This is a genomic window from Paenibacillus sp. S-38 (assembly GCF_049942825.1).
Classification (GTDB): Bacteria; Bacillota; Bacilli; order Paenibacillales; family NBRC-103111; genus Paenibacillus_G.
The window spans coordinates 115,344-173,014 of the sequence record NZ_CP187970.1 but is presented as its reverse complement, the minus strand read 5'-3'; the positions used below and the strand labels follow the sequence as shown (position 1 = coordinate 173,014).

The window sequence follows — 57,671 nt, the reverse complement described above, 5'->3', positions numbered from 1 at the left end:
GTCTCCTCCGCTTCCGGATTCCCTTCCCTCTTCCATGCCAGGGCAAAGGACTCGTACTTCAAATCCTCCGGGAACGTCGTCTCGAGATCCCCGAAGTACTTCTCGATGACTGTACGCTGCGACCGGTGGGCAAGCAGCGCTCGGCGCTTCACATCCCACCGGCCTCTGGAGTCCAGCCGGTACGTAATGCGCCGTCCCCGGGCCGCCGGACCGAAGAGGAAGTAGTACAGCTTGCGCACGGACGCACAGCCTCCTCCGAAGACCGCCTCACGCGCCCCACGGGAAATGGCGATATGATCGGGGTGCCTGTTGCCGCCGTCCTCAGGGAACGTTACGACAATCTCGACTCCGTGCCGGTTCAGAAAATCCGTGATCCTGGCGGACAGCTCTTCTGCAGGCACGTCCCCCAGCTTGCCGTCCGGGAAGCCCAAGTGCTCCACTTCCCGAATCCCAAGGATCTCCGCCGCGCCGGCGAGCTCCTTCACCCGCACCTCCGCCAGCTCCTCCCTGCTCAGGGGGCCCAAGGGGCCACTCTGTCCCGCATCCCCTTTGGTAGCCGACAGCAGAACCACCTTATGCCCCGCATCCGCCAGCTCGCGGGCAAGAATAGCGCTGCCGAACGTCTCGTCATCCGGATGTGCCAATACGAATCCAATTACGGCCTCCTTCATAACCTACCTCTCCTTTCTTTACTACAGCCATTATACCCCACCAGGCCGTCCAATTAACGATACGGCAGGAGGGAAGCACCCCTGGAGCGGGAAAGGACTGCATGCATTAGCGCTTTGTGAGGCAATAAGCAGCCTATCCGATGCAAAAAAAGAGGCCGCCGTCCGGGATTCTTCCCTTCAGGCAGGCCTCTTCTAAATCCATTGCTACTTCTGCTCCTGGGCCGCATCCTGCGGCGCCGCAGGGGCCGGAGCCGCAGCGTCTCCCGCTGCCGCTCCTTCGGCCGCCTTCGTCTTCGGCAGATCGGCGAGCTCCTGTACGCCGGCCGCCGGCACCGCAAACGCCCAGGCGTCGCCCTGCTTCGCGATCCAGACGCTGGCGCCGTCCAGCTTGCCGGTATAGAGGACGACCGTTTCCTTGCCTTCGGCGTCCGATTCTTTGACCTCCAGCCGCAGATCCGGCTGGTCCAGGCCTTTGACCTCCGACGCAGCCTTCGCCGGCTGGTCGGTCGTCAGGAACGACGCCTTGTCGAGATAAGCCGAGGCGTCCGCCCCTTTGAGCTCCTTGTCGCCGAGTTTCCAATTGGCTTCATACGACTTTTTGTCCGGCTCGGCCTTGGTCAAGGTCCACTTCTCGCCCTTATAGTCCACCCCGATGGAACGGACCGCTTCATAGTTCAGCTTCACGGGGCTCTTCTCCATAAAATCGAGAGGCTGCTTCGCGAGCGACGTGACATGCATTTCCGCGAGTTGGAACACCTCCGGTGAAGAGCCGAACTTTGCATAATAAAAGCCCTGCACGGCCACCGGATCGCCCACGGACAGCGTCTGCTTCGTACCGTCCTTCAGGGTCACGGTGAACTCCTGCTTCGGCTGGGCCAGCCCGAACTGCGCAAGGTCCGACGGGTTCGCATCGACCGTCTTCTCCTTCTTCGCATTCGTGAAGCTGTCCACCCAGGCGCCCGGCTCGTACTCGTTCAGCGGCATCGCGGACGGCTTCGTCATCGCCCACTTGCCGTCCTTCTGCTCAAGCTCGACGACCGTGTCGCCGTTCTTGATCGTATATCCCGTCACATCCTGCTTACTTACCGTGACGAGCGCCGGAGTCTCCGGCGGCTTCTCCTTGAAGAAATCCTGGCTGGAAGCGTACCAGAATCCGCCGATGCAGAGAATGACGAGAACGAGGGTCGGTATCAGCCGCTTCATCCCAGTCTCCTCCTCCACCAGATCAGACCGCCGACGACGAGGAAGAACAGCGGGTACAAGAGCACCGTACCATAGAAAATCGTGCTGCCCTGGCTCTGTGTCAACGCCGCCGTCTGCGGTGCGTCGCCTTCCCGCGGCCGGATCGTCACCTGATCCTTCTGCTCCTGCAGCCAGCCGACGCTGTTCAGGGCGAAGTCCCGGTTGCCCTGCTGCTGGATGATGCTGTCCTGGAAGAACGTCGAGCCGCCAAGCACCACCGCCTTCGGCTTCTGGTCCTTATCTTCGACGACATAGCCCAGGTTGAGCGGCCCCTTGACGTCCTTGGCGTCATTGGCGCTGCGGCTGGAGTTCGCCAAGGTCTGCAGATCCGTCTCGCCGTACGCCTTGTCCGTCGTCTTCAGGATCGGCGTAGCCGGGAAGTCGGCCACCGGCTGATCGGAGCCCAGGCTGACCGCCAGCGTCATCATCGTCAGCAGGTTGTACTGCTGCAGCTTGCTCGTAATCTCATGGCTGCCGTATTCCGGAATGATCGTCAGCGGATCGTACAGCATGCTCTGCTTCGGCTCGATCGCCACCGCATGCTGATCCTGGATGCCGTACTGGGCCATGATCGCATCGAGATTTTTCCAGCCTGCCGCCATGTCCTTATTGAAGCCGAGCGCCAGATACAGCTTGCCCTTGCCGCTCAGGTAGGTCTTCACGAGCTCCGCTTCCTTGTCAGAGAGATCGTTCTCCGGCCCGATGATGAACAGCACCTCGGCATCGTCCGGGATTTTGCCCTCACGCAGCAGATTGAGCTCCTTCACTTCATAGTTCTCACCCTCGAGCCCGCTGCGCCACAGGTTCATCTGGCTCATCGGCATTTCGTTATGTCCCGAGAGGAAGTACACCTTGCGCTTCTCCTTGGCATTCAGGTTGGCCAGCGCCTGCGTCAGCTTTTCTTCCCCGCTGAACTTGTACACGTCGCCCTGCTGCTGCCCCGGAATGAACATGTCGTAATAATAAATGGTCTTCTTCTGCGTGCCGCTCTCCACGACCAGGGTACCGGCCGGGTCCACCTCGTAATTCTTCGCTACCGCCGGATTCTTGACAAGATCGTATTCCTCGAACGTAATCTTGCCGTTCTGCCGTTTGTACTCCTGCACCAGATCCGATACCTGACGGGAAATAATCGGCTCGGTCCGGTCGCTCGTAAACGCGATAACGCGCACGTCCTTGTCCAGCGCCTTCAGCGTCTGGACCGTCTGATCGGCCAGCGTAAATTTGTTATCCTTCGTAAAGTCGACCTTGAGGTTCTTCGCCGAGTTCAGAAATATCGTCAGCACGATAAAGATGCCGATCACCGCCAGCGACAGTACGGTCGCGTTCGTTCCGCGGATCCACTTGTTCACTTGCCTCTTCCCCCTTTATCTCCAGCGTTTGCGTTCGAGCACTTGGATGCTCAGCAGCAGGAACACCGCGATCAGCGTCACATAGAACAGGACGTCCGAGAAATCGAGCACGCCCTTCTGCAGGTCGTTCGTACGCCCTACAATCGAGAACAGGCCCAGGTAGTCCTTAATCTTGCCGCCCACGGTGTCGCCAAGCCACTCAATCGTCCAGAACAAGAGCAGAATCGCAAACCCGATAATCCCCGACACCATCTGGTGCGAAGAAAGTGAGGAAGCAAACAGGCCGACCGCCATCATCGCCGCCCCCATCAGGAACATCGCAAGATAAGACATCCATAGGACAGGCTGATCCAGTTCGCCGAAGGCGCTGAGAATCAGCGGATAGATGAGGCTGCCCACGACGAGCAGCAGCTGGACGACGAGAGCGGCAAGATACTTGCCGAACACAATCTCCGTCAGCGACACGGGCGAAGTCAGCAGAAGCTCATCGGTGCCCTGGCGCAGCTCGTCGGAGACCAGCCGCATCGTCAGCAGCGGGATGATGAACAGGAACACGAACGTCGTCGAGCCAAAGATCGGACGCACATCCACATAGTACGGCGGATACAGGAAGTTCGCACTGAAAAAGTAGCCCGCAATGAGGAAAAAGAAAGCGAACGCCGCATAAGCGATCGGCGAGTAAAAATAATGCTGAAGCTCCTTCTTCGTCATGGCCATCATTCTACGCATGAGCCGCCACCTCCCCGTCCCCGTTCTCCGCCGCAGCCGCACTCTCCAGCGATTCGCTTGTCGTCAGCTTGAGGAAGATATCCTCCAGGCTGAGGCTCTCCCGCTTCATGGCGAGAATCGGATAGCGCTTCTCCGCCAGCCGGTAGAACAGCGCCTCACGGACATCTTGGCGGCCCTCCGACGTCACCAGCACCTTGACGCTGTCCCGGGCTGCGGAGGCGTCCGCTGCAAGCGTCGCCGGCTCCGCAGCAGGCTCCGCCGGGGCAAAGGACGCCGCGCCTTCCGCACCCAGCTCCCGCACGCTGCCCACACCCGGCACCGACGCAAGCTCGGCCAGCACCGCTTCGCGCGGACCGCGGACTTCGAGCGACACTTCGAACGTCTCGCCCATGGAATGGGCCAGCTGATCCGGCTGGCCATCCAGCACAATCTGCCCGCCGTTAATGATCAGCACGCGGTTGCACAGCGTGTTGATCTCCGGCAGGATATGCGTGGAGAGCAGCACGGTATGATTCTCCCCCAGCTCGCGGATGAGCTGGCGGATCTCGATGATCTGCTTCGGGTCGAGACCGGAAGTCGGCTCGTCGAGCACAAGCAGGTCGGGATTGTGCAGAATCGCCTGGGCCAGGCCGATCCGCTGCTTGTAGCCCTTGGAGAGGCTGCGGATGATCTGCCGCTCCCGCCCCTGCAGCCCGAGCCGTTCGATGACTTCCCCTATCCGCCGCTTCTGGTCTCTGGCGGGAATATCCCTCAGGTCCGCGATAAACTGGAGATAGGCGGACACCGTCATCTCCGGATAGAGCGGAGGCGTCTCCGGCAGGTAGCCGATCTTCTGCCTGGCCTTCTTCGGATGATCCGCCATCGACAGGCCGTCGATCGTGATGCTGCCGTGCGTCGGATTCAAATAACCCGTGATCATCCGCATCGTCGTTGTTTTTCCGGCCCCGTTCGGACCGAGAAACCCGACAATCTCACCGCGGTTCATCGAGAAATCGATGTTCCGGACCCCTCTCTGGTTCTCGTACAATTTGCTGACTCCTTTGACCTCAAGCACGGTCAAAACCTCCATTCGTCCCACAAATTCCTTCACTATCAAGCCATATCCAACTTAGGCCCGCCTTAACCAAAGTCACTATACAAGTGCAATCCTAAGCCAACCTTAACTCAACCTGAAAAGCACATTAAAAATTTGTGTCCAAATTGTGACAAACCCATGAACAAATAGAAAAGAGCATGCCAAAACCACCGCATTCCGCTAAGGGAACCGGTGTCCGGCACTGTCTTTTCATGTATATAAGACCTGCCCGTTTAATGTTCTTGGGGCTCCCGCTTTAGGGCCCAACCAGTCCAAGCCGCTCCGGCCAGATCGATCAGCCCCAGGGGGACAAACAAAACAGGCATGGCCTTCCCAAGCACAAATCCGGTAACGGATACGAACACCAGCGCCCGCAGCCAAATCGAAAGCCGGAAAAATTCATGCCAACCCTTGCGCGCGGCGAGCACGTAGTAGCCTCCCAAAAAGGCCAGCAGTTCTCCGATAAACCGGAGCCACACCTTCGGCAGCTCTACGATCCCGAGCAGTTCCCTCAGAAATCCGGGCAGCAAAAAAAGCACCGTACCCAGTACAAGCAGATATATGCCGAAGATCATCATGCTTTGCGATGCTCTCTTCATCCGATGTCCCGTCCCCTCCAGCCCCAGCTGCATCTTCTTGCCTACGCTGCCCTTCCTGTACGGGATGCGGGCAATTAACCCCTGCCTATATCTTACAGGGATCTGTGATTTTTGGATATGGGACCTGGACGCCCGGAGGCCCTCTTTCTTCCTAATATTTTCTTTAGGGGAAGGTCTGCAGGGGGATAAAATAGAAAACGCCGCTTTCCGGCATGGTTCTGCTTCCGGAAAACGGCTGTTTGTTATTTGACGAGCTGCCCGCGGGTGACGCCGAGCTGGTTCGTGGACTTGAGGGTCTTCCATACCTGAGTGCCGCTGATCTCACCACGCAGCGCTCGGCTGTACAGGCCGAGGACCTCGCGCACTTTCTCCGCGGACTCCTCCAAGAATTCAACGCGGAAGGTGGATACCCCGAGTTCCATGAAGTCCTTGAGATATTCCGCCCCCGACTGGTCGATGGCATTGTACACCGTGTTGCGGCAGCCTTCGTCCACCCGCACCGGATGGGAGAAGCCGACGCGGTCCCTGAGCGATGCCCGCTGCTCCTCGCATGGACGCCCGCAGTTGGTGTAATTCGTGCCCGGGCTCATGAAGGTGCAGTACACGCAATGTTCCGTGTGGAACATTGGCAGATGCTGATGAATGACCACTTCTAATGTCGAAGTGTCGGCGCGCCGCAGCAGATCCACCATCTGCTGGATATTCAAGTCGTAGGACGGCGTGACCCGGTCCAAGCCCGCTTCCTTGAACAGTGAAACGGCCTTGTGGTTGGCCACGTTCAGCGAGAAGTCGCCGATGAGCATCGGACGCTTCTCGGACGGATGCTCCGCAAAGTAGCGCAGGAACCAATACACAGCGCCCGTGTTGCGCACAAGCACGGCGTCAGGGCCCAGATTCAGGATGTTCTTGAAGTAGCCGGTTTCCCCCGGCATATGGATCCGCGGCGTGGCCAGCGCAATGCGCTTCCCTGCGGCATGAGCGGCTTCCACGGCAGCGGGGAACTGCTTGATGAACTCAAAGTCGGCATACACCATGTCGATGTCCGACCGGCAGGCTTCAACTACCTGCTCGAGCGAGCGGCAGAGCACGGTCAAGCGGGCCTGCGCCTTACCGCCGGCCGGCAGAGCAGACGCAGCCGGCGTGAACGGGGCGTCATCGTACGCGCCGACGGGGCGCTTGATGTAAGCCGGCGGCTTCTCGCGGAGCTCCAGTAGCCGCTCCGCCGCTTCCCGGCGCATCGCATTGAGCTCACGCATCGGCACGATCAGATCGCCGGCCAGCTGGACATCGACGTCGGCCAGCTCGAACACCGTGCCGCCAAGGCGGCCGAACTGCTCCTCGAACAACTCCGCCGTCATCGGACGCTTCTCGGCCACAGCCAGCGGCAGCTCGGACTCCACGGTCACCGTGTTCCCGAGCAGGGTATCCGTCCAGACGCTCTTCAGCGGCTGCCCGGCGGCCCCAGTCACGCGGATGTGCACAGGGAACGTGCGGTAAGGCTTGTCCGTCTCGAACGTCTGGCGCAGGCGCTTGTCGAGATGCGGATCGTTCGTCTTCCAGATCCGGTCGCCGACGTGCAGGCGGGCGAGCGCGACGTCATTGCGGCCCGGGATGATCTCGATCTCCCCGCCCGGCGCTTCGCCTTCGAACTTGACGCCCTTGCGGCGCAGGTCGTAGACGCGTCCGCCCTCTTCCTTCTTCGTCGGGTCGCCCGCGTCGAACACGATGCCGTCGCCCCGCTTCAGCGGCGCTTCCAGCTCGCAGACGACGCCGTCGCGCAGGATCTGCTTCACGCGGCCGAGATACACGCCGCGGCTCTTCGGATACGTGCCCTCCACGAGCTGCTTGTTGTTCGTCCCCTCAAGGAAGCCGTGCGTGAAGCCGCGCGAGAAGCTCTGCTCGAGCTCGCGCAGCTCTTCCTTCGTCGGTCTCGGATTCTCGCCGTCGAAGTACCGGTCGATCGCCTTGCGGTACTTGCTTACCACGTTCGCCACATACTCTGGGCTCTTCAGGCGCCCTTCGATCTTGAACGAGGTTACGCCCGCTTCGATCAGCTCGGGAACGAGCTCGAGCGCCGCCAGATCCTTCGGCGACAGCAGATAGGCAATGTCACCCATCGGCTTATGCTCCCCGTCGACCATGAGGTCATACGGCAGACGGCACGCCTGAGCGCACTCCCCGCGGTTCGCCGAGCGGCCTCCCCACATCTCGGAGGTCAGGCACTGGCCGGAATAAGACACACAGAGTGCGCCGTGCACAAACACTTCCATCGGAAGCTTCGCCTGGTCGCCGATCGTCTTGATCTGCTTCAGGTTGTTCTCGCGGCCGAGCACGACCCGTTCGATGTCGAACGGCTTCGTGAACTCGACGGCCTCCGGCGAGGTGATCGTCATCTGTGTCGACCCGTGAATCGGGAAGTCCGGCGAAAGCTCGCGGATCATCTTCACAAGACCCAGGTCCTGCACGATAACTGCATCCACGCCGGCGTCGATACAGGCTTCAATGAGCTCCTTGGCGCTCTCGAGTTCTTCTTCAAAGACCAATATGTTAAACGTCAAAAAACCCTTCACCCCGTAGCGGTGCAGGAACGACATGATATCCGGCAGCTCGTCCGTATGAAAATTATGGGCACGCGCACGCGCGTTGAATTTCTCCACGCCGAAAAAGACCGCGTCTGCCCCGTTCGCCACGGCCGCCCGCAAACAATCCCAATCCCCTGCAGGAGCCAACAGCTCAATATCGCTTTTGCGAATGTCACGCATGATGTTGTCATTACCTCCGGAAAGTATAGAACCCTTTTCTCATAGTGTACCAGAAAAGCCTACTATAAACCATGGACCGCTGTTCCAGCGCCCGGAGGGCCGCATGCAAAGGAGCGGTTCGTCCCGGATCGGCTGCAGGATCCACGTCGGAAACCCGCCCGCCGATTACCCGCATCATTTCACCAAAAAGGCCCATCCGTGCTATAATGGCAGAGGAATTAAGCCCAGCCTGGTATGGGGGATTATGAATTGAGCCTACTACGACACCGCAAAGCACTGGCAGCCGTTCTGCTTCTGCTGGCCGCGGGTCTGACGGCTCTGCTCTGGACCGCCGAGAAGGAACTCACGGTCCGGATGCTGTACGCCACGCAAGGCGACCGTTACGACACCGCCGCCTACAGCCAGCTGCGCCAATCGCCGGCAGCGGGCCTGAAGCTGGAGCGGCGCAGCCTGGAAGGGCTCGGCGCCCGGCAGCTGCGGTCCTACGACACGATTGTCCTCGACCCGAACCTGGACGGGCACCTGACCGAAGAGCAGCGCAGGCTGCTTGCGGACTATGCCGCCGGGGGCGGGCATTTGTTCCTTGAAAATGCATTCGCGGATGACTTTCCGCTGGAGGTGCTCGGCGCGGCAGCCCTGACGCCCGTCAAGGCGCCTCCCAAAGAAAAGCTGCAGGCCGCCGCGCTGTCCCCGCCGGACAAGGATACGGGCCTGCTTGCCTATCCCGCCGTCGGCCTGAACGAGCAGGGCATCCAGCAGCTGCTGCGCCTCTTCACCGAGACATACCTGCGCCACGACACCGCCGGCACACTCAGCGGCTTCTCCTGGGGGCAGGGCATCGTCCCAAGCACGGCGCAGCCTCTGATGACGCTGGACGGCACCGCCCTCTTCACGCTGAACCGTTACGGCGAGGGAACCGTCTTCTTCTGCGGGGCCCTGCTGCCCAGCCGGTATTATCCGACCGGCTACGATCTCATCAGCGGGATGGACGGCACGCTCGGCTTCGACCGGCTCGCGGCTGAGCGCAATGCTTCGCTGCAGCCGGTGCCGGGAGCCAAGTACTTCAACCGGCTGGCGCTGAAGACCGAGCCCTCGTTCAGCTTCTCCTTCGCGGCGGGCAGCGCGCTGCTGCGCAGCGAGTACGCCGCCTTCGTGTCGAAGGAGAAGCTCGGGTACAGCGTCGAGAAGACGTACGGCCCATACGGCCGTCCCGCCATGGCGCACCAGAACCACTTCGAGGCCATGGAAGCTATCCGCGACGGCGAAGGGATCCAGTGGGCGGAGCTGCTCAAGAAGTACAACCAGATCCCGTCCTTCTCGCTTGTCCGCTCCGCGTTCACCTGGCAGCGTTGGCAGGAGAGCATGGTCGTGCACCTGAACACGGGCACGAAGGACAAGCCCGCCTTCGCCGGCGAAACGCCGAACTCGTTCTACTCGAGCGGCACCCGGCTCATGGGCGAAGGCGGCGCCATCCGCGGCGCGCTCTACCCCGGATCCCCGTCGCTCGGGGATCCGGTCACGCTGCCGTACCGCGCGGCGCCCGCGCTGGCGGATGTGACCGGCGACGGCCGGGCAGACCTCATCGTCGGCTCGGCCGACGGCACGCTGAGCGCGTACCCGAACCTGGGCGCGGACGACGCGGCCTATGCCGGGCAGCAGCTGCCGGCGGGCCTCGCTGCGCCCCCGCGGTTCGGGGCGCGCACGCCTCTGCGGCTCGCCGGCGGAGAGCCGCTCGCGGTGGGCGAGTACGCCAGCGCCGCGGCGTACGACCTGAACGCCGACGGCCGGCCGGATCTTGTGATCGGCCGGCCGGACGGCACGCTCGCGGCCGCCTACGGCGAAGCCGGCGGCACGTTCACCGCGCCCGCCCCGCTTATGGCGGGCGGAGCGGTGCTGCGCGGCGCCGCCCCGCTGGCGGCTGCGGTGGGCGACGTCACCGGCGACGCCGTGCCCGACCTGGTGGTCGGGGATGGCGCAGGCGCCGTGACGCTGTACCGCGGGCAGCCGCAGGCGGGCACAGGCGTGCAGGGCTTTGGCCGAGGCGAGCCTGCGGTCCGCCTCGGCCAGCCGTTCGCCGCCCCGTCGCTGCACGACATGAACGGGGACGGCCGGGTGGATCTGATCGTCGGCGGCCTCGAAGGCGACCTGCGCGTATATCTGCAGACCGGCTCCTCCGGTGCCGTCCCCGTCTGGACGGAGAAGGGCGCCGTCGAAGCGGCGACCCTGAATCAGGTCGGCGGACGGGAGCTCGTCGGCGGGCACAATGCCGTGCCTCTCTGGGCGGACCTGAACGGCGACGGGCTCGACGACCTTATCGTCGGGCAGCTCGAGTTCGGGATGCCGGAGCCGGTCGACGCTCCAAACTTCCCTTACGCGGAGCAGCTGAAAGCCTTTGTGGACTACAGCCGCTCGAACGCGCTGGAACTGTATCCGCACATTTATGTCCATAACTACACCAGCGACGAGCAGGAGCGCCAGGAGATTGCGCTGCACCGCCAGACGTTCGCGAAGCTGGGTATTCCCTGGGAGCTGACCGGCACGAACCAGCACACCTGGCGCATCAACAACCCGAACCGGGCCCAGACGCTGGGCAACGAACGGGATGCCGGCATCTGGTTCAATTTCGGCTTCAAGCCCTCCTATGCGGAGCATGACCCAAGGCTCGGGCCCGAGTACAGCTGGGGGCTGCCGTTCCTGATGAGCGATGCCTCCGGCGAGCCGATGCTCTCGAAGCCGATGTTGCTGTATACACCGGCACCGGTGCTGCGCAAGGGCACTTACGCGACGACCGATCTCTTCGACGCCTTCGCTGCGCTCGACCTGCCGATCGATTATTTCGAACATATTGAATATCATTTCCCGCTGCGCGTCGGGGAATTAACCGAGTTCGTCACGTACCTCGACGGACTGCGCAATCAATACGGCTATAACTTCATGACGGAGACGCAGATGGCCCGGTCCTTCATGAATGCCATGACCACCGAGGTCAAGCTGTACCGGCCTTGGCGTGAGGTGCTCTTCGACCGGATCAAGCGTCTCCTGGGACAGGACACGGAGCCCCGCTTCCGCGTGGAGGCCGATGCTTCCAATGTGCCGCAGCAGGCCGCCGAATACCGTGGCACGCTGGGGCTCGCCGTGGAGCGCGGACAGGCCTATGCCGGCCGCGAAGCCGTCACGGATGCCGAGGTGCGGGATACGCGCGGCGGCAAGCTGTACTTCGGCGTGCCGGAACGCGCCGAGGTCCGCTTCGCCCCGCCGGGGACGGCTGCGGCGGAGGATACCGCCGCGTTCCACCTGCTTCGCGTGAACGTGCCTTATACGCTTGAGACCCGGGACGACAGCCGTATCCTGCGCTTCGGCGCGGCCGGCATGCAGCAGGTCCAGCTGTATAGTCCCGTGAAGCTGGAATTCGATGGCGCCGATCTTCGCGTCGAACGGGATGAAGCGCGCGGCGTGTATACGGTCACGCACTTCGGGGAGGCGGGATCACTGACGATCCGCCCCCAAGGGACGGCCTCTCCCTCCCCTGCTTCCCGGTAACCCGAATATCCCCGGAGCGGACGGGTGCCTATGCGGATGCTCTCCAGTCTCCGCTGGCCCCGTCCCGCTCCCGTTTGATTATGTACATATCCAATTCAAGGAGGCTTTCCCATGCAGGACCTGCTTCAAGAGCTCGAATCCCATATCCGCACCCGTTACGAGATCGAAGAGGACGACGATGATTTTACGGTCGACGTGCATCTCTTCGACTATGGCTACATTGACTCGATCGGAGCTACGGCGCTGATCGCCCACATCGAGAAGACCTACGGCATCGCGGTGACGAACCAGGATCTGATGCTCTACCCGATGAATACCGTCCGCGAGATTGCGACGTTCATCCACACCAAGAAGGGGGCTTAACATCATCATGGAATGCGTCGTATCCCTGGAAGGCCTTGCCTCCAGCCAGCACGGACAGCTCAAATACGCCTCCGCCTTCATTGACGAGACGATCTCGGACATTCGCCTGGAGGGCGGCAGCATTCATATCGTCCACAACTCCCCGAAGGGCAACGAGGGGATCGAAGAGCGGGTCCGCAAGCTCATCGAGCGCTTCTCCCAAGGCGACTTCGGCTTCAAGGAGAACATTCTCTTCGAGCATAAGGTCGCCACTCCGTATGAAGGCGACATCATCGCCGAGCTGACCGAGCGCAAAATCATCAAGGTGCTGGAGCCGGGCCTGTTCATCTTCCGGGAGCCGTTCTCGAGCCTTATGCGCTTCTTCGACTACAGCTTCGTCTCGAAGATCGCCGGCCGCTTCGCCGGCGTGACCGAAGAGCAGTACCCGGCCGTCATCCACAGCACGACGCTGAACAAAACGAATCACTTCACCTCCTTCCCGGAGCATATCCACTTCCTGACGCACCTGCGTGAAGACCTGGATATTATCGAGGCCTTCTCCCAGTCGATCCGCGATGCCGGCGGCTGGAAGGAAGACATGGAGCTCGATCTGAACGCCAACATGCCGCTGCCCAAGTTCACCATGAACCCTTCGACCTGTTATCACTGCTACGAAGGGCTGCAGAACGAGACCCTGGAGAGCGACGGCCTGATCGTCACGGCCATCTCCAAGTGCCACCGCTTCGAGTCGCGCAACCATACGGACTTCGGCCGCCTGCTCGACTTCTCTATGAGGGAGATCATCTTCGTCGGCAAGCCGGAATTCGTCAAGGAGCACCGTCTCCAGGCGATCGAATACCTGAAGGAGCTTGCCGTGGAGTGGAACGTCGACAGTATGCTCGAGATCGCGAACGATCCGTTCTTCACGAACGACTTCCAGGTGAAGGCCTCCTTCCAGCGCAATCAGGAGATGAAGTACGAGCTCCGGCTGACGGTGCCAAGCGTGGGCAAGTCGATCGCCTGCTCGTCCGTGAACTTCCACAGCAACACGTTCGGCAATGCGTTCAACATCAAGGTCGGCAAGCGTCCGGCCGTGACCGGGTGTGTCGGCTTCGGCATCGAGCGCTGGGCATTCGCCTTCCTCGCCCAGTACGGCCTGGATGAGGCCCAGTGGCCTGCCGCCTTCCGTGAGCAGTACCACGCTTGGCAGGCGAAAGCTCTGTAACCCTTGGGGCTCGGGCCAATCATCAGGAGCACCAGGGATATCAGGGCATGAATGTCCCGCAGGATAGAGCAATCCGCAGACCCTGCCCCTGTCCTGCAGCCATAGAGAGCCGGCGGAACCCCTTGCGAATCAGGCAGCGGGTTCCGCTGTTTCTATGGGAACAAACTGGCTTTACCGGCCCTTCGGCGGCCGGCAACTTCTCGATAAAGTGTGGTTCCAAAGCGATGATGGCTTTTCTTCGTAAGAACAGTTTTGTGCTGCTGCTGCTGGCCGCCTTCGTCCTGACGGACCTGGCCGTCAGCTTGTGGGACCCCATGGTCACCTCGCGGCGTTTCTATAAGAATGACTTTACCAAGACGGTCTACCATCATCTGGGGCTGACGCACGGACCGGTCTTCTACGGCAACTCGGCTGTCACAGGCGCCTATATCGAGCCGGAGGCCAAGAAGTCCCCGCTGATCGAGATGGGGCTGTCCTACGGCAAGCTGACCGATCTGAAGGCCATCCTCGAGCAGGAACGCTTTCGGGTGGAGGATCAGCTTGTCATCGGGATCGATGTGCATACCATGATCGACAGCCTGGAGACCGACCCCACCTACCAATGGTTCAAGAAGCCTTACCAGCCTTACTTGTATACCTACCGCGATTATTTCCGGGATTCCGGTACCGAGCTCGCCCGCCAGCTGTATACGGGAGCGGTAGAGCTCGACCCGGCCAAGCTGCTCGCTTACCAGCCCCGCTGGATCGACAAGGAGCTGTACTTCGGACACAAGACCGATGAGGAGCTGCGCAAAAAGTGGGCCGAATACGACGAGCGCTTCGGCTGGATGGGGGAGCCCGATTACCGCGAAAACCTCGCGGCGCTCGACTGGATCCTGGCCTATGCGAAAGAACGGTCGCTTCCCCTGCGCGTCGTCTGGATGCCGTGGAACCGCGGCTACGAGGTCCCGCGCTATATGCCGGGTCTCCAGCAGGAGGTAAACGCCCGGCTGCAGGCCGCCGGTGTGCCGGTCCTGGACAAGCTGCAGGGCTATGATCCGGCCTTGTTCCACGACCTCGTCCACTTGAGCCGCCAAGAGGGCGCGCCCGTATTCACAAAGGAGGTGGATGCATGGCTGGCATCGCTCGCAAAGTCCTCGAAGTAATCCTGTATCTGGCTATGCTGATTTTGGTTATCGTTTATTTCACCGGCGAAGGGGTCTTTATCTACGAAGACTTCTAGGAGCTCTGCCAAGGCCGGAGTTCCCGCTATGGGTGCGGCGAAGAAGCCGCAGCCCGGCATGATGTCATGTCCGCTGGATGTCCTGGAGGAATCCCGATGTTTTATCTCAACATGAACGCCGTGCTGGCGATTGCAGGCATGGTGATCGTCCTGGCGCTGACCCGCAGATGGCAGGGGAACAAACGCCTGCTGCTGCTCGCGTTCAATCTGTGTTTTCTCGTCGTGTTCAGCTCCAAGCTGTTCTTCTTCTATCTCGGCTATACGGCGCTCAATTACCTGGCCTTCCGTTTCTTGAGTGCTGTGACCCGCGCGCGTCTGGCCTGGTTCATCGGGCTGATCGCGCTGAATGTCGGCATCGTCTGCTCGCTGCGGCTCTTCGATATGAAGATTCTTACCGGCACCTGGTACGATGCCGCACTCGTCATCGGCATCATCTATAATGTGCTTAAGGTTATCGACGCCCTGTATTTCGCCTACTTTTTCAAGCAGGACGCCAAGGCCCCGGTCATCGATTATTTCAATTATATTCTCTTCCTGCCGACCTTCACGTCGGGTCCGATCCTGAAGTTCCGCGACTTTATGGCGGACGCCAAGCAGCCTTACCGGGTGGATGCGGCACAAGCTGAGGTGAACATCAAGCGCATCATCCTCGGTATGTTCAAAAGAGTGGTGCTCGTCACCTGGGCCAGCTCCCTCTTCAACCATGTGTCGGAGGGCGAGTTGCACACGCACGAGTCGATATTCCTGATGGTCGTCTTCTATGCCTGGATCTACTTCGACTTCTCCGGTTACTCGGATATCGCGGTCGGTTTCGGGCGGCTTATGGGCTATAACGTGCCGGAGAACTTCAAGAAGCCGTTCTCGTCTCCGACCTTGACGCAGTATTGGCGCAACTGGCACGCCACGCTCGGCGACTGGTTCCGCGACCACATCTTCATCTTCTTCTCGAGGCAGACGCCAACCAAGTGGACGGCAGCCGGCTTGTCCGTGCTGATCATGGTGCTCATTGGGCTGTGGCACGGCTTCTCGTGGCTGTACCTCCTTTGGGGGATCTACCACGGCGTATTCATTGCCCTCGAGAATCTGCTCGGTCGTACGACGGTCAACAAACGCAAGGTGTCCAAAACCCACTTCTATGCCCGCTGCGCCCTGACCCAGCTGATCGTCACGCTGGCCATCATCGTGTACAGCCCGAACGAAGAGGTTGTGATGAAGATCTACCGCGGCCTGCTCGACTGGCCTTGGTGACGGTCATCTGAACATGAAAAAGAAGCAGCGATCCGTGAACCGGACGCTGCTTTTTTCGCGGTCCCAGCGGACCCCTTTCCCGGAGCTAGCCATACCAGGTCCGCCAGGACGGCCGGGCATCATTCGCTGCCAACGGCCTTATCGCAAAATAACCCCGCTTTCCAAACCCATCGATGCTTCGTCCGCCTGCCCAAATTCCCAAGACAGTCTGCTGCGGTCGTCCTTCCTGCCATGCCTGTGCGTCATAATGCGGGTTCAGCTTGCGTCCGGCTGTGCCAGAGGCAGCTCCTTCCGCGAATCCTGAGGCTGACTGGACACGAAGGAGAGCTGCAGCTGGCCTCCTGTAGGAGACAGGCACAGATCGCCCACATGCTGGAACACGTCGTTGCCATCCTTCTGATGCACATGCACTAGGCCTGACTTCAAATTGATGTCGAGCGAAAGCTGATCGGACAGCTCAACGAGACATTGGTGCTTCTTAAAGCTGCCGGGAAACCGCAGCCATGTGCCAACAGCTGTTTCAACGATTTGAGTGTCTTTTCTCATGTATTCGATCCGCCCTCTCTAGATAATTTGGAAAGCCTGGGAAAGACACAACTATCATAAGGGAAACCGCCTGCAAAGTATCGTGAAAGGTGTCGAGGATAAAGGGAAATAAGCCCTCTTTCTTGAGGAAGTTTGGACAGGGGGCTGCCGGCTTTTGTCGGAAAAACACACTTTGAGAAGTGTGGCAAAGAGTGGTATAATTTTGATTGAGCTGTTTAGTGTACACGCGTTCATTTTATACATAATCCTCGGAGGTGTCCTTATGAAATTAGGCGTATTTACGGTATTGTTCCAACAAAAGCCACTGGAAGAAGCACTCGATTACATTGCGGCTCAGGGGCTGCAGGCTGTCGAGATCGGCACCGGAGCGTACCCGGGCAATGCTCACTGCAATCCGGACGTGCTGCTGGCCGATGACAGCAAGCTGAAGGCGTTCAAGCACGCTGTGGAATCCCGCGGCCTGACGATCTCCGCCTTGAGCTGTCACGCCAATCCGCTGCATCCGCAGAAAGCAATCGCGAAGGAAGCGCACGACACGATCGTCAAGACCGTCGACCTCGCCCAGAAGCTCGAAGTGCCTGTCGTCAATACGTTCTCCGGCTGCCCGGGGGATTCCGACGACGCGAAGTACCCGAACTGGCCGGTTGCCCCTTGGCCGCCGGATTTCCAGGAGATCCTGGACTGGCAGTGGGCGAACAAAATCATCCCCTACTGGACCGAAACCGGAAAGTACGCTTCCGAGCGCAGCGTCAAGTTCGGCCTGGAGCTCCACGGCGGGTTCTCCGTTCACACGCCGGCTACCCTTCTCCGTCTGCGTGAAGCTGCCGGCGATGTGATTGGCGCCAACCTCGATCCAAGTCACATGTGGTGGCAGGGGATCGACCCGGTGCAGGCGATCCAGATTCTCGGCCGCGCCGGCGCCATTCACCACTTCCACGCCAAAGATACGTCGATCGATCCGATCAACGTCAACCGCTACGGCCTGACGGACATGCAGTCGTACAGCAACATGCTCGACCGCGCATGGCAGTTCCGGACCGTAGGTTACGGTCACGACATGAAGGTATGGGCTGACATCATCTCCGCCTTGCGTCTGGTAGGCTACGACTACGTCGTGTCCATCGAGCATGAAGACGGCCTGATGTCCGTTGAGGAAGGCTTCACGAAGGCCGTACAGAACCTGCAGCAGGTTCTGATCAAGGAGCCGCTCGGCGAGATGTGGTGGGTGTAAATACCCGCCCCTCCTTCATAGGGTAGCTTAGAGTATGAAAAAGGAGTGCTTCCGCAGAGGAACGCACTCCTTTTTGACGTAACTGGATGGCCTTGTTAGTTTGCCCAGCCCGGCGGCTCTTTCGGCACCCATTCCTCGCCGCTGTAAACTAAAAAACCCCGAACCGGGCTTGGCCGGGGTCCGAGGTTTTTGTCAGGAATCAATACGTGCCTATTCACCAGTAGAGGTTACAGCTGGCCCATCCAGCCCATCACCATTACTACTGTCATCAATCCGAATACGGCCAAACTCACAAGCCCAAAGCCGATGGCAAACGGATTCTTCTTCTTCGCGCCGAGCAAACGAATCACGCCGATGGCAATAACCAACGTGAACAGGATTACAAACGGGTCGAACCCGGTAAACGAGCTGGCCGTTGCCGCTCCTGCTTCAGCAGCCATAAACATGGAGAGACCTCCTTCAGTATACAAAAATGCTTAACTCTTATCTTATCCTGAGACGAACTGGAGTGCAAGCCGCATGTCCCAAGTGTAACAACTTTGTCATCTTTTGGCCAGGATAAGCCTTGTTTTCGGTATAACAGGGTCAAAGGGATTGTCGGATATTCTGAAAAGTGTTACGATGAAAGCAGTCCCATTCCTTTGTTCTGTAAGATCCCGCTCCTATAAATTATCCATTTCTTCGAGTATTTATAACCGCGGGCCGCACCGGTTTATCATGTTGGTGCTTCTGGGACACCTACTATCCTTCCAAGGACGTATCTTCATCTAATAACGCACAAGCCGGCTGTACGGGATCGCCCGCCAGCCGGCTTTTTTGCATCGCCTGACACACTCATCAAGACCCTGGGATCGCCGGATTGTCATACAGTCCATGCTTCGCCGCGTACCGCCCCCAGTGCGGACGGCGGCCATCGATATCCGAATACCCGTATTCCTCTGACAAGTCCCAGCTTGTGAGAATACGGCCCGTCTTGTCTGCCAACTTCGGATCGGCTGCCAAGGCAGCGATCCCCCGTCCAAGCAGGTAGGGTGTTTCGGACTCGGCATAGTGGGGCTCTTGGGCGATGGCATCCTGCCAGTTCTCTTCCGTCACTCCGAAGTAGTCGAGCATCTGCTCAGATCGCAGAAAGCCCGGCGTGACCGACAAGGCAGTAACTCCGGTAGGCTTCAGCTCGGCTGCCATGGCCTCAGCCAGGTGAATCCCTGAGATCTTGGCCAGCGAATAGTAGAGATTGCCGCGGTACCGGTAATCAAACCCGTCCGTTACTTCAATGATCAGCCCCTGCCCCCGGGCTGTCATCAGCGGTGCCCCATAATAAGAAGTGATCATATGAGAATGCACGGCCTGCCTCTGCATCTGCAGCCCATCCTCCAGGGAGGATTCCCAGAATGGCTTGCCCCATGCAGTCAGGTGCTCACCACCCCATATGTCGTTAACCAGGATATCCAGCCGCCCTTCCTGCTCCTCCCGCACCCGGACGAACAAATCCCGGACCTCTTCCACTACGGTATGATCGACCCTCACGGCGATCCCCCGTCCCCCCCGGGCGGTAACCATCTCTGCGGTCTCGTCAATCGTCTCCTGCCTTCCGATCGACGACAGCCGCCCCCTTACACTTCTACCCGTACAGTACACGACCGCTCCGGATTCTCCTAGAGAAACGGCGATCGCCCTTCCAGCCCCTCGTGTGGCTCCTGCAACAACAGCTACTTTGCCTTGTAATGACAGCATCGATGAATTCACCCTTTCCCGTTGCTTTATTCTCCTACAATATAGCCGATAACCCCGACAATCCTCGTCATAGATACCCGTTATTACCAAGGCGTACGACTGAATGGAGCACTCCGACAGCACCTGAACCCTCTGCTCGATTTGTCCCGCATGGGCTCCATCACGGAAGCAAGCTGGATCCTTATCTGGCTTGCCCCATTAGATGTGTGATGAATGCTCCGGGACCGGTGGTCTATTCTCTCTTTTTTTACCGAGGAATCGCTACACGTGTTAATTATGATCACATATCGAAAATATATAATATTGATAAGAGCGCTTTCTATTAAAGTTTGCAGTTTACATGTCAATATATATAACATATAATTGAAGAAAGTTGAATCTTAGGAGGTGCAAGCTTCATGTATTCGGTATCGCCCGCTCCCTGCTGCACTGTCCCCTACGACCGCGCCGCTGCCCAAACTTCCTTTCGGACACGCTCCTATCGCCTGCCCCGTCTCTCCCGGCTGATGACTCAACTGCGGCGGCAGCTTCGCAGACAGCGTCCGTTGTCCCGCAGCTTGGCCTAGTGACCATCTACTCTACCCGAAAGCGGGTGTCACCATTGACGCGCAACCGAATCCGGGCTGCCGCCCTGCACGAGTTCGCTTCCAAAGGCTATGAAGGCACACCGTTGTCCGATATAGCCAAAGAAGTCGGAATCAAGACGCCTTCGTTCTATGCCCACTTCCGAAGCAAAGAGAGCCTGCTCCTACATCTCTACGACGAGGTGCTTCAAGAGCGGGTAGAGACCGTTCTCCGGCTGATCGCCCGGCTGGAATCGGCTCCGCCTGACGAGAAGCTCTTCCGGATGCTGGTTCTTTTCTGCCATGGAGAGGACGTCAGCGAAGAAAAGCTTCTCTTCCTCAAACGCCTGACCCTGTTCCCTCCTCCTGCCCTGGAACAGGAAATCAAGGCGCGATTCCTCGCATCGGAGCGCCTGCTCTCCGAACCTCTCTGCCGCATCTTCCGTGAAGCGGCAGACCTGGGAGTCATTCGTTCCACTCCCGCAGACGAGCTTCTGTCCTCGTATTACTGCCTGGTTGACGGCTGCTTCATTCAGCGATTCTACTATCCGCCGGAAGAAGCGGAGCGCCGGCTCCACCTCGCCTGGCGCATCTTCTGGAACGGTATCCGCAGCTGATACCGTTTCGGAACGCTGCTCAGCCTGATGCTCTGGACCTTGCAAGAGAGACCCCCCCTCTCTCCCCCCGTCGGTCTTCCTCCCCGCGACAGGCCCTCTACCTTCCCTCCCAGCTTCAGCGTCATAACCAAAAAAGCTCTGGAGTCGCTTAAGACTCTCAGAGCTTTCTTTTTGGTATACGTATGAATCCCGATCTCTAGGAGACGACGGCATCCTCCATCTCTTTCAGCCGCTGGCGGTAGTCCTCCGAGCGGGCCCGGTCGCGTTCCAGAATCGGCTTGAGGTACCGGCCGGTGTACGAGCCTTCGACCTTCACGACATCCTCCGGCGTACCGGTCGCTACGATCGTTCCGCCCCGGCTGCCGCCTTCCGGACCCAGATCGATAATGTAATCGGCCGTCTTGATCACATCAAGGTTATGCTCGATGACGAGCACCGTCTCGCCGTTCTCCACGAGGCGGTGAAGCACCTTGAGCAAACGGTCGATGTCGTCGATGTGCAGACCGGTGGTCGGCTCATCGAGAATGTAGATCGTCTTGCCCGTGCTGCGCCGGTACAGTTCCGCTGCGAGCTTCACCCGCTGGGCTTCCCCGCCGGAGAGCGTGGTAGCCGGCTGGCCCAGGTTCATATAGCCGAGGCCTACGTCGAGGAGCGTCTGCAGCTTGCGGTGGATGCGCGGGATGTTCTTGAAGAAGTCGCAGGCATCCTCGATCGTCATCTCCAGCACTTCGGCTATGCTCTTGCCCTTGTACTTGATCTCCAGCGTCTCCCGGTTGTAGCGCTTGCCCTTGCACACTTCGCATGGGACGTAGACGTCCGGCAGGAAGTGCATCTCGATCTTGATGATCCCGTCCCCCCGGCAGGCTTCGCAGCGGCCTCCCTTCACGTTGAAGGAGAATCGGCCTTTTTTATAACCACGCACCTTCGCCTCCGTCGTCGTGGAGTAGACGTCACGGATGTCGTCGAACACGCCGGTATAGGTGGCCGGGTTGGACCGTGGCGTCCGGCCGATCGGTGACTGGTCGATATCGATGACCTTGTCCAGATGCTCGAGCCCCCGGAACTCCTTGTGTTCGCCCGGGCGTACCTTCGCCCCGTTGAGCTCCCTGGCGAGATTCTTGTAGAGAATCTCGTTAATGAGCGTACTCTTGCCGGAGCCGGACACCCCGGTCACACAGGCGAACACGCCAAGCGGGAACTTCACATTGACGCCGCGCAGGTTGTTCTCCTTCGCCCCGCGTACCTCGATCCACTTGCCGTTCGGCTTGCGCCGTTCAGCAGCGACCGGGATGAACTTGCGCCCGCTGAGGTACTGGCCGGTCAAGGAGTTCGCATCCTCCATGATCTCCTTTGGCGTCCCTTGAGCAACCACCGTGCCGCCATGGATCCCCGCACCCGGCCCGATATCAATGATGTAATCGGCAGCCATCATCGTATCTTCGTCGTGCTCGACGACAATGAGCGTGTTGCCGAGATTACGCATGTGCTCCAGCGTCTGGATCAGCCGGTCATTGTCCCTCTGATGCAGCCCGATGCTGGGCTCATCCAGGATATACAGCACGCCCATCAGGGACGAGCCGATCTGGGTCGCGAGCCGGATCCGCTGTGCCTCACCGCCGGACAAAGTGCCCGCCGCCCTGTGCAGCGTCAAGTAATCGAGCCCCACATTGACGAGGAACCCGAGCCGGGAGCGGATTTCTTTGAGGATCAGGTGGGCGATCTGCATCTCCCGCTCGGTCAGGTTCAGCGAATCGAACCAGTTCTGAGCTTCGCCGATCGAAAGGGAAGTGACGTGCGCCACGTTGCGGGCGTTAATTGTCACGGCCAACGATTCGGGCTTCAGCCGGTCGCCTTTGCACTTGCCGCAGGGCTTCGCGCTCATGTAAGTCTCGATATGCTCGCGGATGCCCTCCGAGAAGGTATCCCGGTAGCGCCGCTCCAGGTTGTGCACGATGCCTTCGAAGGCGACCATCGCTTCTTTCTTATGGCCGAAGTCGTTCTCGTAGCGGAAGCGTACCTTCTCCCCGCCCGTTCCGTAGAGCAGCTTCTGCATCTGATCCTTGGACAGCTCACCGACCGGTTTATCCATCGGTATGCCGTAGTGAGCACACACGGCCGCCAGGAACTGCGGATAGTAGTTGGAGGTGCTGCCGGCCCAAGCTTCGAATGCGCCCTCCTCGATGGAGAGCTTCGGATTCGGCACAAGCAGCTCCGGGTCCACGATCATCTTCTGGCCCAAGCCGTCACAATCGGGACAAGCCCCGAACGGCGAGTTGAACGAGAACATGCGCGGAGCCAGCTCCTCGATGCTGAAGCCGCATTCCGGACAAGCCAGGTTCTGGCTGAAGAGCAGTTCTTCCTTCTCCATGACGTCGACGATGACCCGGCCTTCGGCCAGCTTCAATGCCGTCTCGAGGGAGTCAGCCAGACGGGTCTGCACATCATCCTTGACGACAATCCGGTCGACGACCACTTCGATGCTGTGCTTCTTGTTCTTCTCGAGCTCAATGTTCTCCGACAGCTCACGGATCTCCCCGTTCACCCGCACACGGACGAACCCCTGCTTCTGGATGTCTGCCAGCAGCTTCGTATGCTCGCCCTTGCGCCCGGAGATTAGCGGTGCCAGGATCTGCAGCCGGGTGCGTTCCGGATATTCCATGATGCGGTCGACCATCTGCTCTACGGTCTGCGAAGTGATCTCAATCTTATGAATCGGGCAGTGAGGACGGCCGATCCGCGCGAAGAGAAGACGGAGATAGTCATAAATCTCCGTTACCGTACCTACCGTAGAACGGGGGTTGCGGCTGGTCGTCTTCTGGTCGATGGAGATGGCCGGAGACAACCCTTCGATCGAGTCCACATCCGGCTTATCCATCTGGCCGAGGAACTGCCGCGCGTACGCGGACAGGGACTCGACATACCTGCGCTGCCCTTCGGCATAGATCGTATCGAACGCCAGCGACGATTTGCCGGAGCCGCTGAGCCCCGTCAGCACGACAAATTTGTCCCGGGGGATCGTGACGTCGATGTTCTTCAAATTGTGCGCCCTAGCGCCTTTAATGATAATGTTGTCTCTGGCCACGAGCCATCCAACCTTCCCTTCGCTACAGCTCCGCCTTCAGCTCCAGCACCGCATCGCGAAGCTCCGCGGCACGCTCGAACTGCAGATTCTTCGCTGCTTCCTTCATTTCCTGTTCCATCCGTTCGATGAGACTCATCCTGTCTTTCTTGGACATCTTCGTCTTCACGTCCGCCAGGTACTCGGTCTTCTGCTCCGCTACCTTCGTCGCTTCGATCACGTCGCGCACTTTCTTCTGTATCGTCTGCGGCGTAATGCCGTGCCGTTCGTTGTATGCCATCTGGATGGAGCGGCGGCGCTCCGTCTCCTTGATCGCCTTATCCATGGAGTCGGTGATCTTGTCGCCGTACATGATGACGCGCCCTTCCGAGTTCCTCGCCGCACGGCCGATCGTCTGGATCAGCGAGCGCTCTGCCCGGAGGAAGCCTTCCTTATCCGCGTCGAGAATCGCAACCAGCGATACTTCCGGCAGGTCAAGGCCCTCCCGCAGGAGGTTGATGCCGACCAGCACGTGAAACACGCCAAGGCGCAGCTCGCGGAGAATCTGCATCCGCTCGAGCGTCTTGATGTCGGAGTGCAGGTAGCGGACCTTGATGCCGATCTCCTTCAGATAATCGGTAAGGTCTTCGGCCATCTTCTTGGTCAGCGTCGTGACCAGTACGCGCTCATCTTTGCGGATGCGGTCGTTGATCTCGCCGAGCAGATCGTCGATCTGCCCCTTCGTCGGACGCACTTCGATGATTGGATCAAGCAGCCCGGTCGGCCGGATGATCTGCTGTACCATCTCGGGGCACTTCTCGAGCTCATACGGTCCCGGTGTCGCCGAGATATACAGCTGCTGGCCGACCTTCTTCTCGAATTCCTCGAACCGCAGCGGCCGGTTATCCATCGCCGACGGCAGACGGAAGCCGTGATCCACGAGTACTTCCTTGCGCGCCCGGTCCCCGTTGTACATCGCCCGCACCTGCGGCAGAGTGACGTGCGACTCGTCGATCATGCAGATGAAGTCATCCGGGAAGTAATCGAGCAGCGTATAAGGCGTCGCGCCGCGCTCCCGGAACGTCAGCGGTCCCGAATAGTTCTCGATGCCGGAGCAGAAGCCCATCTCCTGCATCATCTCGATGTCGTAACGCGTGCGCTGCTCCAGCCGCTGAGCTTCCAGCAGCTTGCCTTGGCCCCGCAGCTCTTCCAGCCGCTCTTCGAGTTCCCGCTCGATGTTGACGAGCGCCCGCTTCATCGTCTCTTCCCCCGTTACGAAGTGAGATGCAGGGAAAATCGCGATATGGTCCCGCTCGCCGAGAATCTCGCCTGTCAGGACGTCAATCTCCGTAATCCGCTCGATCTCGTCCCCGAAGAGCTCGACACGGACGGCATGCTCGCCGTGCGAAGCAGGAAAGATCTCAACGACGTCACCGCGGACGCGGAACGTCCCGCGAACGAAGTTCATGTCGTTGCGCTGATACTGGATGTCGATCAGCCGGTGCAGGATATCGTTGCGCGAGCGCTCCATCCCCACACGCAGCGACATCACCATGTTGCGGTACTCCATCGGCGAACCGAGACCGTAGATGCACGATACGCTCGCCACAATGATGACGTCGCGCCGCTCGAACAAGGCGCTGGTCGCCGAGTGGCGCAGCTTGTCGATCTCGTCGTTGATCGAGGAGTCTTTCTCTATGAAGGTATCGGAGGACGGAATGTATGCCTCCGGCTGGTAGTAGTCGTAGTAGCTGACGAAGTACTCGACGGCATTGTGCGGAAAAAACTCCTTAAGCTCGCTGCACAGCTGCGCAGCAAGCGTCTTGTTGTGCGCCATGAGCAGCGTCGGCCGGTTCAGCCTGGCGATGACATGGGCGGCAGTGAAGGTCTTCCCCGTACCCGTTGCTCCGAGCAAGGTCTGATAGCGCATGCCGGCCTCGAAGCCCTCGATGAGGCTCTCAATGGCCGCAGGCTGGTCACCCTGGGGGGTAAAGTCGGATACGAGCTGAAATTTCTTATCGCTTACGACGACTTCGTTATGCATGGTCATCTCATCACCCGTTCATTATAAAGAGTGGTAGGTTTTGCTAAAGTTTTCCGGCTGCGTTTCCGATAACATACTTTAGTTGAAGTATACCTTAACGGATTGCGGCTTGGAAGCGGTCCGGTCGTATTCCATGATAGGAATATTTGTTCCCATCCATTATACTTGTTTTCTCCCCCTCATGCAAACCGTTCCATCTCCTTTCTTACCCACTTTTCGGGGGATGTAAGGATGGGAGGCCGCATTATAACACAAACTACCTTGCATATATGAGGACGGACTGCAGGGACAGGCGTTGGAGTACGGGCGCTTCGGCGCTGAATTTATAGCTTAATCAGAGGTGAATAGAGCGTGGACTTGACGACAATCATTGGCATTCTGGCCGGCCTGGCTGCCCTCGTCGGGGGATATCTGTGGGATGGGGGCGATCTGTCTTCCCTCTTCGTGCCGAGCGCGCTTCTTATCGTGATCGGGGGGACCCTCGGAGCGGTTGCCGTTTCGTTTCCCTGGTCCCATCTCAAGGGAACGGCAGGCGCGCTGCTCCTGGCCTTCCGCAGCCCCCTGTCCGATCCTCGCCGGCACATCGACGAGATGATGGAAATGGCATCCGTAGCCCGGCGTGAAGGCGTGCTGGCCCTCGAGCAGCGCGCACAGCAGCATCCCGATCCGTTCCTGCGGGAGGGGCTGACGATGGTCGTGGACGGAACCGACCCTTCTCTCACCAAACAAATTCTCGAGCTGGAGATGGACTCCCTCGAGCAGCAGTACGACAACCGTGCCCGCGTCTTCGAGTCTGCCGGAGGCTACGCTCCAACCATGGGCATCATCGGTACCGTCATGGGACTCATTCATGTTCTCGGCAATCTTACGGAGCCCGCTATGCTTGCCCCGGCCATTGCCGTCGCTTTTACAGCTACCCTGTACGGCGTCTCCACGGCCAACCTGATCTATCTTCCGCTGGCGAACAAAATTAAAGTAAGAGGGCAGGAAGTGATCGCCGAGAAGGAACTTCTGCTCGAAGGCATTCTTGCCCTGCAGGCCGGGGAGAATCCGTATCTCATCAAGAAAAAGATGCTGTCGTTCCTGGTCAAGGACCAGAGCGGACGGCCGGAGGAGGGGGATGACGATGGCACGCCGGCGTAAGCGCATAGCCCCTCCCGGCGGTGGAAGCCACGACCGCTGGCTGATCACGTACGCCGATTTGATCACCCTTCTTTTGATTTTCTTCGTGGTGATGTACTCCATGAGCAAGGTTGACCTCGATAAATACGACGTGCTCTCCGATGCGCTCCGCTTTGAGTTCAAGCGCTCCAATTCCGTGCTCAACGGAGGAAACGGCATTGCCGGCGGTGCAGCTCCCCCGCTTGACTCCGATGACGCCAGAGTTCAGCTGGAACGCGAGAAGCAGCTGTACCGGGAACGCCAGTTCCAACAGATGGTCGGCCAGATGCAGTCTTACATTGAGGCGAATAACCTGCAGGCTCAGGTGGCCGCGGCTACCACTTCACGCGGCGTGACCTTCACGCTGAACGATCTGTTCCTGTTCGATCTCGGCAAGGCGGACCTCAAGCCGGAGGCCAAACCGGTGCTGGAGAAGCTCGCAGGCCTGTTCGCGGAGATTCAGGCCACGATCAGCATCGAAGGACACACGGATGATCTGCCGCTGGCCACCGGCTCCGTCTATGTCGACAACTGGGGACTGTCGGGAGCCCGGTCCCTCTCCGTGCTCCGCTACTTCCTCTACGACACGCAGCTCGATCCGCAGAAATTCGTCTCGGCATCCTACGCTCACACCCGGCCGGTTGTAGAGAATACGACCGCGGAGAACCGGGCGAAGAACCGCAGAGTCGAGATCGTCGTCCTATGGGAAGAGCCGGCAAGCTGACCATTCCTATTCTTGGATGCCATTATCTCCAAAAAGCCGCTTGTGCATGCAGCACAGGCGGCTCTTTGTTGCAGGTAAGCGTATAAAGTTCCTATGCAAGTGCCGACAGGCATACGTCCAGGTTACATCGATTTGGGACGCGGCCGGTTGTCCGACAGCCCTTTGACCCGGCGGCCCAGGTAGGCCCAAAAAGGCAGAGGCTTCTCCTTGACATAGTACATGACATCAGCGTCCGGAGCCAGGATAATGCCGAGCAGATGATGCTCGCCGGAGAAGATCGCCCGCTTCACGAACTTGCTCTCGCCCGCCAGATTCAGAATTTCAAGCCGGCAGAAGGCCGCATTCTGTGACAACGCTTGGTGGATCTCCTGCTTGGTCCGGACGGCGGTCCCGTTGACCTTATACAGCGACTCGCCGACCTGAAGGCCGAGTTCGGCTGCGGGGCTGCCGGGCAGGATGCCCAGGATCTTGAGCCCCTTGCTGCCGTGAACGAACACCGGACTGCGCCTCGATTCGTCCCATCGGCTGTAGAAGACGATCGCTTCATGCAGGAGAATGCAGAGCAGCGATACGGCCAAGAGCGACGGTGCCCACCAGACGGAGAGAACCGTGAGCAGCAGCAGAAGTGCGGCATAGAGCACGAGCAGGCCCGAGCTCAACTGTACTTTCTCCCGCGGCAGCCGCGAGGTCGTCATATCGGTAAACCCGATCATGACGGGAAGGGCCAGCAGCGTCCAGCCTCCTGCCCATAGGTCCCCGCCGAGCAGCGGCGTCCACGGCAGCGGTACTCCGCCGCCCTGTACCGGGACGGTCAGGAACAGGGCCATCGGCCAAAATCCCTGCAGTTGGTAGCCGCCGACAATTTTGCCCCGCTTGCTCTCCACGAAGACGGGAGTGCCGAACCGGGTGCCCTGCCGGCGGACCAGCAGCGCCTCGACGAGATGAAGCACCGCCACCAGCGCGAACAGCGAAGGCATATGCAGCGCGAGCAGTGAATCTATCGCCCAGCGCCAGGTTACCGCCTCCTGCAGCGCAGGGAAGCTCACCAGCAGCGCCTGGAGCATGCCCAGTACGCCGACCGCATAGGCCCAGCATAAGAATCGCACACGAACCCAGATGAGCAGCAGGGATACGATCCACAGCAGCACCACGGCCTCCGGCTGTACCACCGCCCCGATCCCTGCCATTACGGCGGAAGCAGCGAGTCCGCCGATCCAGCCCCACAGGACGGTTCTCCAGGTCTCGGAGATCAGGGAATGAAGCTTGGTTGAGAAGAGCCTGCGCTCCAGCAGAATCTGCCGGCGGTATTGAAGCACGATAAACAGAATCCCCACATAGTAAAACGGATTCAGAAGCAGTTCCGTCAGGGCCGTCAGCCCCCGGAATCCCCAATCGAACATTACGCCCATGGCTGACTCCCTTACGTCGTGTTGTAGATCAAAAGAGTTTATAAAAAGGGCAGAAAAAAAAGAAAGAAGAAGGTCAGTTCCCAAGGGCTCGGGAACTGCCTTCTTACATGTGTTCGACGCGGGACCCCCATTTCCTGCTTTACAAGAAAAACACAGGTTGACGAGAGGACCCGGCGTCGGGCTATGAAATGATCCTTAGGGGTTGACCGTCTGCTGCATGTACTGCTGGGCCGCTTTGAGCTGCAGGTCATTCTTCGGCTCGCGGATGGCGGCCAGAACCGCTTTCTCCAGCTTGTTCGCCGTCTCCGTATCGACTTCGCCCGTAACCGGCAGGTCGTTCAGCCGCTGGAACGCTTTGACGGCTGTTGCCGTCTGCTGGCTGAAGTAGCCGTCCGTGCGGTCCGGATTCAGAGCCAGGCCCTGCAGCATGATCTGGAGGTTCTTCACGTCCTCGCTGTTCGTATCCGGCTTCAGCGTCTCCTTCTTCGAGAGCGGTGCGGCCTTGAAGAAGGCAGGCTGCTCGACAGCCAGATCCGGCGCAATGCCCTTCTTGTGAATCCACGTGCCGTTCGGCGTAAGCCATTTGTACACGGTCATCTTGATGTTGCTGCCGTCGCCCATCTCTTCCTCGAAGGTCACCTGAACGGTACCTTTGCCGAAGGTGTTCTCCCCGATGAGCTTGCTGCCTACGGAGTCATGAAGCGCACCGGCGAGAATCTCGGAAGCGCTGGCGCTTCCCTTATTGATCAGCACCGAGACCGGGTAAGGCTTGCCGCTGCCTTTGGAAGGCGTGACTTCCTTCTCCCCCTTGCGGTTCTCGATCTGCACGATCGCTTTGTCCTTCGGCACGAAAGGCTCGACGATCTCGACAACCGCCGACAGCAGGCCGCCGGGATCATTGCGCACGTCGATGATGAGCCCTTTCATCCCCTTATCCTCGAGCAGCTTCAGCTCTTCCTGGAAGCGCTTCGCGGTGTTGCTTGCGAACTGGCGGATCTCGATCTTGCCGATTTGTCCTTCGAGCATCTCACCGTACACCGTCTCCACATCGATATCGTCGCGGACGACGATGATCTGGATCGGTTCAGGAGAGCCCGACCGCGCGATCTCGATCTTGGCCTGCGTTCCCTTCGGCCCGCGGATCTTCATGATCGCCTGATTGAGCGTCTGCCCTTCCAGCGATTCGCCGTTCACCGACAGGATCACATCGTTCGCATGCAGACCCGCCTTCTCGGCGGGCGACCCCTTGATCGGTGCCACGATCATAATGCGGCCGTCCTCCGAGGTCACTTCCGCTCCGATCCCTTGGAAGGACGAGGAGATGTTCTCGTCAAACTGCTGGGCTTCCTTCTGATCCATATAGACCGTGAAAGGATCATCCAGCGTAGAGAGCATGCCGTTAATAGCCCCGTTGACCACCTTCTCGCGGTCCACTTCGGTGAGGAACTTGTTCTCGATGAGTCCATACGTCGTAGCAATCTTGTTATAATCTTTTTGCGTCAGCCCCGACTTGACTTCCGCCCCTGCGGCCCCTTTGCCGACAGCCGCAAAAATGGACGGATTCACAATCGTCAGCGTCATGATGCTGCTGGCAAACATCCCGAGCAGCACGAAAGCGATCACCGTGCGTCCCTTGAACGTCATTTCTCTCTCCACACCGCCTTTGCTCTTCCCACGAAACTTGCGCCGCTTGTCTCTGTAGTGTATGACAAGCCTTTCCTAATTATGAGAGCCAAGCCGTTATTTTTGGCCGATATACGGCTTCGGATCCACGGTACGCTCATTGAGGCGGACTTCAAAATGCAGGTGATTGCCGGTCGAACGTCCGGTGGAGCCCACTTCAGCGATCTTCTGGCCTTTCTTAACCGTCTCACCCTTGTCAACGACGATGCCGCCGTTCCGGATGTGGCCGTACAAGGTCCATACCCCGCTGCCGTGGTCGATAATCACCGTGTTGCCGTAGCCGCTCCAAGCCTGGGCCAGAATGACAACACCGTCTTCAGCCGCGAGAATATCCGTACCGTTCGGTGCAGGCAGATCGACCCCGCTGTGGGAAGCGGAACGTCCCGTAATCGGGTCGACCCGTGTTCCGAAGTCGGAGGATTTGTTCACATAACTGCGAAGCGGATAGCCGAACTTCCCACCGGGCGTGTACGTATACGCCTGCGGCGAAGAGATGATGCCCTTGTTGGCCGAATTCTTCTTGGCTGCAGCGGCTGCCGCTGCGGCCGCTGCTTTCTGCCTTGCCTGCTGCAGCGCCTGCTGCTTCTTGGACTCCGCTGCGGCCATCGCGACGACCTGCTGCTCCGCTTCCTCGCTGATATGCTCCAGCGCCTCTTCCTGCTGGCTGAGGCTGGCAATCCGCACTTCCTTCTCCTTCTCTTTCTCCACAAGATCGGCTTTGATCTCCGAAACTTGTCCGTATAAGGTTTTTACCTCGGCGAGCTTCTGTTCAATCACGACCCGCTTGTCGGCAATCACCTTATGGTCGCGCTTGTTCGCCTCGAGGATATCCTTGTCCTGCGATACGATGGACTGCAGCGCCTGCAGACGGTCCAGGAAATCGCTGAAGCTCGTAGCGCTCAAGAGCACATCCGCGTACGATACCGCGCCGTTCATATACATCAGCCGGAGCCTTGACTTCAGCAGCTGGTCACGCGTTTCAATGCGCACTTCCGCTTCGTCGAGCTCCACGGCATTTTGTTCAAGGGAGGTTTTAACGGTGTAGATCTGTTCATTGAGCTGGTTCAGCTTCGTGTTGGTCGAATCGATCTGCCCAATCAGTGCATCAAGGTCACCTTCGGTCCGCGCCTTCTCGTTCTGCACCTGGGTGATCTGCTTGTCCGTCTCCGCCTGTTTCTTCTGGTAAGCATTCTTCTGCTGTCTGAGCTGGTTCAGCTCATTTTGGATGCGCTGGGTTTCGGATGCTGCGAATCCGGACTGCGGTAAGATGAGCGTTCCGATCAGGCCGGCTGCGACGACTAAAGGGACATAAGACTTGTTTGACAACACGTGTTCCTCCCCTGTTACCATAATCTATAGTTCGTGCCGGGATTCCCAGCATTATAAGCTTCGGATCAGCGCGTCCTTCCCCTGACCGGTTCCCCGGTCAAACGCGCGCAAACTTGCGGACCGATATCGTGCTTCCCCACACACCGATAATCACGCCGATGCCAAGGAGCAGCGCACCGGTCTTCAGGCCCACCTCATCAAAAGGCAGCAGCTGGATCAGCATCAGATTGAGATCGAGCTGAACCCAGCGCATCAGCTGCCAATAGCCGTACAGCAGCACTACGATCGGAATCAGGGATCCGATCAGGCCCAGCAGGGCGCCTTCAATGAAGAAGGGCCACCGGATGAACGCGTTCGTCGCGCCGACGAGCTTCATAATCGAAATTTCGCGGCGCCGCGCAATGATCGTAAGCTTGATCGTATTGGCGATTAAGAACATCGCCGTCAGTGCCAGTGCCGCTACCAGGACAAGACCCACATTGCGGACGACCGAGGTGACCTTGAACATCGTCTCAACCGTTCCCTTGCCGTAGTTGACCCGGTGAATCGTCTTCACCGGATCGTCCGGCGAATTCAGCTTCTCGATGGTCTGCGCTACGGCGGCCACTTCACGCGGCTCCGTCACTTCCACCGTGAAGGAATCGTTAAGCGGGTTGTCATCCTCGCCTTCCAATCCTTCGAGCAGCTGTCTGCCGCTCTCCCCAAGCCGCTCCCGCAGAAGCGCAAGACCTTCCTCTTTGGAGACGAACGTCACCTGCTTCACCTGCGGAATCTCTTTGATCTTGGCTGCCACCTCATTGATCTTCTCCTGCGGGGTGTTCACTTCCAGATACACCCGGATCTCCACCTGACGCTCGATCTGCTGAGCCAGATAGTTCACGTTGAGCGTCAGCAGCAGGAACACGCCCAGGATCAGGAGTGAGATGGCGATAGAAGCCACGGAGGCAAAAGACATCCAGCCGTTGCGCGCCACATTCTTGGTGCCTTCCCGAAGATGTCTGGCTGCGGTGCTAATCCTCATAGCCGTAATCTCCTCTCACCTGGTCGCGGACGATCCGGCCGCCTTCGATGGCAAGCACCCGCTTGCGCATCGAGTTCACAATCTCCCGGTTATGGGTCGCCATGACGATGGTCGTCCCTCGGAAGTTGATCTCCTCCATCAGCTTCATAATGCCCCAGGAAGTTTCCGGATCCAGGTTCCCCGTAGGCTCGTCCGCAATGATCACGGAAGGATTGTTGACGATGGCACGGGCGATGGCCACCCGCTGCTGCTCTCCGCCGGAGAGCTGGGTTGGCAGGGAGTGAATCTTGTCTTTGAGGTTCACCAGCTCCAGCACTTCGAGCGTACGCTTCTTGATGATCTTCTTCGGAGCCTCGATGACCTCCATGGCAAAAGCCACATTCTCGAAGACCGTCAGCTTCGGCAGCAAACGGTAGTCCTGGAAGATCACGCCGATATTGCGGCGCACAAACGGAATCTTGCGCTGCTTCAGCTTCTCAAGGTTGAATCCGTTGACGAAAATGGTCCCCTTGGTCGGGCGCTCTTCTCTATAGATTAATTTCATGAATGTCGATTTACCGGCCCCGGAAGGACCCACGACGTAGACGAATTCGCTCTGGTCCACTTTTACGCTGATGCCGTTCAGGGCTTGGCCGCCGTTTGGGTACGTTTTCCACACGTCGTGCATTTCGATCACTGTATCACATCCTGTGAGATTTGCGAGTTTGATGGTTCTCTATGGGTGCAGCGCGCTCCGTCTCGAGCCGCCTGAAACTAACCTTGGGCCGCTTCGCTGGAATACCGGGTGAGCAGAACAAGGAAAGATCAGCCCCCGGCTTCATGACGAAACAACACAGAAGGCACATTTTCGTTCCAGCCAAAAAAAGCCAGAACGGTGCCAGCTTTTATAATTTCGACATAAAGTTCTAAATTCCTTTAGGGCCAAGTGATTTTCTACACATTGTCACAGGAGGGGCCTTTATCCGCCCCGATCCCTGCCATGCCTCCCCCAGCCCTGTCAGGCTTCGCCAAATCAAGACCCAATGTGGGGAGCCAACGTCCCCCTTTGCAGTCGTAGACCTTAGGAAGAGGCAAGTTTTGGGGCGTGTCCGCATAGAAATGAAGTGTGCCGCTTGTACGGTCCCCATCCGATTCTACCGCAAACAAAGGAGCAGGCCCTATGACATCGATCACTACGAGCAAGCGGCTTTCATACGGTGCAGCTGCCGGCCTCCTCCTGCTGCTGGCCTCTTCACTCGGCACGGCTGCGTACGGGCTTCATCCGCACATCCCGGCCGAGGCCCGGATCGGTGACTGGTCCATCGCCGGGCTGACGCCCGCCGAACTCGAGGAGCAGCTGGCGGCCAAAGAAGCGGCCCTGCTGTCGCTCCCTGTCCGGCTCGCCGTGAAGGAGGGCGAAGCCCGGCTCACCAAGAGCGTCACGCTCGGCCAGCTGGGCCTGGAGCTGCGCCACGAGGAGCTGCAGGCTCAGCTGCAGCCTCTGCGGCAGGGCTCGCCGTGGGAACGCGCGGCCGCCCGCTGGAAGCTGCGCGGCGCTTCGTGGCAGCTCACGATGCAGCTGCCGGAGGAGAAGCTGCACGCAGCGCTTGCGGCCTCCTTCGCCGAAGTGTACAGCCGCAAGCCGCAGGATGCGCAGCGGATCATTGCAGCGGACGACACGATCCGCTATGTGCCGGAGCAGGCGGTCTCGCTTATCGATGAAGCCGTCCTGCGGGAAGCCCTGCTTGCGAAGCTGCCTACCTGGGGGGCTCTGGCCGGGACTCCGCTATCCTCCGGGTCGCCGGAGAACGGTGCGCCCCCCGATGCATCCCAGCCGCCGCTGGATCTCGAGGTGCCCCTTCGCACAGCGGCTCCTGGCGTGACGGTACAGTCGCTGCAGGCGCAGGGCATCTCCCGCAAGCTCATCGAATACACGACGAGCTACCCGCCCGGCAGCGCTTCTCCGGAGGGCCGGGTTCATAATGTCCGCTCTACCGCGTCGGTGATTCATGACGTACTGCTGAAGCCCGGCGAAGTCTTCGACTACGCGCCCTACATCGCCGAGACCGAGAAGCGCTTCGGGTTCCGAGAAGCCCCCGTCATCGTAGGCGGGAAGCTCGTGCCGGGCGTAGGCGGAGGCATCTGCCAGGTCTCCTCCACGCTGTACAATGCCGTGCTCCGGACGGGCCTGACGATCGTGGAACGCCGCAACCATTCCCTGCCGGTAAGCTATGTACCGCTCGGGCAGGATGCCACGTTCGCCACCGGGCATATCGGCTTCAAGTTCCGCAACAGCACCGACCACTACCTGCTCATCCGCACTTCGGCGACGGACAGGAGCATGACCGTAAAGCTGTTCGGACAGACCCCGCCGGAGTGGTCTTACGATATTGTTTCCAAAACGGTCGAGACCCTCCCGGCGCCGGTCAAATACGTACACAATCCTTCCCTGCGCAAAGGCAAACAGGAAACGTTGATCAAGGGCAAGCCCGGCTATGTCGTTGAAACCTACCGACGTAAGCTGAAAAATGGAGTGGTAATGGCTGAGGAAAAGATCTCCCGCGATACTTACAGCGCCCAGCCTACGGTTATTGCCTCTGCCAACGGGTCCGCCGCTTCCCGGGACCGCTCCGCACCTCCCTCGGGCAGTTCCCCCCGGGAGCCGTTGATCGAAGATGGGGTCAAAGGACCCAGCTATCGTTCCGCCCGTTAGCGCGTTAGCACACTCAAGCCGTACAAATAACCCCCGCCGCCTGCACTTCCCCGGATATATCCAGGGAACGGTTAGCAGGCATGCGGGGGTTATGTTTTGATGGAACGCTTGGGAGACTAACGATTACCGCCGCTCCCTTTCGCGGGCATTACCGGCTTTTCGCGAAAAAGTCATCGAACCAGGCAGTCGCCGCGGCATGCACCGCTTCCGCCCGTTCAATCGCACCACTCACCTGGGCTGAGGCCGTACCTCCATAGACGTTGCGGGCATTCACAACGCTCTCCGGCTGGAGCACCTGGAAAATATCCTGGTCGAACAGCTTCGAGAACTGGTGGTACTCTTCCAACTTCAGATCGAGCAAGTATTTGCCGTTCTGGATGCAGTACAGGACCGTCTTGCCGATGACTTCATGAGCCTGGCGGAACGGCATGCCTTTGTTCACGAGATAGTCGGCGATATCCGTCGCATTGGAGAAGTCCTGGTTGACCGCCTGGCGCATCCTATCCTTGTTGACCTTCATCGTTGCGATCATCGGGGCGTAGAGCTGCAGCGCACCCTGCAGGGTGCGGACGGTGTCGAACATGCCTTCCTTGTCTTCCTGCATGTCTTTGTTATAAGCCAGCGGCAGCGACTTCAGCACCGTCAGCAGGCCGAACAGGTTGCCGTATACCCGGCCGGTCTTGCCGCGCACCAGCTCGGGAACGTCCGGATTCTTCTTCTGCGGCATGATCGAGCTGCCCGTACAGAACGCATCGTCGAGCTCAATGAAGCGGAACTCGGTGCTCGACCACATCACGAATTCTTCGCTCAGACGCGAGAGATGGGTCATGATCAGGGAAGCGTTCGCCAGGAATTCGACGATAAAGTCGCGGTCCGACACGGCGTCGAGCGAGTTCTCGTATACGCCGTCGAAGCCGAGCTGTTTTGCCACAAAATGGCGGTCGATCGGGAACGTCGTACCGGCCAGTGCACCGGCGCCGAGAGGCAGCACATTGATCCGCTTGTAGCTGTCCTGCAGACGTTCGATGTCCCGCTGGAACATCGAGACATACGCCATCAAGTGATGGGCGAACAGGATTGGCTGTGCCCGCTGCAGATGCGTGTAGCCCGGAACAATCGTATCCAGGTTCGCTTTCGCCTGGCCGATGAGCGCTTCCTGGATTTTGTTCAGGAGGCCGACGAACTCGACCACCCGTTTGCGGAGCCACAGGTGCATATCCGTTGCGACCTGATCGTTGCGGCTGCGGCCGGTATGAAGCTTCCCGCCTACCGGACCAACCTCATCGATCAGCGCCTTCTCGATATTCATATGAATGTCTTCGTCGCTGACCGTAAACTCCAGTTCGCCGCGGCGGATCATATTCTGGACCTTGTGCAGCCCGTCCTTGATCTTCTCCACGTCATCCAGAGGAAGAATGCCGCACTTGCCGAGCATCGTCACATGGGCGAGACTGCCCTGAATATCCTCTTCCGCCAGCTCTTTATCGAACAGGATCGATGCCGTATATTCCTCCACGAGCTGATCCGTCTTCTTCGTAAACCGTCCACCCCAAAGCTTAGACACGTTAGGTTGCTCCCCTCTCCGGTTCATCCATCAACTATGCAAAATACATAAAATCATGCGCACTTCGCTGCAGCCTGCGGGCCGCGCAGAAACCGACATAACACAGGCATAGGGCCCTCCCCCGGCGGCTTATGCCGCGGAGAGAGAAACCCTACTTAGTACAAACCGCTGCGCTTGGTTTCTTACGCTTGATCGGCGTTCTTCTTCACACCTGCGGCTACACGAAGACGCAGTGCGTTCAGGCGGATGAAGCCTGTGGCATCGCCCTGGTCGTAGGCCTTGGTCGGATCGGCTTCCATCGTGGCGATATTCGGGTTGTAGAGCGAAACCGGGCTCTTCACACCCGCTGCGATCACATTGCCCTTGTAGAGCTTCAGGCGAACGGTACCGCTGACGTTCTTCTGGCTCTCGGTGACGAGGGCCTGTACAGCCAGACGCTCCGGAGCGAACCAGAAGCCATTGTATACGAGCGAAGCATACTTCGAGATGAGGGAATCGCGCAGGTGCATCACTTCACGGTCCATGGTGAGCGACTCGATCTTGCGGTGAGCCGTGAACAGGATCGCGCCGCCCGGTGTCTCGTACACACCGCGGCTCTTCATGCCGACGAAGCGGTTCTCTACCATATCCACGCGGCCCACGCCATGCTTGCCGCCGAGCTCATTGAGCTTCTCCATGATGTGCAGCGGAATCATCCGCTCGCCGTTAATGGCGACACAGTCGCCCTGTTCGAACTCCAGCTCGATGTATTCCGCCTGGTCCGGCGCATCTTCGGGGTCAGCAGAGAGCAGGAACATTTCTTTGTTCTCCGGTGCACTGGCGTCGAACCATGGATCCTCAAGCACGCCGCTCTCATAGGAGATGTGCAGCAGGTTGCGGTCCATGGAATACGGCTTGGATGCCGATGCCGTAACGGGAATGCCGTGCTTCTCGGCGTATGCGATCATCTCGGCGCGGCCTGGGAACTGCTCGCGGAACGACTCGAGACGCCAAGGCGCGATCACTTCGATGTCCGGTGTCAGCGCGGCCGCCGTCAGCTCGAAGCGGACTTGGTCGTTGCCTTTGCCGGTTGCGCCGTGGGCAATCGCCGTCGCGCCTTCCGCCAGCGCGATCTCGACCATGCGCTTGGCGATCAGCGGACGGGCAATGCTCGTGCCGAGCAGGTACTGTCCCTCATACAGGGCGCCCGCCTGGAACATCGGGAAGATGAAATCCTTCGCGAACTCTTCGCGCAGGTCGTCGATGTAGACCTTGGAGGCGCCGGTGCTCAGGGCCTTCTCTTCCAAGCCGTCGAGCTCTTCCTTCTGGCCGATATCCGCTGTGAACGCGATGATCTCGGCATCATAGGTTTCCTTAAGCCACTTCAATATGATGGATGTATCCAGTCCGCCCGAATAGGCCAGTACAATCTTCTGCTTTGCCATGCTTCTCCCGCTCTCCTTTGTGTTCGCACTATCATTCCGGCTGCCGGGCCGCAGGGAGCGATCTCAGCCAGCGGCCAAGATCCTTCCCTTCCCCTTCCCGGACCTATACCCCGCCGGTCTGTTCTACATAATGGCGGCCATAACGGCCTTCTGCGCGTGCAGACGGTTCTCCGCCTGATCGAAAATAACGGAATTGCTTCCGTCGATAACCCCTTCGGACACTTCTTCCCCGCGGTGTGCAGGCAGACAGTGCATGAACAGGTAATCTTTCTTCGCATATTTGACAAGCGCTTCGTTCACCTGGTAGTTCTTGAACGCAAGCTCCCGCTCCTTCTGCTCCGCCTCGAAGCCCATGCTCGCCCAGACGTCCGTGTAGACGACATCCGCATCCGCGATCGCCTCCACCGGATCCGTGCCGATCCAGATCGAGCTGCCGGCCTTGGACGCCGCATCCTTCGAGAGCTGAAGCACTTCGCTGTCCGGCTCATAGCCCTGCGGCGTTGCTACCGCAAAGTTCACGCCGAGCTTCGCCGCGCCCATCATCAGCGAGTGCACCATATTGTTGCCGTCGCCGATGTATGCCATCTTCAGACCCTGCAGGCGACCCTTCTTCTCCTGGACCGTCTGGAAATCCGCCAGTGCCTGGCAGGGATGGGACAGATCGGTCAGCCCGTTGATGACCGGCACCGTCGCGCCGCGGGCCAGTTCGATCACCGTCCGGTGCGCATAGGTGCGGATCATGATGCCGTCGAGGTAGCGCGACATCGTCTGCGCCGTGTCGTGGATCGTCTCCCCGCGTCCGAGCTGCAGGTCGTTCTTGCTGAGGAACAGCGCATGCCCGCCAAGCTGGTACATCCCTACTTCAAAGGAAACACGCGTACGCGTGGACGATTTCTCAAAAATCATGCCGAGGGTCTTGCCCTTCAGCGGCTGAAACACCTCACCGGCCTGGTTCTTCTTCTTGAGATTGATTGCCAGGTCGATCAAATATTGAATCTCTTCCGGCGCATAATCCACCAGACCGATAAAATCGCGCCCTTTCAGGCTGATCTCGATATCCTGCTCTGTCGTTCCCGCCATGGATGCATCTCCCTTCGTTCTTGCAGCGGCCCCCAAGGCACGGCTCTCCGGATCTTTCCGGAGCAGCCGGCCGGAAGCCGCCGCCGCTTTGTATATTAAACCGCTGCTGCGGCTGCTTTCTTTGCCAGTTCCGCCGCAATGGCCGCGATGCCCCGGTCCAGATCTTCCCTGCCGATGAGCAGGCTCGGTGCCAGACGGATGACGTTCGGTCCCGCCGAAATCACAAGAATCCCTTGGTCGAGCAGCGAGCCGATGATTTCGCCGGCCGGCACGGTCAGGCCGATGCCCAGCAGAAGCCCCAGCCCGCGGACTTCCGTCACCAGCGGGTTGCCGTCCAGCTGTCTTTTCAGCTCGCTCAGCGCGTAAGCGCCCAGTTCTTCCGCCCGCTCCGGCAGCTTCTCCTCCAGCATGACCTCAAGCGTCGCCAGCCCTGCCGCCGTCGCAAGGTAATTGCCGCCGAAGGTCGAGCCGTGGCTGCCGGCGGAGAAGGCTTCGCGAAGCTTTTCCTTACCGAGCATGGCGCCGATCGGCATTCCGCTCCCAAGACCTTTGGCCAGCGTGAAGATATCCGGCTCGATGCCGTAGTGCTCATAGGCGAACAGCTTGCCCGTACGGCCCATGCCTGTCTGGATCTCATCGACGATGAGCAGCAGACCATGTTCCTCGCAGAGCTCCACGATGCGCTTAACGAAGGCCGGGTCGGCTGCGTTCACGCCTCCCTCTCCCTGCACCATCTCCAGCATAATCGCACAAGTCCGGGAGGAGATGAGCTTCTCAAGCGCCTCTGCGTCATTGAATGGCGCATAGAGGAAGCCTTGAGGCAGCGGGGCAAAGCCCTCCTTGACCTTATCCTGCCCTGTCGCGGTCAGCGTAGCCAGCGTGCGGCCGTGGAACGACATGTGGAAGGTGATAATCTCGAAGCGCTCCGGCTGGCCCAGCACCTTCTGGAAGTACCGGCGGGCGAGCTTGATAGCCGCCTCATTCGCTTCCGCCCCACTGTTGGAGAAGAACACCGCGTCGGCGCAGGAATGCTGCACCAGCCGTTCAGCCAGCTTCTCCTGGTTCGGAATGCGGTACAGGTTGCTCGTATGCCACAGCGTATCGATCTGCTCCTTCAGCCGCTCGCCCACACGCTTCGGCGCATGCCCCAGATTCGTAACCGCAATCCCGCACATCAGGTCCAGATACTCCTTGCCGTTCTCATCCCACAGCCTGCTGCCTTCTCCCTTCACAAATGCAAAAGGATACCGTCCGTAGTTCGGAAACAAAGCGCTTTGAGCCTCTCCCATGTCGTTCACTCCTTTATTTAATCGATGTAGGATTCCAATCTTAGTTCCGTACGATCCGCGTGCCGATGCCGCCTTCACGGAGCACCCTGCTGAGTACGGCCGGTTCGGAGCCGTTCACGATCACGACTTCCTTCACGTTCCCCTGAATGCACTGCACGGCTGCCCGCACCTTCGGAATCATGCCGCCATAGATTTCGCCGCTCTCGATCATCTCGTCGATCTCCTGAACCGTAACGGAAGGAAGCACCCGCTTCTCCCCGTCCACCGTCTTCAGGATGCCCGGAACATCCGTCACTACTATCATCCGCTCGACACCGATGTGCGATGCTACCGCTCCGGCCGCCGTATCCGCGTTGATGTTATAGCGCTGCCCGCCGTCGGCGCCGATGCCGACCGGGGCGATGACCGGCATGTAGCCCATCGCTACGATGCCCTGAACCAGCTCTCCGTTGACATTCGTTACGTCGCCGACCAGTCCCACTTCGTGCGCGTTCTTCACCGGCTCCGCCTGGATCAGATGCCCGTCGACACCGGAGAGGCCGATCGCCTTCGCTCCGGAGCGCTGGATCTTGCGCACGATCTCTTTGTTGATCTGCCCTGCGAGGACCATCTCGACCACGTCGAGCACCCTCTCGTCCGTGCGCCGCAGACCGTTCACGAACTCCGTCTCGATTCCGAGCTTGCCGAGCGTATCCGAGATCGCCGGACCGCCGCCGTGGACGATGACCGGTATAAGTCCCTGCTCCTGCAGAATACGGAGGTCTTCAAAGAAAGCGTCCGGCAGGGCAGCGAGCGTGCTGCCCCCGCATTTCATCACAAAGCAGTCTTTCATCCGCGCGTATCCCCTTTTACTCTATATCCCTTGCAGGCCGCAGCCCAGCTCTTTCGGAAAGCGGCCCATATCTTCTCTCAGCAGTCCCGGGCAAGTAACCCGGTTACGTCCGGTAAGCAGCATTGATCCGCACATAATCGTACGTGAGATCGCAGCCCCAAGCGGTCGCCGATACATCTCCCATATGCAGATCGACGTGGATCAGGACAAAGTCGCCCTTGAGGTATTCCGCCGCCCGCTCTTCGTCGAACTTCACCGGACGCGACTGTTCCAGCACGGTGATATCGCCGAGGCGCACATCCACCGTCTCCGTCTCCACCTTGTACCCGGCTCGGCCGACGGCCGCAATGATCCGGCCCCAGTTCGCGTCAGCACCGTAAACCGCCGTCTTCACGAGAGAGGAGCCGATGACCGTCTTGGCGATGGCCCGTGCCGCCTCTTTCGAATCCGCGCCGGTAATGGTGACCTCCACGAGCTTCGTCGCCCCCTCGCCGTCACGTGCAATCGCTTTGGCGAGATGCTCGCCGACGAAGGCAAACGCAGCCTGGAACGCTTCCCAGTCCGGGTGCTGCGGAGTCAGTGCTTCCCCGCCCGCAAGTCCGCTGGCCATAACGACGACCATATCGTTCGTGCTCGTATCGCCGTCCACGGTAATCATATTGAACGTGGAATCGGTCACCTCGCTCAGCAGCTTCTGCAGGTCCGCGCTTGCCACGTTGGCATCCGTGGTGATGAAGCCGAGCATCGTAGCCATGTTCGGGTGGATCATGCCGGAGCCTTTGGCGGCTCCCGCAATATGCACCGTTCGGCCCCCGACCGTCAGCGACACGCAGATCTCCTTCTTGACGAGATCCGTGGTCAGGATCGCCTGGCAGAAGTCGTCGCCGCCATCCGCACTCACGCCTGCCGGCAGCCGCTCGATCCCCGGGAGCACCTTGCCCATCGGCAGCAGTTCCCCGATCACACCGGTTGAGGTGACGCCGACGAGATGCTCGGCTACGCCGAATGCCTTGGCGCCGGCCGCACGCATCGCACGGGCATCGTCCACGCCCTGCTGACCGGTGCACGCATTGGCGTTACCGGAATTGACCAGCATCACCTGCAGCGTACCGCCTTCGGCAATGCTCTCCTTCGTCACGCCCAGCGGCGCAGCCTGAAACTGGTTGAGCGTATACACGCCCGCTGCCTGTGCAGGCACTTCGCATACAATTACGCCAAGGTCATGGCGTTCCGTCTTCTTCAGTCCGCAGTGCAGTCCCCCTGCGCGGAATCCCGCGGGCGTCGTTACGGAGCCGTCCGGCACCACCACGAACGCTGCTTTGCCTACCGTCATCGCTCTTCTCTCCCGTTCTGCCAATTATGGAAAAGGCCGCTTAAGGATATACAGGACTGAATGCCAGCCCCGTGCCCTCGTCCCAGCCCATCATGAGGTTCAAGTTCTGAATTGCCTGGCCCGCCGCGCCTTTGACCACGTTGTCGATGACCGAGATGACCGTCAGACGGCCGGTACGCGGGTCCAGGGACAAGCCGATGTCGCAGTAATTGGAGCCGAGCACCTGCTTCGTAGCCGGAAACTTGCCCTTCTCGAGGATCCGTACGAACCGCCGTCCTTCATAATAGGAACGGAACAGCTCGAAGATCTCCTCCTCGCTGCGGGCTTCCTTCAGATTGACATAGATCGTGGACAGAATTCCCCGCGTCATCGGTACAAGATGCGTCGTGAACGTGATCACGGCTTCTTCTCCTGCGAGACGGGAGATCGTCTGTTCGATTTCAGGCGTATGCTGGTGCTTGTTGACCTTGTAGGCCAGGAAATTCTCGTTCATCTCCGAGTAGTGCACCGTCAGGCTGAGACCGCGTCCCGCACCCGATACACCGGACTTGGCATCGACGATGATCGACTTCGGGTCGATCCACCGGTTAGCCGCCAGCGGAGCAAGCCCCAGTGCCGTAGCCGTCGGATAGCAGCCCGGATTGGATACGAAGTCCGCTCCCTTGACGTCGTCTCCGAATACCTCGGAGAGCCCGTATACCGCTTTGTTTATGTAGTCCGGATCAGCCGGCTTATGTTTGTACCATTGTTCGTAATCTTCGCCGTTCTTCAGCCGGAAGTCGCCCGAGATGTCGACCACCTTGAGTCCTGCCTCCAGGAGCTTCGGCGACAGCTCGCTGCTGATGCCGTGCGGGGTGGCCAGGAAGACGACATCCGCCTTCTCTTTCAAGAGGTCCACAACAACCGCATCCAGCTTGTCGGTCAGAATTCCGTTCAGGTGCGGAAACCCATCCGCGATGGATGCCCCGGCGTTCGAAGACGAAACAACCGAAGTGATCGCCACATGGGGATGCGCCAGCAGCAGTCGGATCGTTTCCGCTCCGCCGTATCCTGTCGCGCCTACAATGGCCGCTCTTACTTGTGTAGACATAATCCGTTCCCTCCACATGCAAACTATGTATTATTATACATTCGGGGGTATAATAATTCAATGCATTTTTTCATGAGTCAGCATTACGGCTGTAAGGCAGGCTCATCTTACTTCAGCCCGTCAGAAGAGCCGGCGGCCTTCATCCCACCCTGGCTTTCTATCCGTTAAAGACAGGCGTTTCCCACCCTACTCATCGTACCCCAGCTCTTCGGGCTCTGCAACCTTTGTCTTCCGGCAGGAGTGCGTCCTCGCCCCCCGGCTCTGCCTCTTCCGCCGCTCCTGTTCCCTTCGCCTTCCCCTTTCCGCTTTTGTCATTTTTCCCACCGGCCGGCAAGGACTCCTCCCCGGGGAAGAGCGGGAATGTTCTTGAACTCAAGGGATGGTGCATGGTAAAATTTGAGTTGCCTTCTAGGCGTCAATGAATCGGGGAATGGGTAGCCATGACAAAAATCGAAGCCGACTTCGGCAATCTGGTGAAAGCGTTTCGCAAGAAGCATATGGGCAAAGGTCCGCGCGAAATTCGCACCACGTTCTGCAAGAACTGGGCCATCTGTGAGATGGAGGGGCATCTCTCTCCTGTCGAGAAGTTCATCGCTACGGCGACCGACGGCAAGCAGGCGCTTCGCACCGCTCGTACCGAGATGGTCAAGGAGATGTACCGGACCCACCGGCCCGTTGAGATGGAAGAGCTGCTCGGTGCCCGCTTCGTGGACCTGTTCGTCGACATCGATCTCGATCAGGATATCGGTATGAGCATCTTCGTCTTTGACCGAGACATCCAGCATAAGACCGGCCTATAAGGCCGCTTATTTTTTTAAGGTCGTACTCCCATAACAGGCATGCCGGCTCTCCCCGGACCGCCTTCACCGGTTGACCGGCCTTCTAACTTCATACGTGCCGTTGGCACTTGGCAGCGACCCTGCTCAAGACTAACCGCCGCAACAGAATCAGCCTTATGTAAGGAAGCAGGCTTCTTTCCTTTCCCTATCCGGCTTGATCTCTGCTGCGGTTTTTTGTGTACTTCCACATCCTATTCTCTTATCCAAGGAGCGTTCCATATGGGCCAAACCAAACATTCCGGGCGTATTTCCCTGCCCGCCCGTCCCGACCCTTCCCTCTGGGCCAGCCGTATCCCGTTCGGGCTGAACCGCATCAAGCCCCGGCATATCCGCGACACGTTCAAGGCCGTTTGGGACAACAAGGACCAGCTGCCCTATGCCTACCGCATTTTGACCCAGGGGGTATGTGACGGCTGTGCGCTCGGTGTAGCCGGCCTGCAGGACCAAACCCTGAGCGGACCGCATCTGTGCACGACCCGGCTGAACGTCCTGCGGCTCAATACGATGCCCGCCATCCCGAAAGAGGTGCTGCATGCCGATATCGACGAGCTGCGCCGCATGGACAGCACCGCGCTGCGCGGGCTGGGACGCCTGCCCTATCCGTTGATAAGGCGCAGGGGGGAGCGCCGGTTTTCCCGCATCTCCTGGGATGAAGCGCTGGACACGATCGCCGCCAAAATCTCGACGGTCGATCCGAAGCAGCTGGCCTTCTACCTTACGGCCCGCGGCATTACGAACGAGTCGTATTATGCAGCTGCCAAGGTGGCGCGCTTCCTCGGGACGAACCACATCGACAACGCGTCCCGCATCTGCCATTCCCCTTCCAAGACCGCACTGAAACGGTCGGTCGGCATCGGCGCCTCGTCGTGCAGCTATAAGGACTGGATCGGCACGGATGTGCTCGTCTTCTGGGGCAGCGTGGCGGCGAACAACCAGCCCGTGTCGACCAAGTATATGTATGCGGCGAAGCGCAGGGGGACCCGGATTATCGTCATCAATCCGTACCATGAGCCGTCGATGGACCAGTACTGGATCCCATCTGTTCCGGAGTCCGCCCTGTTCGGCACAAAGCTCGCCGACGACTTCTATCAGGTGAACATCGGCGGAGATATCGCCTTCATGAACGGCGTCATGAAGGTGTGGTTCGAGATGGAGCGCGTACATCCCGGCTCCGCCCTCGACCATTCATTCCTGGCTGACCACACGAACGGACTGGAAGAACTGCGCGCCCATGTGGAAGCTCAGCCCTGGGAGCTGCTGGAGCAGTCGTCCGGCCTCTCCCGTGAGCGGATGAGGGAGTTCGCCGTGCTGCTGGCCGGCGCCAAGTCGGGGGTGTTCGTCTGGAGCATGGGCCTGACCCAGCACCGCTTCGGCACCGACAACATCTCGCAGGTTGCGAACCTGGCGCTGCTGCGCGGATTCCTCGGCCGGGAGCACTGCGGCCTGATGCCGATCCGCGGGCACAGCGGAGTACAGGGCTCGGGCGAGATGGGCGCCGACCCGTTCTCGCTGCCCGGCGGGGAGATCAGCGATGAAGCCGCCCGGCAGCGCATCGAAGCGCTATGGGGCTTCCCGCTGCCCGCCTGGCAGGGGGACATTGTCGGCGTCTCGCTCGAGAACGCCGTGCTGCCCGAAGACCACGAGCGCCGTCTCCGGGTCTTCTATACCTCCGGAGGCAACTTCCTCGAGACGATGCCCGATCCCGAGTTCATCCGGCAGTGCCTCGAGCGGGTAGAGCTGCGGGTGCATCAGGATATCATCCTGAACACCTCCACCCTCGTCGGCGCGGCGGAAACGGTGATTGTGCTGCCGGCGATGACCCGCTATGAGCAGCCCGGCGGCGGCACGTCGACCTCCACGGAGCGGATGGTCTACTTCTCGCCGGAGATCGAGGGCCCCCGCATGCCGGAGGCCCGGGCCGAATGGCAGATCTATGCGGAGCTGGCCGCCAGGGTGAGGCCGCAGGAGGCACAGCATCTCGGCCTGCAGTCCGCAGCGGACATCCGCCGGGAGATCGCCAAGGCGGCGCCGAACTACGACGGCATCCAGCACCTAAGGTCGAAGGGCGATGTGTTCCAGTGGGGCGGCGCCTGGCTGTGCGAGGACGGCATCTGCCCGACCCCGGATGGCCGGGGACGGCTGCTGCCGATCGAGCTGCCGGAGCTTCGGAAGCCCGAAGGACACTTCTTCGTGACCACCCGCCGGGGCAAGCAGTTCAATTCCATGATCTACAGCGAGACGGACCCCTTCAACGGGGCGGACCGCTACCATGTGCTGATGCATCCGGAGGACGGCCGAAAGCTGGGTCTGCGCGAAGACGACGCCATTGTCGTCTATAACCGGTATGGCGCCATGCACGGGAGAGCCAAGTGGGAGCCGGTTAAGGCCGGCAATATCGAAGTGCACTGGCCGGAGGGCAATGTGCTGCTGCCGACCGGTGTGTATGAACCTCATGCGGGCATACCGGAATACAATACTTCCGTGATTGTAGAGAAGGCGGAGACTTATCATGCGATGAAAGATACGAAGTACGTGGAACGGCGAATCGAAGAATTGGAACTGGAGAGCGAGTGAGCGTGGATGAACGATGAGGCGGTTACACCAAGAACCATATGGAGATACGAGAGCAGCGGCGCCTTCCGGACCCTAAGCGACACCATTGTGCGGGAGACGCCTCTGACCGTCCGTCTGAACGGGGAGGAGTTCGCCACCGTGGTCATCTCGCCAGGTGACCTCGAGGACTGGGTCGTCGGTTTCCTGGCCTCGGAAGGCGTGATCCGGTCCCCTTCCGAGATCATCTCGCTGCAGCTCGATCCATGGAAGGGCTTTGCCTACGTGGAACTGCAAAACCCGCTGCCGGCCCGGCAGCGGGATCATTCCAAGCGGTTTATCGGCTCCTGCTGCGGCAAGAGCCGGCAGTTTTACTTCCAGGGGGATGCCCGGACGGCCCGGACCGTTCTCTCCCGGCATACCGTGACGCCGGACCAGTGCTTTGCGCTGATGGCTCATCTGCAGGATAGCTCCGACGTCTTCCGCCATACGGGCGGTGTCCATAACGCAGCGCTGTGCTCTGCCGACGCGCTGCTTGTCCGGCGCAGCGATATCGGCCGGCACAACGCCCTCGACAAGCTGTTCGGGCACAGCCTCCGGCAGGGGCTACCGCTGCACGACAAAGTGCTCGCCTTCAGCGGGCGCGTCTCCTCCGAGGTGCTATTGAAGGCGGCCAAGATGGGCATCGGCCTTCTGCTCTCAAAGTCCGCGCCGACCGACCTGGCGCTGAACCTGGCGGACGACCTTGGCATCACCGTCATCGGCTTCATCCGCGGGAGCAGCCTGAACGTGTACTCCCATCCCGAGCGGGTGCAGCCATCGGCCGGGACTGCCCGGGCTTGACCGCCCTGATCCTTACGGGCTGAGACTGCTGCCCGTCAGCTTGAAGCCTTCGCCGAGCACCTCGTTCGTATCGCTGAGGATGACGAAGGCGCCTGGATCGATCCGCCGGACAAGCTCCTTGAGCCGGCTGACCTCGGTCTGGCTTACGACCACCATCAGCACCCGTTTGGACTCGCCGGTATATCCTCCGGTCGCCTGCAGCTTCGTCAGTCCCCGGTCGAGCTCATAGAGGATAGCCTCCCGGATCTCCTCCTCGGCCTCCGAAATGATGAACGCGACTTTGGAGTAGCTGAGGCCGAGCTGCACGATATTGATCGTCTTCGTCGTAACGAAGAGACCGATCAGCGCATACATGGCTTTCTCGGGAGAGAGGAAGACGCCCGCGGTCAGAATAATCAGGCCATCCAGCAGCGCGACGCAGAGACCGAGTGAAATCCCGGTATACCGGTGCAGCATCTGGGCGGCCAGGTCCATGCCTCCCGTGGAAGCCCGACCCCGGAACACCAGCCCGAGGCCCGCCCCGATCCCGATTCCCCCATAGATGGAGGCGAGCAGCACGTTGTCGGTCATGGACGGCAGGTCCTTCGTCAGCAGCACGAGCAGCGGCAGCACGATCGAGCCGACCAGCGTCTTCGCGCCGAACTGCCGGCCGAGCAGCAGCGTGCCGAGCAGGAACAGCGGGATGTTGAGCGCCCACTGGGTGAAGGCCGGCTCAATGCCGAAGAGCTTCTCGATAATGACGCTGATGCCGGTTACCCCACCGGAAGCCACTTGATTAGGGCCGAGGAACATATTGAACGATAAAGCCACCACCAGCGATCCGAGGATAAGCAGCACGTATTCCCAGACATGCTGCATCCAGCCCGGCCGGCCGCCTCCTCCCTTGCGCGATCGCTTGTTCATGCGGCTGCCCTCAGCTGGGCGGACGCCGCCGCGGGGGCCCAGCCCCGGGAATTCCACGGGAGAGCCATCCGCTGCTGCGCGGGCGGGCGCATGTTCCACAGCCGCATGATCCCAACCCACGCCGCGGCCCCCATGTTCCCCTACGGCTCCAGCGTTGCCTTTACCTTGGGCCGCAGGCATGGCCAGCCCCCCGTCTCCCTTCATGGACGCCGTCTTCCTCACTGCTTTTTCCCTTCGATCCGCCATACATTCCCCCGCCTCATTTCACAAAAAATCCCACATGTGCGGCATCGGCCGGGCGCTTCCGGAATTCCGGCACAACACGCTCCAAGCCAACCGCCTTTTCCATGTAGGATGAGCTTGCCAACCCTGTTTTATCAATCTCTATATCCTGAGCGGACCAGGCAGGAACGACTACTCCTCCTGGTCCTTCTTGTTGATCCGTCCGCGGAGATACGCGTCGATGAACGGGTCCAGATCGCCGTCCATGACCGCCCCTACGTTGCCGGTCTCTTCCCCGGTCCGGTGATCCTTCACCATACTGTATGGATGGAACACGTACGAGCGAATCTGGCTGCCCCACGCGATATCGGACACTTCGCCGCGAATCTCGGCGAGCTGCTTCTGCTGCTCCTCGATCTTCTTCTCGTAGAGCTTGGAACGCAGCATCTTCATCGCACGATCGCGGTTCTTGATCTGCGACCGCTCGGTCTGGCAGGAGACGACAACGCCCGTAGGCATGTGCGTAATCCGTACGGCCGAATCGGTCGTGTTGATGTGCTGTCCGCCGGCACCGGAGGCGCGGTACGTGTCGACCTTGAGGTCCTCTGTCCGGATCTCAACTTCCACGTCATCGTCAATCTCCGGCATGATATCGCACGAGACGAACGACGTATGCCGGCGCCCCGAGGAATCGAACGGCGAGATGCGTACCAGCCGATGCACACCCTTCTCCGCCTTGAGATAGCCGTAAGCGTTGTAGCCTTGAATCAGCAGCGTCACGCTTTTCACTCCCGCCTCGTCGCCTGGCAGATAGTCAAGCACCTCGACCTTGAAGCCCCGCTTCTCCGCCCATCGGCGGTACATCCGCAGCAGCATCTCCGCCCAGTCCTGCGACTCCGTGCCGCCGGCCCCCGGATGCAGCTCCAGGATGGCATTCAGCTTGTCGTACGGCTGGCTGAGCAGCAACTGCAGCTCGAAGCCCTCCAGCTTCTTCACCAGCGCGGTGATCCCCGAAGTGAGCTCGGATACGAGGCTCTCATCGTTCTCTTCCTGCACGAGCTCCATCATGAGCTCGAGGTCTTCATACTCCGCCGTCAGCGCCTGCAGCTGGTCAATGCTGCCCTTGATCGCGTTCATCTCGGCAATGAGCTTCTGCGCCTTCTCGTTGTCGTCCCAGAAGTCCGGGGCTGACATCTTCTCTTCGTAATCCGCGATCTGTTCGAGCTTCAGATCTAAGTCAAAGAGACCCCCTAAGCTCAGCCAATCGCTTGGCCGTTTCTTGCATATCCCGTTTTACATCCGCTTCCAACATAGTCAGCACCTCTTTATGAATATTTATGATTACCGTTTGCTTTTAGTGAAAAAGGAGACCGGGGCCTCGCCCCGACCTCCCGCTTCTTGCGGCCGGGTCTCTCTCCCGGCTGCTTGACGTTCGTTATGCCTTCAGAATGCCGTGGCACGCCTTATACTTCTTGCCGCTGCCGCATGGGCACGGATCGTTGCGGCCGATGACTTCGCTCGCTTGAGCCGGACGATTCACCGCCGGTTCGCCGTTGGTCGCCATCTCGTTCTCGTCCACGACCGCTTCCCGCACGAGGTTCGTCTCTACGTGGGCTTTCATGATGTACGTAGCGACTTCCTCCTGGATGCTCTGGATCATCTCCTGGAACATCTCGTAGCCCTCGAACTGGTACTCGCGGAGCGGATCCGTACCGCCGTACGCCCGCAGGTGAATGCCCTGGCGCAGCTGGTCCATCGCATCGATATGATCCATCCACTTGCTGTCTACCGCACGCAGCAGAACCACCTTCTCGAATTCACGCATGAATTCGGCGCCGATGGCCGCTTCGCGATCTTCGTACAAACGGGTCAGCACGCCTTTGAGGTACTCGGCGATGTCTTCCTTCTCCTTGCCTTCGAGCTCTTCGGCCTTGAGCTGTCCCTCATGCAGGAACGTACCGTTGCAGTAATCCACGATGGCCTGCAGATCCCACTCCTCCGGCAGGTCCTCGGCACAGTGCGCATCGACGATGCGGTCGATGACCGGCAGAATCATGCCCATCACGATCTCGCGGATGTTCTCCGATTCGATAACCTCGCGGCGCTGCTTGTAGATGATCTCCCGCTGCTGGTTCATCACGTCGTCATATTGGAGGACGACCTTACGCACGTCGAAGTTGTTGCCCTCCACCCGCTTCTGGGCGGACTCGATGGCCTTGGAGATCAGCTTGCTCTCGATCGGCTGGTCTTCCTCGAAGCCCAGACGGTCCATCATGCCCATGATGTTCTCCGCACCGAACCGGCGCATGAGCTCATCTTCAAGCGAGAGGTAGAACTGCGAGGAGCCCGGGTCCCCCTGACGGCCTGCACGGCCACGCAGCTGGTTGTCGATCCGGCGGCTCTCATGCCGTTCCGTACCTATGATATGCAGACCGCCGAGTTCGGCGACACCTTCACCCAGCGTAATATCCGTACCGCGGCCTGCCATGTTGGTCGCGATCGTGACCGCTCCGAGCTGGCCGGCACGGGAGACGATCTCCGCTTCCTCCGCATGGTACTTAGCGTTCAGGACTTTATGCGGGATGCCCTTCTTCTTCAGCATCTCGGAGAGTACTTCCGAGTTCTCGATGGACACCGTACCGACGAGTACCGGCTGCTTGTTCTTATGCCGTTCCACAATCTCGTTGACTACGGCGCGGAATTTGCTCTGCACCGACTTGTAGACGACATCCGGAATATCCTGACGGATCGTAGGCTTGTTCGTCGGAATCGTGATAACCTCAAGACCGTAGATCTTCTTGAACTCTTCCTCTTCCGTCTTCGCAGTACCGGTCATACCGGAGAGCTTGCGGTACATCCGGAAGTAGTTCTGCAGCGTGATCGTAGCGAGCGTCATCGACTCGTTCTGCACCTGCAGGTGCTCCTTCGCTTCGATCGCCTGGTGCAGACCTTCACTGTAGCGGCGGCCGGTCATGAGACGGCCGGTGAATTCGTCGACGATCATGATTTCGCCTTCGGACACGACGTAATCCACATCGCGCTTCATGATCGCATGGGCCTTCAGGGCCTGCTGCACGTGGTGGTTGATCGTCACATGCTCGTGATCGAACAGGTTCTCGATGCCGAACGATCTCTCCACCTTGGCCACACCGGCTTCCGTCAGCGTAACCGAGCGGACCTTGATGTCGATAATGTAATCTTCCTCTTCGGTGAGACGGCTGACCACCTGGTCGGCGATCAGGTACATCTCGGTCGACTTGGCGGCTTGTCCCGAAATAATGAGCGGCGTACGCGCTTCGTCGACGAGAATCGAATCCACTTCGTCAATGACGCAGTAGGACAGCGGACGCTGTACCATCTGTTCTTTATATACAACCATGTTATCGCGCAGGTAATCGAAACCGAACTCGTTGTTCGTTCCGTACGTAATGTCACAGGCGTAGGCCGCCTGTTTCGCCTCGTGGGACATATTCGACAGGTTCACTCCGACGGTCAAGCCGAGGAAATTGTGAAGCTGCCCCATCTCCGCACTGTCCCGCTGGGCGAGATAGTCGTTGACGGTAACCACGTGGACGCCCTTGCCCGCAAGTGCGTTCAGGTACACCGGAAGCGTACCGACCAGGGTTTTACCTTCCCCTGTACGCATCTCGGCGATCTTGCCCTCGTGAAGAACCATGCCCCCGATCAGCTGTACGTCGTAATGACGTTTGCCCAGCGAGCGCTTGCCCGCTTCCCGAACTACCGCGAAAGCTTCCGGGAGCAGATCGTCGAGCGTTTCGCCCTTCTCTAAGCGCTCGCGGAATTCGGCTGTCTTGCCGCGCAGTTGTTCATCGGATAATCCCTCAAATTGGGGCTCGAGCGAGTTAATATACTCCACGGCCTTCCAAAGCCGCTTTAATTCGCGGTCATTGGGGTCTCCGAATATTTTTTTCACGAGTCCTAGCATGCTGCTAATCCCCTTCCTTTTCGAACGGTATGTCTTACCCCAAATTGTAGCATTTTTAGCCATGCTGCCGCAACAAACAAACCCTCCAGGGGACACGGCCGCCCAAGCGGCGTTTTCACTCAGGTTATCTTATCTAGAAGCTTGCCCCAAGGCCATACTCCTCATTACAAAACCTGCATAGCCGTTCCTTGGAAGCCCTATCCCTGTTTGCTCCTGACCCCTATGTACCGGTGCTTTGACCCTACCCTCTTTTTATGCTACGGATCCCCCTTTCCTCTAGAATAAAAGGGCCTGGCTTATCCTGCCGGGCCCTTGAATGTTCATCGTTATATAATAAGAGAAGCGGACCGGTTACTTCGCCGGTTCGATCAATCCATACTTGCCGTCGTTGCGCTTGTAAACCACATTGACTTCGGACGTATCGGAATTGGCGAAAACAAAAAAGTTATGGCCCACCATGTTCATCTGGAGGATCGCCTCGTCAATGTCCATCGGCTTCAGTGTGAACCGCTTCGTCCGCACCAGTTCAAATTCATCTTCCTCTTCGTGCACGGCAACGTAGGCGTCATCCGGCTCTGCAGCGCGGAACAAATCCTTGAGCCCGCCTTCCTGGCGGATCTTCCGGTTCGCTTTTGTTTTCGCTTTGCGGATCTGGCGTTCGAGCTTGTCCACCACCAGATCGACGGAGGCATACATATCGGCCTGCCTCTCTTCCGCCCGCAGGAGCAGGTTCGGCAGTGGGATGGTAACCTCAACGGCCTGCAGACCCTTCAACACGCTTAATGAAACGCTTACTTCCGATGTAGGGGGAGCCTCAAAGTACTTCTCGAGTCTGCTGAGTTTCTTTTCCACATGATCTCTCAACGCATCCGTAACCTCAATGTTGACACCGCGAATGTTGAATTTCATGTATTACTCCTCCTTTCGTCCTTACAGTATACTATATTCCTCCCTGACGTTCAAAAATCCTTCACAATTCGCCAACATTCTTTACAATATCTCTTTAGCCGCCACCTGTCATAAAAACGCATACAAAAAAGGCACCGCCGGAGTTTCCGGAGGTGCCTTTTGCTGCTAAATCATATCAGTGATAACCATCTATTCAGCGGCCGAGAGGCCGGATGATTACAGCTTGATTACGTTAGCCGCTTGAGGACCGCGAGCGCCTTCTACGATGTCGAATTCAACAGATTGGCCTTCTTCCAAAGTCTTGAAGCCTTCCGTTTGAATCGCGGAGAAGTGAACGAATACGTCGCCGCCGTCTTCGCGCTCGATGAAGCCATAGCCTTTTTCTGCGTTAAACCATTTTACTTTACCTTGCATGCAAAACATTCCCTTCGTTATCAAATAACTGCTAACAATTCCCTACTGCATTTCGAATATATCATCCCCTTTACTCCCCTGTCAATGCAACTTCTTCATGTTGGCCAAATATTTAGAAAATTCGCGTATTAACATTTTCTTAACTTTCCGTTCGAAGTAAAAAAGCCTGATATAATGCGGTTTTCCGACATTTTTTGCAAAGTTATCAACAAAGTTGTCCACATTGTCCACAGCCACTTGTGCACAGCAAAAAGCCCCTTGCCGAAGCAAGGAGCGGCGCTGTCTATTTGCGCTTATCGAAAAACAAACTATCGGGCGTATAAGCCTTATCATAGGCACCCCGCTGCGTCCTGGCCGTATCGACCTTCTGCAGCTGTTCTGCCGCCTCGCTGCGCAGCTCTTCCATACGCCCCATGATGGATTCGTCCTGCCGGAGGACCTGCTGAACCCGCTCGGCATACTCCGCCGCACTCTCCGGGTTCGTCTGAAGACTGCGGCGGATCGAGAGGATGATCTCCTCCCGGTCGCGCACGAACTGCTCCAGTTCCTCATATAAGGCCTCCGATAGACGGGAGACCATCCCTTCTGTCAGCGCCTCCAGCGCCTCCATATGCTCACGCATAAGTTGCTCCAACGGCTGCTTGACCGCCTGCAGCGGCGCGGCTTGCCTGAATCCAGGTTTCCTTCAGCGAGACGAGGTATTCGAGCACTTCCTCCACAGCTTCCGTTTCTTTCTTCAGATTGGCTTCCACCAAACGGAAGATGAAATAATCATAGAGCTGAGCCAGGTCCGCGGAGATGGGCTGCTTAGGGTCCAAAGTTGCCATCAGCTCGCGCACGATATCCTGTGCCTTTACCAAATTCCGGTTAACCTCTTCATACCGGTTCTGCTTCATGGCTTCTATTCCTGCTCTGCAGAAGCGGATGGCCCCATCGTAGAGCATGATCAGCAGATGAGCAGGTGACGCCGTTTGAACCGAGGTGGACAGGTATTTATTTTGCTGTGCTTGTAGCATGCGTTTTCCCTCCTAAGAGATCTCCGTGGATGTGATTCTAGCTGCTGAATGCATTCGACAAATAGGATGACTGCGAATTGTATTTGTTCATCGCCGCTTCCATGGCGGCAAATTGTTTGTAGTAGCGGTTTTCAATGTCGGCCAAACGATCGTTAGCTGTGTCGATCCGCGTATTCAGGTCGGTCAACCGCTTGCCAAGGTCACTGTCCGATTTGAACACGGACATATCGGAGAATGCGGAAGTCCCCGCTTTCTTGGCGATCTTCTCGAGGCTGCCCATCAAATCCTGATACAGCCGCTCGCCTACGCCGACATCGGAACGGTTCGTGTCTCCATTGCCGTCTTGAGTAAAGAGGTTGATCACCGCCTGCGGGTCCTTCTCGATCGCTTCCCGCAGTTTCGTTTCGCTTGTAATATAGAGCTGGCCCTTCTCAGTATAAGATCCCGTCTGGATCCCTATCGAGCTGAGTGTCTTATAATTGGCGTTGCCTGTCTCGACCGGATCGGACATCGATGTTCTCATGGTGTTGCCAAGTCCCATCAAGATAGAGTCGTTCCGGAGAAGACCGCTCTTCGCTTTATTCTCCCAAAGCTCAATCTCCGTATCCTTCATGGCTTCCTTCTGCTCCGAAGTCAGAGGAGTATAGGTCCGGAACTTGTCCTCGCCCACCTTGTCCTGAACCGTCTTGAGCAGGCTGTTGTAATCGCTCAGGAACGTCTTGATCGATTCGACGACTTTATCGGTGTCGCTCTTCACATCGATTGTCGTTGTGCCTACACCGTTCAGCGTGATATTTACGCCGTTTACGGCAAAACTGTTAGAGGAACGCGTCGTAGCCACGCCATTAATTTTCAATTGGGCATCCGATGGGGCGGAGCCTGCTCCGAGCTTCAGCGCATTGGTCAGAAAATTGCCCGATACGGAGATCGCTTGGCCGCCTCCGGACAGCGAAACCACCCGGTTCGTCGAGTCATAAAACGCCGTAACTCCAGCCTGGCTGCTGATCTTAGACATGACGGAGTCCATGGAATCCGTATTCGGATTGATGCGGATCGTCTTCGAGTTCACGGTAATATCGAATTCCTGGTACGTCGCCGGTGTCGTGGCCGGACTGACCGGGGTAAACCCAGCTGCGAACTCGGTGTCCTTAAGCAGTGCGTTCGTCTTGAAAGCCGTATCTGCGGTAATCGCCGATGTGCTCGTGCTGATCGAAGGGACCGCAAGCTGCGTGACCTCCACTTTCAGGCTGCCCGGCACCGCATCCGCCGTTACTTGAGCACCGACAGCGGAAGTATCTCCTACCGTGGTCATCGTCTTTGCAGCAAATGTGCCTTCTCTTTTGAAGTTAAACAGCTTGTTGTTACGGAAGTCGAGAATCTTCGCGTTGATCTCCTTGTAAGCATCACGCTGCCATTCGACGATCTGCTTCTGCTGTCCCATCTTGTCCACCGGAATCCGGTTTGCCTTCATCAACTGCTTAATGAGGGTATCGGTATCCAGACCACTGGACATGCCGGTCAAACGAGTAACCATAACATCCACCCTTTCTTAATTAACGCTTTTCATCCACCAGAATTCCGGCCATTTCCCACAGTTT

Annotated in this window: 46 protein-coding genes (2 of these 46 cut by a window edge); 13 read left to right on the top strand and 33 right to left on the bottom strand. The window is 59.0% G+C overall.

Features of this window, described 5'->3' with window-relative positions; all coding sequences use genetic code 11:
* From ACP26L_RS00790 to ACP26L_RS00760, 7 genes are all read right to left on the bottom strand, one after another.
* A protein-coding gene (locus tag ACP26L_RS00790; protein ID WP_426450566.1) for a PIG-L deacetylase family protein crosses the window boundary here: on the bottom strand, positions 1-671 show its 5' portion. 31 nt of this gene lie to the left of the window's left edge; the window shows 671 of its 702 coding nt (coding positions 1-671); the start codon lies at positions 669-671; the stop codon falls past the left edge of the window.
* A 204-nt stretch (positions 672-875) separates the two neighbouring features.
* A complete protein-coding gene (locus ACP26L_RS00785; protein WP_426450565.1) occupies positions 876-1,874 on the bottom strand; it encodes a DUF4340 domain-containing protein in 999 nt (332 codons plus the stop codon).
* Positions 1,871-3,265 (bottom strand): GldG family protein, encoded by a 1,395-nt coding sequence (locus ACP26L_RS00780; RefSeq protein WP_426450563.1) that lies wholly within the window; start codon positions 3,263-3,265, stop codon positions 1,871-1,873. The genes ACP26L_RS00785 and ACP26L_RS00780 overlap by 4 nt, the downstream gene beginning before the upstream one ends.
* A gap of 15 nt (positions 3,266-3,280) precedes the next feature.
* A complete protein-coding gene (locus ACP26L_RS00775; RefSeq protein WP_426450562.1) occupies positions 3,281-3,994 on the bottom strand; it encodes an ABC transporter permease subunit in 714 nt (237 codons plus the stop codon).
* Positions 3,987-5,063, bottom strand: coding sequence for an ABC transporter ATP-binding protein (locus ACP26L_RS00770; RefSeq protein WP_426450561.1), 1,077 nt, complete (start codon positions 5,061-5,063; stop codon positions 3,987-3,989). Before ACP26L_RS00770 ends, ACP26L_RS00775 begins: the two co-directional genes overlap by 8 nt.
* A gap of 239 nt (positions 5,064-5,302) precedes the next feature.
* Positions 5,303-5,668 (bottom strand): hypothetical protein, encoded by a 366-nt coding sequence (locus ACP26L_RS00765; RefSeq protein WP_426450560.1) that lies wholly within the window; start codon positions 5,666-5,668, stop codon positions 5,303-5,305.
* Positions 5,669-5,910: 242 nt separating this feature from the next.
* Positions 5,911-8,430: a DUF3656 domain-containing U32 family peptidase gene (locus tag ACP26L_RS00760; protein WP_426450558.1), complete on the bottom strand. Its 2,520-nt coding sequence runs from the start codon at positions 8,428-8,430 to the stop codon at positions 5,911-5,913.
* 249 nt (positions 8,431-8,679) lie between these two features.
* On the opposite strand from ACP26L_RS00760, the gene ACP26L_RS00755 reads away from it, so the two are divergent.
* The 5 genes from ACP26L_RS00755 (at position 8,680) to ACP26L_RS00735 (ending at position 16,007) form a co-directional block, all read left to right on the top strand.
* Positions 8,680-11,970 carry an FG-GAP-like repeat-containing protein gene (locus ACP26L_RS00755; RefSeq protein ID WP_426450557.1) on the top strand — a complete coding sequence of 1,097 codons (3,291 nt, stop codon included), beginning with the start codon at positions 8,680-8,682 and terminating at the stop codon, positions 11,968-11,970.
* A gap of 111 nt (positions 11,971-12,081) precedes the next feature.
* Positions 12,082-12,333: an acyl carrier protein gene (locus ACP26L_RS00750; RefSeq protein ID WP_013913971.1), complete on the top strand. Its 252-nt coding sequence runs from the start codon at positions 12,082-12,084 to the stop codon at positions 12,331-12,333.
* Between the two features lie 7 nt (positions 12,334-12,340).
* The gene (locus ACP26L_RS00745) at positions 12,341-13,537 is read left to right on the top strand and encodes a hypothetical protein (protein ID WP_426450555.1); all 1,197 of its coding nucleotides are present in this window, start codon (positions 12,341-12,343) and stop codon (positions 13,535-13,537) included.
* A 224-nt stretch (positions 13,538-13,761) separates the two neighbouring features.
* Entirely contained in the window at positions 13,762-14,682 is a 921-nt protein-coding gene (locus tag ACP26L_RS00740; RefSeq protein WP_426450554.1) for a hypothetical protein, read from the top strand.
* A gap of 173 nt (positions 14,683-14,855) precedes the next feature.
* Entirely contained in the window at positions 14,856-16,007 is a 1,152-nt protein-coding gene (locus ACP26L_RS00735) for an MBOAT family O-acyltransferase (protein ID WP_426450552.1), read from the top strand.
* A gap of 255 nt (positions 16,008-16,262) precedes the next feature.
* On the opposite strand, the gene ACP26L_RS00730 is transcribed toward ACP26L_RS00735, so the two are convergent.
* Entirely contained in the window at positions 16,263-16,553 is a 291-nt protein-coding gene (locus ACP26L_RS00730; RefSeq protein WP_426450551.1) for a hypothetical protein, read from the bottom strand.
* A 262-nt stretch (positions 16,554-16,815) separates the two neighbouring features.
* Here ACP26L_RS00730 and ACP26L_RS00725 point away from each other — a divergent pair, with 262 nt between their 5' ends.
* Positions 16,816-17,784 (top strand): sugar phosphate isomerase/epimerase family protein, encoded by a 969-nt coding sequence (locus tag ACP26L_RS00725; protein ID WP_426450550.1) that lies wholly within the window; start codon positions 16,816-16,818, stop codon positions 17,782-17,784.
* Between the two features lie 227 nt (positions 17,785-18,011).
* Here the strand turns inward: ACP26L_RS00725 and ACP26L_RS00720 are convergent, their stop codons facing one another.
* Both ACP26L_RS00720 and ACP26L_RS00715 read right to left on the bottom strand, forming a co-directional pair.
* The gene (locus tag ACP26L_RS00720; protein ID WP_426450548.1) at positions 18,012-18,230 is read right to left on the bottom strand and encodes a DUF2759 family protein; all 219 of its coding nucleotides are present in this window, start codon (positions 18,228-18,230) and stop codon (positions 18,012-18,014) included.
* A gap of 391 nt (positions 18,231-18,621) precedes the next feature.
* Positions 18,622-19,518 carry an SDR family oxidoreductase gene (locus tag ACP26L_RS00715; protein WP_426450547.1) on the bottom strand — a complete coding sequence of 299 codons (897 nt, stop codon included), beginning with the start codon at positions 19,516-19,518 and terminating at the stop codon, positions 18,622-18,624.
* A 592-nt stretch (positions 19,519-20,110) separates the two neighbouring features.
* Here ACP26L_RS00715 and ACP26L_RS00710 point away from each other — a divergent pair.
* Positions 20,111-20,698, top strand: a complete 588-nt coding sequence (locus ACP26L_RS00710) for a TetR/AcrR family transcriptional regulator (RefSeq protein WP_426450546.1) — start codon at positions 20,111-20,113, stop codon at positions 20,696-20,698.
* 196 nt (positions 20,699-20,894) lie between these two features.
* Here ACP26L_RS00710 and uvrA read toward each other — a convergent pair whose 3' ends face one another.
* Complete coding sequence (gene uvrA / locus ACP26L_RS00705; RefSeq protein WP_426450545.1) at positions 20,895-23,780, bottom strand: excinuclease ABC subunit UvrA; 2,886 nt, start codon at positions 23,778-23,780, stop codon at positions 20,895-20,897.
* Between the two features lie 22 nt (positions 23,781-23,802).
* Positions 23,803-25,800, bottom strand: a complete 1,998-nt coding sequence (uvrB, locus tag ACP26L_RS00700) for an excinuclease ABC subunit UvrB (protein ID WP_426454776.1) — start codon at positions 25,798-25,800, stop codon at positions 23,803-23,805.
* Between the two features lie 351 nt (positions 25,801-26,151).
* On the opposite strand from uvrB, the gene ACP26L_RS00695 reads away from it, so the two are divergent.
* Entirely contained in the window at positions 26,152-26,943 is a 792-nt protein-coding gene (locus ACP26L_RS00695) for a flagellar motor protein (RefSeq protein ID WP_426450544.1), read from the top strand.
* Positions 26,927-27,685, top strand: a complete 759-nt coding sequence (locus tag ACP26L_RS00690) for a flagellar motor protein MotB (protein ID WP_426450543.1) — start codon at positions 26,927-26,929, stop codon at positions 27,683-27,685. Before ACP26L_RS00695 ends, ACP26L_RS00690 begins: the two co-directional genes overlap by 17 nt.
* 122 nt (positions 27,686-27,807) lie before the next feature.
* Here the strand turns inward: ACP26L_RS00690 and ACP26L_RS00685 are convergent, their stop codons facing one another.
* The 5 genes from ACP26L_RS00685 to ftsE all read right to left on the bottom strand — a co-directional run bounded on the left by ACP26L_RS00685 (position 27,808) and on the right by ftsE (position 33,803).
* Entirely contained in the window at positions 27,808-29,094 is a 1,287-nt protein-coding gene (locus ACP26L_RS00685) for a PDZ domain-containing protein (RefSeq protein WP_426450541.1), read from the bottom strand.
* A 195-nt stretch (positions 29,095-29,289) separates the two neighbouring features.
* The gene (locus ACP26L_RS00680) at positions 29,290-30,738 is read right to left on the bottom strand and encodes a S41 family peptidase (RefSeq protein ID WP_426454774.1); all 1,449 of its coding nucleotides are present in this window, start codon (positions 30,736-30,738) and stop codon (positions 29,290-29,292) included.
* Positions 30,739-30,834: 96 nt separating this feature from the next.
* Positions 30,835-32,103, bottom strand: a complete 1,269-nt coding sequence (locus tag ACP26L_RS00675; RefSeq protein ID WP_426450540.1) for a murein hydrolase activator EnvC family protein — start codon at positions 32,101-32,103, stop codon at positions 30,835-30,837.
* A gap of 100 nt (positions 32,104-32,203) precedes the next feature.
* A complete protein-coding gene (gene ftsX / locus ACP26L_RS00670; RefSeq protein ID WP_426450539.1) occupies positions 32,204-33,127 on the bottom strand; it encodes a permease-like cell division protein FtsX in 924 nt (307 codons plus the stop codon).
* Positions 33,117-33,803, bottom strand: coding sequence for a cell division ATP-binding protein FtsE (gene ftsE, locus ACP26L_RS00665; RefSeq protein WP_426450537.1), 687 nt, complete (start codon positions 33,801-33,803; stop codon positions 33,117-33,119). The genes ftsX and ftsE overlap by 11 nt, the downstream gene beginning before the upstream one ends.
* A gap of 483 nt (positions 33,804-34,286) precedes the next feature.
* Here ftsE and ACP26L_RS00660 point away from each other — a divergent pair, with 483 nt between their 5' ends.
* A complete protein-coding gene (locus ACP26L_RS00660) occupies positions 34,287-35,819 on the top strand; it encodes a VanW family protein (protein WP_426450536.1) in 1,533 nt (510 codons plus the stop codon).
* A gap of 148 nt (positions 35,820-35,967) precedes the next feature.
* Here the strand turns inward: ACP26L_RS00660 and argH are convergent, their stop codons facing one another.
* From argH to argC, 7 genes are all read right to left on the bottom strand, one after another.
* Positions 35,968-37,383 carry an argininosuccinate lyase gene (gene argH / locus ACP26L_RS00655; RefSeq protein ID WP_426450535.1) on the bottom strand — a complete coding sequence of 472 codons (1,416 nt, stop codon included), beginning with the start codon at positions 37,381-37,383 and terminating at the stop codon, positions 35,968-35,970.
* 182 nt (positions 37,384-37,565) lie between these two features.
* Entirely contained in the window at positions 37,566-38,807 is a 1,242-nt protein-coding gene (locus ACP26L_RS00650; protein WP_426450534.1) for an argininosuccinate synthase, read from the bottom strand.
* Between the two features lie 123 nt (positions 38,808-38,930).
* Positions 38,931-39,887, bottom strand: a complete 957-nt coding sequence (gene argF / locus ACP26L_RS00645) for an ornithine carbamoyltransferase (protein WP_426450533.1) — start codon at positions 39,885-39,887, stop codon at positions 38,931-38,933.
* Between the two features lie 95 nt (positions 39,888-39,982).
* On the bottom strand, positions 39,983-41,176 hold the full coding sequence (locus ACP26L_RS00640; protein WP_426450531.1) for an acetylornithine transaminase: 1,194 nt from the start codon (positions 41,174-41,176) through the stop codon (positions 39,983-39,985).
* A 40-nt stretch (positions 41,177-41,216) separates the two neighbouring features.
* Positions 41,217-42,008, bottom strand: coding sequence for an acetylglutamate kinase (gene argB, locus ACP26L_RS00635; protein ID WP_426450530.1), 792 nt, complete (start codon positions 42,006-42,008; stop codon positions 41,217-41,219).
* Between the two features lie 103 nt (positions 42,009-42,111).
* The gene (argJ, locus tag ACP26L_RS00630; protein ID WP_426450529.1) at positions 42,112-43,341 is read right to left on the bottom strand and encodes a bifunctional glutamate N-acetyltransferase/amino-acid acetyltransferase ArgJ; all 1,230 of its coding nucleotides are present in this window, start codon (positions 43,339-43,341) and stop codon (positions 42,112-42,114) included.
* 40 nt (positions 43,342-43,381) lie between these two features.
* The gene (argC, locus tag ACP26L_RS00625; protein WP_426450528.1) at positions 43,382-44,431 is read right to left on the bottom strand and encodes an N-acetyl-gamma-glutamyl-phosphate reductase; all 1,050 of its coding nucleotides are present in this window, start codon (positions 44,429-44,431) and stop codon (positions 43,382-43,384) included.
* A gap of 440 nt (positions 44,432-44,871) precedes the next feature.
* Between argC and ACP26L_RS00620 the strand changes: the two genes are divergently transcribed.
* The 3 genes from ACP26L_RS00620 to fdhD all read left to right on the top strand — a co-directional run bounded on the left by ACP26L_RS00620 (position 44,872) and on the right by fdhD (position 48,663).
* Positions 44,872-45,231 (top strand): DUF2294 domain-containing protein, encoded by a 360-nt coding sequence (locus ACP26L_RS00620; RefSeq protein WP_426450526.1) that lies wholly within the window; start codon positions 44,872-44,874, stop codon positions 45,229-45,231.
* A gap of 258 nt (positions 45,232-45,489) precedes the next feature.
* Positions 45,490-47,844 (top strand): FdhF/YdeP family oxidoreductase, encoded by a 2,355-nt coding sequence (locus ACP26L_RS00615; RefSeq protein WP_426450525.1) that lies wholly within the window; start codon positions 45,490-45,492, stop codon positions 47,842-47,844.
* A gap of 6 nt (positions 47,845-47,850) precedes the next feature.
* The gene (gene fdhD / locus ACP26L_RS00610) at positions 47,851-48,663 is read left to right on the top strand and encodes a formate dehydrogenase accessory sulfurtransferase FdhD (protein ID WP_426450524.1); all 813 of its coding nucleotides are present in this window, start codon (positions 47,851-47,853) and stop codon (positions 48,661-48,663) included.
* Positions 48,664-48,675: 12 nt separating this feature from the next.
* Here fdhD and ACP26L_RS00605 read toward each other — a convergent pair whose 3' ends face one another.
* The 9 genes from ACP26L_RS00605 to ACP26L_RS00565 all read right to left on the bottom strand — a co-directional run.
* On the bottom strand, positions 48,676-49,566 hold the full coding sequence (locus ACP26L_RS00605) for a YitT family protein (RefSeq protein WP_426454772.1): 891 nt from the start codon (positions 49,564-49,566) through the stop codon (positions 48,676-48,678).
* Positions 49,567-49,980: 414 nt separating this feature from the next.
* Positions 49,981-51,100, bottom strand: a protein-coding gene (gene prfB / locus ACP26L_RS00600; RefSeq protein ID WP_426450523.1) for a peptide chain release factor 2 whose coding sequence is annotated in 2 segments (ribosomal slippage) — positions 49,981-51,027 and positions 51,029-51,100 — 1,119 coding nt in all. Because the reading frame shifts where the segments join, the coding sequence is not laid out codon by codon here.
* 123 nt (positions 51,101-51,223) lie between these two features.
* Positions 51,224-53,734 carry a preprotein translocase subunit SecA gene (secA, locus tag ACP26L_RS00595; protein WP_426450522.1) on the bottom strand — a complete coding sequence of 837 codons (2,511 nt, stop codon included), beginning with the start codon at positions 53,732-53,734 and terminating at the stop codon, positions 51,224-51,226.
* Between the two features lie 351 nt (positions 53,735-54,085).
* Positions 54,086-54,643 carry a ribosome hibernation-promoting factor, HPF/YfiA family gene (gene hpf / locus ACP26L_RS00590; RefSeq protein WP_426450520.1) on the bottom strand — a complete coding sequence of 186 codons (558 nt, stop codon included), beginning with the start codon at positions 54,641-54,643 and terminating at the stop codon, positions 54,086-54,088.
* A gap of 216 nt (positions 54,644-54,859) precedes the next feature.
* Entirely contained in the window at positions 54,860-55,057 is a 198-nt protein-coding gene (locus ACP26L_RS00585) for a cold shock domain-containing protein (protein ID WP_013913932.1), read from the bottom strand.
* 283 nt (positions 55,058-55,340) lie between these two features.
* Positions 55,341-55,679, bottom strand: coding sequence for a flagellar protein FliT (locus ACP26L_RS00580; RefSeq protein WP_426450519.1), 339 nt, complete (start codon positions 55,677-55,679; stop codon positions 55,341-55,343).
* The gene (fliS, locus tag ACP26L_RS00575; protein WP_426450518.1) at positions 55,672-56,073 is read right to left on the bottom strand and encodes a flagellar export chaperone FliS; all 402 of its coding nucleotides are present in this window, start codon (positions 56,071-56,073) and stop codon (positions 55,672-55,674) included. The genes ACP26L_RS00580 and fliS overlap by 8 nt, the downstream gene beginning before the upstream one ends.
* A gap of 37 nt (positions 56,074-56,110) precedes the next feature.
* On the bottom strand, positions 56,111-57,607 hold the full coding sequence (gene fliD / locus ACP26L_RS00570; protein ID WP_426450516.1) for a flagellar filament capping protein FliD: 1,497 nt from the start codon (positions 57,605-57,607) through the stop codon (positions 56,111-56,113).
* 19 nt (positions 57,608-57,626) lie between these two features.
* Positions 57,627-57,671, bottom strand: partial view of a flagellar protein FlaG gene (locus tag ACP26L_RS00565; protein WP_426450515.1) — the end only. It continues 348 nt past the right edge of the window; the window shows 45 of its 393 coding nt (coding positions 349-393); the start codon falls outside the window, past its right edge — the gene reads right to left on this strand; it ends in the stop codon at positions 57,627-57,629.

What these genes read in the sequence shown, in the direction of transcription:
- ACP26L_RS00785 (WP_426450565.1), bottom strand. Translation starts at nt 1,874, where the DNA reads ATGAAGCGGCTGATACCGACCCTCGTTCTCGTCATTCTCTGCATCGGC.
- ACP26L_RS00775 (WP_426450562.1), bottom strand. Translation starts at nt 3,994, where the DNA reads ATGCGTAGAATGATGGCCATGACGAAGAAGGAGCTTCAGCATTATTTT.
- ACP26L_RS00770 (WP_426450561.1), bottom strand. Translation starts at nt 5,063, where the DNA reads ATGGAGGTTTTGACCGTGCTTGAGGTCAAAGGAGTCAGCAAATTGTAC.
- ACP26L_RS00765 (WP_426450560.1), bottom strand. Translation starts at nt 5,668, where the DNA reads ATGAAGAGAGCATCGCAAAGCATGATGATCTTCGGCATATATCTGCTT.
- ACP26L_RS00760 (WP_426450558.1), bottom strand. Translation starts at nt 8,430, where the DNA reads ATGCGTGACATTCGCAAAAGCGATATTGAGCTGTTGGCTCCTGCAGGG.
- ACP26L_RS00750 (WP_013913971.1), top strand. Translation starts at nt 12,082, where the DNA reads ATGCAGGACCTGCTTCAAGAGCTCGAATCCCATATCCGCACCCGTTAC.
- ACP26L_RS00745 (WP_426450555.1), top strand. Translation starts at nt 12,341, where the DNA reads ATGGAATGCGTCGTATCCCTGGAAGGCCTTGCCTCCAGCCAGCACGGA.
- ACP26L_RS00740 (WP_426450554.1), top strand. Translation starts at nt 13,762, where the DNA reads ATGATGGCTTTTCTTCGTAAGAACAGTTTTGTGCTGCTGCTGCTGGCC.
- ACP26L_RS00735 (WP_426450552.1), top strand. Translation starts at nt 14,856, where the DNA reads ATGTTTTATCTCAACATGAACGCCGTGCTGGCGATTGCAGGCATGGTG.
- ACP26L_RS00730 (WP_426450551.1), bottom strand. Translation starts at nt 16,553, where the DNA reads ATGAGAAAAGACACTCAAATCGTTGAAACAGCTGTTGGCACATGGCTG.
- ACP26L_RS00725 (WP_426450550.1), top strand. Translation starts at nt 16,816, where the DNA reads ATGAAATTAGGCGTATTTACGGTATTGTTCCAACAAAAGCCACTGGAA.
- ACP26L_RS00720 (WP_426450548.1), bottom strand. Translation starts at nt 18,230, where the DNA reads ATGTTTATGGCTGCTGAAGCAGGAGCGGCAACGGCCAGCTCGTTTACC.
- ACP26L_RS00715 (WP_426450547.1), bottom strand. Translation starts at nt 19,518, where the DNA reads ATGCTGTCATTACAAGGCAAAGTAGCTGTTGTTGCAGGAGCCACACGA.
- uvrB (WP_426454776.1), bottom strand. Translation starts at nt 25,800, where the DNA reads ATGCATAACGAAGTCGTCGTAAGCGATAAGAAATTTCAGCTCGTATCC.
- ACP26L_RS00690 (WP_426450543.1), top strand. Translation starts at nt 26,927, where the DNA reads ATGGCACGCCGGCGTAAGCGCATAGCCCCTCCCGGCGGTGGAAGCCAC.
- ACP26L_RS00685 (WP_426450541.1), bottom strand. Translation starts at nt 29,094, where the DNA reads ATGGGCGTAATGTTCGATTGGGGATTCCGGGGGCTGACGGCCCTGACG.
- ACP26L_RS00680 (WP_426454774.1), bottom strand. Translation starts at nt 30,738, where the DNA reads ATGACGTTCAAGGGACGCACGGTGATCGCTTTCGTGCTGCTCGGGATG.
- ftsX (WP_426450539.1), bottom strand. Translation starts at nt 33,127, where the DNA reads ATGAGGATTAGCACCGCAGCCAGACATCTTCGGGAAGGCACCAAGAAT.
- ACP26L_RS00660 (WP_426450536.1), top strand. Translation starts at nt 34,287, where the DNA reads ATGACATCGATCACTACGAGCAAGCGGCTTTCATACGGTGCAGCTGCC.
- ACP26L_RS00650 (WP_426450534.1), bottom strand. Translation starts at nt 38,807, where the DNA reads ATGGCAAAGCAGAAGATTGTACTGGCCTATTCGGGCGGACTGGATACA.
- argF (WP_426450533.1), bottom strand. Translation starts at nt 39,887, where the DNA reads ATGGCGGGAACGACAGAGCAGGATATCGAGATCAGCCTGAAAGGGCGC.
- ACP26L_RS00640 (WP_426450531.1), bottom strand. Translation starts at nt 41,176, where the DNA reads ATGGGAGAGGCTCAAAGCGCTTTGTTTCCGAACTACGGACGGTATCCT.
- argB (WP_426450530.1), bottom strand. Translation starts at nt 42,008, where the DNA reads ATGAAAGACTGCTTTGTGATGAAATGCGGGGGCAGCACGCTCGCTGCC.
- argJ (WP_426450529.1), bottom strand. Translation starts at nt 43,341, where the DNA reads ATGACGGTAGGCAAAGCAGCGTTCGTGGTGGTGCCGGACGGCTCCGTA.
- argC (WP_426450528.1), bottom strand. Translation starts at nt 44,431, where the DNA reads ATGTCTACACAAGTAAGAGCGGCCATTGTAGGCGCGACAGGATACGGC.
- ACP26L_RS00620 (WP_426450526.1), top strand. Translation starts at nt 44,872, where the DNA reads ATGACAAAAATCGAAGCCGACTTCGGCAATCTGGTGAAAGCGTTTCGC.
- ACP26L_RS00615 (WP_426450525.1), top strand. Translation starts at nt 45,490, where the DNA reads ATGGGCCAAACCAAACATTCCGGGCGTATTTCCCTGCCCGCCCGTCCC.
- fdhD (WP_426450524.1), top strand. Translation starts at nt 47,851, where the DNA reads ATGAACGATGAGGCGGTTACACCAAGAACCATATGGAGATACGAGAGC.
- ACP26L_RS00605 (WP_426454772.1), bottom strand. Translation starts at nt 49,566, where the DNA reads ATGAACAAGCGATCGCGCAAGGGAGGAGGCGGCCGGCCGGGCTGGATG.
- secA (WP_426450522.1), bottom strand. Translation starts at nt 53,734, where the DNA reads ATGCTAGGACTCGTGAAAAAAATATTCGGAGACCCCAATGACCGCGAA.
- hpf (WP_426450520.1), bottom strand. Translation starts at nt 54,643, where the DNA reads ATGAAATTCAACATTCGCGGTGTCAACATTGAGGTTACGGATGCGTTG.
- ACP26L_RS00585 (WP_013913932.1), bottom strand. Translation starts at nt 55,057, where the DNA reads ATGCAAGGTAAAGTAAAATGGTTTAACGCAGAAAAAGGCTATGGCTTC.
- ACP26L_RS00580 (WP_426450519.1), bottom strand. Translation starts at nt 55,679, where the DNA reads ATGCGTGAGCATATGGAGGCGCTGGAGGCGCTGACAGAAGGGATGGTC.
- fliS (WP_426450518.1), bottom strand. Translation starts at nt 56,073, where the DNA reads ATGCTACAAGCACAGCAAAATAAATACCTGTCCACCTCGGTTCAAACG.
- fliD (WP_426450516.1), bottom strand. Translation starts at nt 57,607, where the DNA reads ATGGTTACTCGTTTGACCGGCATGTCCAGTGGTCTGGATACCGATACC.